The organism is Arthrobacter sp. Dra40, assembly GCF_059091905.1.
In genome coordinates this window covers 1-57,023 of sequence record NZ_JBNHHB010000009.1, presented here as the reverse complement: position 1 = coordinate 57,023, position 57,023 = coordinate 1, and the positions used below count along the sequence as shown (strand labels likewise).

General features: G+C 66.4%; 52 protein-coding genes (1 of these 52 running past the window's edge). 27 read left to right on the top strand and 25 right to left on the bottom strand.

All coding sequences use genetic code 11. The features are described 5' to 3' along the window. On the bottom strand, nt 1-932 hold the 5' portion of the coding sequence (locus tag AC5RWT_RS06885) for an NAD-dependent succinate-semialdehyde dehydrogenase (RefSeq protein WP_241913306.1). 550 nt of this gene lie to the left of the window's left edge; only the first 932 of its 1,482 coding nucleotides appear in the window; it begins with the start codon at nt 930-932; its stop codon lies beyond the left edge, outside the window. A gap of 215 nt (nt 933-1,147) precedes the next feature. Then, nucleotides 1,148-2,032, bottom strand: a complete 885-nt coding sequence (gene rsmI, locus AC5RWT_RS06880; RefSeq protein WP_494079666.1) for a 16S rRNA (cytidine(1402)-2'-O)-methyltransferase — start codon at nt 2,030-2,032, stop codon at nt 1,148-1,150. Nucleotides 2,033-2,267: 235 nt separating this feature from the next. Here rsmI and AC5RWT_RS06875 point away from each other — a divergent pair, with 235 nt between their 5' ends. Together AC5RWT_RS06875 and AC5RWT_RS06870 are read left to right on the top strand one after the other, a co-directional pair. Continuing rightward, on the top strand, nt 2,268-3,911 hold the full coding sequence (locus AC5RWT_RS06875) for a dolichyl-phosphate-mannose--protein mannosyltransferase (protein WP_494079665.1): 1,644 nt from the start codon (nt 2,268-2,270) through the stop codon (nt 3,909-3,911). 49 nt (nt 3,912-3,960) lie between these two features. After that, a complete protein-coding gene (locus AC5RWT_RS06870) occupies nt 3,961-5,793 on the top strand; it encodes an AMP-dependent synthetase/ligase (RefSeq protein WP_494079664.1) in 1,833 nt (610 codons plus the stop codon). Between the two features lie 40 nt (nt 5,794-5,833). Here the strand turns inward: AC5RWT_RS06870 and AC5RWT_RS06865 are convergent, their stop codons facing one another. After that, complete coding sequence (locus AC5RWT_RS06865; protein WP_494079663.1) at nt 5,834-7,159, bottom strand: TIGR01906 family membrane protein; 1,326 nt, start codon at nt 7,157-7,159, stop codon at nt 5,834-5,836. Between the two features lie 100 nt (nt 7,160-7,259). After that, nucleotides 7,260-8,252 carry a stage II sporulation protein M gene (locus AC5RWT_RS06860; RefSeq protein ID WP_494079662.1) on the bottom strand — a complete coding sequence of 331 codons (993 nt, stop codon included), beginning with the start codon at nt 8,250-8,252 and terminating at the stop codon, nt 7,260-7,262. Between the two features lie 113 nt (nt 8,253-8,365). Between AC5RWT_RS06860 and AC5RWT_RS06855 the strand changes: the two genes are divergently transcribed. After that, nucleotides 8,366-9,169, top strand: coding sequence for an RDD family protein (locus AC5RWT_RS06855; RefSeq protein ID WP_494044633.1), 804 nt, complete (start codon nt 8,366-8,368; stop codon nt 9,167-9,169). Between the two features lie 15 nt (nt 9,170-9,184). On the opposite strand, the gene AC5RWT_RS06850 is transcribed toward AC5RWT_RS06855, so the two are convergent. From AC5RWT_RS06850 to AC5RWT_RS06835, 4 genes are all read right to left on the bottom strand, one after another. After that, nucleotides 9,185-10,429 (bottom strand): L,D-transpeptidase, encoded by a 1,245-nt coding sequence (locus tag AC5RWT_RS06850; protein WP_494079661.1) that lies wholly within the window; start codon nt 10,427-10,429, stop codon nt 9,185-9,187. Nucleotides 10,430-10,627: 198 nt separating this feature from the next. After that, nucleotides 10,628-12,121, bottom strand: a complete 1,494-nt coding sequence (ahcY, locus tag AC5RWT_RS06845; RefSeq protein ID WP_494079710.1) for an adenosylhomocysteinase — start codon at nt 12,119-12,121, stop codon at nt 10,628-10,630. Nucleotides 12,122-12,131: 10 nt separating this feature from the next. Continuing rightward, nucleotides 12,132-12,353 (bottom strand): Trm112 family protein, encoded by a 222-nt coding sequence (locus tag AC5RWT_RS06840; protein WP_494079660.1) that lies wholly within the window; start codon nt 12,351-12,353, stop codon nt 12,132-12,134. Nucleotides 12,354-12,475: 122 nt separating this feature from the next. After that, nucleotides 12,476-12,865, bottom strand: a complete 390-nt coding sequence (locus AC5RWT_RS06835; RefSeq protein ID WP_494044630.1) for a DUF3499 domain-containing protein — start codon at nt 12,863-12,865, stop codon at nt 12,476-12,478. A 166-nt stretch (nt 12,866-13,031) separates the two neighbouring features. Here AC5RWT_RS06835 and AC5RWT_RS06830 point away from each other — a divergent pair, with 166 nt between their 5' ends. Next, on the top strand, nt 13,032-13,517 hold the full coding sequence (locus tag AC5RWT_RS06830; RefSeq protein ID WP_494044629.1) for a metallopeptidase family protein: 486 nt from the start codon (nt 13,032-13,034) through the stop codon (nt 13,515-13,517). A gap of 17 nt (nt 13,518-13,534) precedes the next feature. Here AC5RWT_RS06830 and AC5RWT_RS06825 read toward each other — a convergent pair whose 3' ends face one another. The 3 genes from AC5RWT_RS06825 to AC5RWT_RS06815 all read right to left on the bottom strand — a co-directional run bounded on the left by AC5RWT_RS06825 (nt 13,535) and on the right by AC5RWT_RS06815 (nt 19,553). Further along, complete coding sequence (locus tag AC5RWT_RS06825) at nt 13,535-15,598, bottom strand: DUF5719 family protein (RefSeq protein WP_494079659.1); 2,064 nt, start codon at nt 15,596-15,598, stop codon at nt 13,535-13,537. Continuing rightward, nucleotides 15,595-18,939, bottom strand: a complete 3,345-nt coding sequence (locus tag AC5RWT_RS06820; RefSeq protein ID WP_494079709.1) for a glycosyltransferase family 2 protein — start codon at nt 18,937-18,939, stop codon at nt 15,595-15,597. The genes AC5RWT_RS06825 and AC5RWT_RS06820 overlap by 4 nt, the downstream gene beginning before the upstream one ends. A 68-nt stretch (nt 18,940-19,007) precedes the next feature. After that, nucleotides 19,008-19,553 carry a WhiB family transcriptional regulator gene (locus AC5RWT_RS06815; protein ID WP_494044627.1) on the bottom strand — a complete coding sequence of 182 codons (546 nt, stop codon included), beginning with the start codon at nt 19,551-19,553 and terminating at the stop codon, nt 19,008-19,010. Nucleotides 19,554-19,839: 286 nt separating this feature from the next. Between AC5RWT_RS06815 and AC5RWT_RS06810 the strand changes: the two genes are divergently transcribed. Continuing rightward, the gene (locus AC5RWT_RS06810) at nt 19,840-20,532 is read left to right on the top strand and encodes a TIGR03089 family protein (RefSeq protein WP_494079658.1); all 693 of its coding nucleotides are present in this window, start codon (nt 19,840-19,842) and stop codon (nt 20,530-20,532) included. Between the two features lie 75 nt (nt 20,533-20,607). Here AC5RWT_RS06810 and AC5RWT_RS06805 read toward each other — a convergent pair whose 3' ends face one another. Next, on the bottom strand, nt 20,608-21,180 hold the full coding sequence (locus tag AC5RWT_RS06805) for a GtrA family protein (protein ID WP_494044625.1): 573 nt from the start codon (nt 21,178-21,180) through the stop codon (nt 20,608-20,610). 196 nt (nt 21,181-21,376) lie between these two features. Between AC5RWT_RS06805 and AC5RWT_RS06800 the strand changes: the two genes are divergently transcribed. The 5 genes from AC5RWT_RS06800 to AC5RWT_RS06780 all read left to right on the top strand — a co-directional run bounded on the left by AC5RWT_RS06800 (nt 21,377) and on the right by AC5RWT_RS06780 (nt 27,068). Further along, nucleotides 21,377-22,501 (top strand): 5-(carboxyamino)imidazole ribonucleotide synthase, encoded by a 1,125-nt coding sequence (locus tag AC5RWT_RS06800; protein WP_494079708.1) that lies wholly within the window; start codon nt 21,377-21,379, stop codon nt 22,499-22,501. Next, on the top strand, nt 22,498-23,025 hold the full coding sequence (gene purE / locus AC5RWT_RS06795; RefSeq protein WP_494079657.1) for a 5-(carboxyamino)imidazole ribonucleotide mutase: 528 nt from the start codon (nt 22,498-22,500) through the stop codon (nt 23,023-23,025). The genes AC5RWT_RS06800 and purE overlap by 4 nt, the downstream gene beginning before the upstream one ends. Nucleotides 23,026-23,076: 51 nt before the next feature. After that, entirely contained in the window at nt 23,077-24,639 is a 1,563-nt protein-coding gene (locus tag AC5RWT_RS06790; protein WP_494079656.1) for an LCP family protein, read from the top strand. A gap of 117 nt (nt 24,640-24,756) precedes the next feature. After that, nucleotides 24,757-26,034, top strand: coding sequence for a mannose-6-phosphate isomerase, class I (manA, locus tag AC5RWT_RS06785; RefSeq protein ID WP_494079655.1), 1,278 nt, complete (start codon nt 24,757-24,759; stop codon nt 26,032-26,034). Next, entirely contained in the window at nt 26,031-27,068 is a 1,038-nt protein-coding gene (locus AC5RWT_RS06780) for a lipid II:glycine glycyltransferase FemX (protein ID WP_494079654.1), read from the top strand. Before manA ends, AC5RWT_RS06780 begins: the two co-directional genes overlap by 4 nt. Before the next feature lie 117 nt (nt 27,069-27,185). On the opposite strand, the gene glpX is transcribed toward AC5RWT_RS06780, so the two are convergent. Beyond that, complete coding sequence (gene glpX / locus AC5RWT_RS06775) at nt 27,186-28,175, bottom strand: class II fructose-bisphosphatase (protein ID WP_127512143.1); 990 nt, start codon at nt 28,173-28,175, stop codon at nt 27,186-27,188. A gap of 244 nt (nt 28,176-28,419) precedes the next feature. Between glpX and AC5RWT_RS06770 the strand changes: the two genes are divergently transcribed. From AC5RWT_RS06770 to AC5RWT_RS06750, 5 genes are all read left to right on the top strand, one after another. Beyond that, entirely contained in the window at nt 28,420-29,031 is a 612-nt protein-coding gene (locus tag AC5RWT_RS06770; RefSeq protein ID WP_494079653.1) for a DUF4245 domain-containing protein, read from the top strand. A gap of 63 nt (nt 29,032-29,094) precedes the next feature. Then, entirely contained in the window at nt 29,095-29,709 is a 615-nt protein-coding gene (locus AC5RWT_RS06765; protein ID WP_494044619.1) for a carbonic anhydrase, read from the top strand. A gap of 128 nt (nt 29,710-29,837) precedes the next feature. After that, complete coding sequence (locus AC5RWT_RS06760) at nt 29,838-31,265, top strand: class II fumarate hydratase (RefSeq protein ID WP_494079652.1); 1,428 nt, start codon at nt 29,838-29,840, stop codon at nt 31,263-31,265. A gap of 362 nt (nt 31,266-31,627) precedes the next feature. Continuing rightward, nucleotides 31,628-32,938, top strand: coding sequence for a S8 family serine peptidase (locus tag AC5RWT_RS06755; protein WP_494079651.1), 1,311 nt, complete (start codon nt 31,628-31,630; stop codon nt 32,936-32,938). A gap of 42 nt (nt 32,939-32,980) precedes the next feature. Continuing rightward, nucleotides 32,981-33,211: a hypothetical protein gene (locus AC5RWT_RS06750; RefSeq protein WP_494044616.1), complete on the top strand. Its 231-nt coding sequence runs from the start codon at nt 32,981-32,983 to the stop codon at nt 33,209-33,211. A 3-nt stretch (nt 33,212-33,214) separates the two neighbouring features. On the opposite strand, the gene AC5RWT_RS06745 is transcribed toward AC5RWT_RS06750, so the two are convergent. Together AC5RWT_RS06745 and AC5RWT_RS06740 are read right to left on the bottom strand one after the other, a co-directional pair. Further along, nucleotides 33,215-33,685 (bottom strand): NUDIX hydrolase, encoded by a 471-nt coding sequence (locus AC5RWT_RS06745; protein WP_494044615.1) that lies wholly within the window; start codon nt 33,683-33,685, stop codon nt 33,215-33,217. 17 nt (nt 33,686-33,702) lie between these two features. Then, a complete protein-coding gene (locus AC5RWT_RS06740) occupies nt 33,703-34,209 on the bottom strand; it encodes a prepilin peptidase (protein WP_494044614.1) in 507 nt (168 codons plus the stop codon). Between the two features lie 58 nt (nt 34,210-34,267). On the opposite strand from AC5RWT_RS06740, the gene AC5RWT_RS06735 reads away from it, so the two are divergent. From AC5RWT_RS06735 to AC5RWT_RS06720, 4 genes are all read left to right on the top strand, one after another. Continuing rightward, a complete protein-coding gene (locus tag AC5RWT_RS06735) occupies nt 34,268-35,056 on the top strand; it encodes a hypothetical protein (protein ID WP_494079650.1) in 789 nt (262 codons plus the stop codon). A gap of 389 nt (nt 35,057-35,445) precedes the next feature. Continuing rightward, entirely contained in the window at nt 35,446-36,339 is an 894-nt protein-coding gene (locus tag AC5RWT_RS06730) for an AfsR/SARP family transcriptional regulator (RefSeq protein ID WP_494079649.1), read from the top strand. A 107-nt stretch (nt 36,340-36,446) separates the two neighbouring features. Continuing rightward, nucleotides 36,447-37,103 (top strand): response regulator, encoded by a 657-nt coding sequence (locus AC5RWT_RS06725; protein WP_494044611.1) that lies wholly within the window; start codon nt 36,447-36,449, stop codon nt 37,101-37,103. Between the two features lie 73 nt (nt 37,104-37,176). Continuing rightward, complete coding sequence (locus tag AC5RWT_RS06720) at nt 37,177-38,448, top strand: sensor histidine kinase (protein WP_494079648.1); 1,272 nt, start codon at nt 37,177-37,179, stop codon at nt 38,446-38,448. 98 nt (nt 38,449-38,546) lie between these two features. Here the strand turns inward: AC5RWT_RS06720 and phoH2 are convergent, their stop codons facing one another. Both phoH2 and AC5RWT_RS06710 read right to left on the bottom strand, forming a co-directional pair. Beyond that, on the bottom strand, nt 38,547-39,944 hold the full coding sequence (gene phoH2 / locus AC5RWT_RS06715) for an RNA 5'-3' helicase PhoH2 (protein WP_494044609.1): 1,398 nt from the start codon (nt 39,942-39,944) through the stop codon (nt 38,547-38,549). Nucleotides 39,945-40,213: 269 nt separating this feature from the next. After that, nucleotides 40,214-40,975, bottom strand: coding sequence for an isoprenyl transferase (locus tag AC5RWT_RS06710; protein WP_494044608.1), 762 nt, complete (start codon nt 40,973-40,975; stop codon nt 40,214-40,216). Between the two features lie 193 nt (nt 40,976-41,168). Between AC5RWT_RS06710 and trhA the strand changes: the two genes are divergently transcribed. After that, nucleotides 41,169-41,861 carry a PAQR family membrane homeostasis protein TrhA gene (gene trhA / locus AC5RWT_RS06705; RefSeq protein WP_494044894.1) on the top strand — a complete coding sequence of 231 codons (693 nt, stop codon included), beginning with the start codon at nt 41,169-41,171 and terminating at the stop codon, nt 41,859-41,861. A gap of 54 nt (nt 41,862-41,915) precedes the next feature. Here trhA and AC5RWT_RS06700 read toward each other — a convergent pair whose 3' ends face one another. The 3 genes from AC5RWT_RS06700 to mca all read right to left on the bottom strand — a co-directional run bounded on the left by AC5RWT_RS06700 (nt 41,916) and on the right by mca (nt 45,425). After that, entirely contained in the window at nt 41,916-44,087 is a 2,172-nt protein-coding gene (locus AC5RWT_RS06700) for a thioredoxin domain-containing protein (RefSeq protein ID WP_494079647.1), read from the bottom strand. A 2-nt stretch (nt 44,088-44,089) separates the two neighbouring features. Beyond that, on the bottom strand, nt 44,090-44,449 hold the full coding sequence (locus AC5RWT_RS06695) for a hypothetical protein (RefSeq protein ID WP_494079646.1): 360 nt from the start codon (nt 44,447-44,449) through the stop codon (nt 44,090-44,092). Nucleotides 44,450-44,510: 61 nt separating this feature from the next. Beyond that, nucleotides 44,511-45,425, bottom strand: a complete 915-nt coding sequence (mca, locus tag AC5RWT_RS06690) for a mycothiol conjugate amidase Mca (RefSeq protein ID WP_494044605.1) — start codon at nt 45,423-45,425, stop codon at nt 44,511-44,513. 50 nt (nt 45,426-45,475) lie between these two features. Between mca and AC5RWT_RS06685 the strand changes: the two genes are divergently transcribed. Continuing rightward, complete coding sequence (locus AC5RWT_RS06685) at nt 45,476-45,922, top strand: DUF4307 domain-containing protein (protein ID WP_494044604.1); 447 nt, start codon at nt 45,476-45,478, stop codon at nt 45,920-45,922. A 302-nt stretch (nt 45,923-46,224) separates the two neighbouring features. Then, complete coding sequence (gene greA, locus AC5RWT_RS06680; RefSeq protein WP_494044603.1) at nt 46,225-46,716, top strand: transcription elongation factor GreA; 492 nt, start codon at nt 46,225-46,227, stop codon at nt 46,714-46,716. A 100-nt stretch (nt 46,717-46,816) separates the two neighbouring features. On the opposite strand, the gene AC5RWT_RS06675 is transcribed toward greA, so the two are convergent. The 5 genes from AC5RWT_RS06675 to AC5RWT_RS06655 all read right to left on the bottom strand — a co-directional run bounded on the left by AC5RWT_RS06675 (nt 46,817) and on the right by AC5RWT_RS06655 (nt 51,781). Beyond that, a complete protein-coding gene (locus tag AC5RWT_RS06675) occupies nt 46,817-47,392 on the bottom strand; it encodes a rhomboid family intramembrane serine protease (RefSeq protein ID WP_494079645.1) in 576 nt (191 codons plus the stop codon). 3 nt (nt 47,393-47,395) lie between these two features. Then, nucleotides 47,396-48,634: a threonine ammonia-lyase gene (ilvA, locus tag AC5RWT_RS06670; protein ID WP_494079644.1), complete on the bottom strand. Its 1,239-nt coding sequence runs from the start codon at nt 48,632-48,634 to the stop codon at nt 47,396-47,398. Further along, complete coding sequence (locus AC5RWT_RS06665) at nt 48,631-49,908, bottom strand: AI-2E family transporter (protein WP_494079643.1); 1,278 nt, start codon at nt 49,906-49,908, stop codon at nt 48,631-48,633. The genes ilvA and AC5RWT_RS06665 overlap by 4 nt, the downstream gene beginning before the upstream one ends. A 37-nt stretch (nt 49,909-49,945) precedes the next feature. After that, complete coding sequence (locus tag AC5RWT_RS06660) at nt 49,946-50,872, bottom strand: aldose 1-epimerase family protein (protein WP_494079642.1); 927 nt, start codon at nt 50,870-50,872, stop codon at nt 49,946-49,948. Between the two features lie 78 nt (nt 50,873-50,950). Then, nucleotides 50,951-51,781 carry a Bax inhibitor-1/YccA family protein gene (locus AC5RWT_RS06655; protein WP_494044598.1) on the bottom strand — a complete coding sequence of 277 codons (831 nt, stop codon included), beginning with the start codon at nt 51,779-51,781 and terminating at the stop codon, nt 50,951-50,953. A gap of 238 nt (nt 51,782-52,019) precedes the next feature. Here AC5RWT_RS06655 and AC5RWT_RS06650 point away from each other — a divergent pair, with 238 nt between their 5' ends. The 5 genes from AC5RWT_RS06650 to AC5RWT_RS06630 all read left to right on the top strand — a co-directional run bounded on the left by AC5RWT_RS06650 (nt 52,020) and on the right by AC5RWT_RS06630 (nt 56,725). Continuing rightward, nucleotides 52,020-52,316, top strand: a complete 297-nt coding sequence (locus tag AC5RWT_RS06650) for a GroES family chaperonin (protein ID WP_494079707.1) — start codon at nt 52,020-52,022, stop codon at nt 52,314-52,316. 260 nt (nt 52,317-52,576) lie between these two features. Continuing rightward, nucleotides 52,577-53,899 (top strand): branched-chain amino acid ABC transporter permease, encoded by a 1,323-nt coding sequence (locus AC5RWT_RS06645; RefSeq protein ID WP_494044597.1) that lies wholly within the window; start codon nt 52,577-52,579, stop codon nt 53,897-53,899. Nucleotides 53,900-53,910: 11 nt separating this feature from the next. Then, nucleotides 53,911-54,891, top strand: coding sequence for a branched-chain amino acid ABC transporter permease (locus AC5RWT_RS06640; protein ID WP_494044596.1), 981 nt, complete (start codon nt 53,911-53,913; stop codon nt 54,889-54,891). 71 nt (nt 54,892-54,962) lie between these two features. Next, nucleotides 54,963-55,958 carry an ABC transporter ATP-binding protein gene (locus AC5RWT_RS06635; RefSeq protein ID WP_494079706.1) on the top strand — a complete coding sequence of 332 codons (996 nt, stop codon included), beginning with the start codon at nt 54,963-54,965 and terminating at the stop codon, nt 55,956-55,958. Continuing rightward, complete coding sequence (locus AC5RWT_RS06630) at nt 55,955-56,725, top strand: ABC transporter ATP-binding protein (RefSeq protein ID WP_494079641.1); 771 nt, start codon at nt 55,955-55,957, stop codon at nt 56,723-56,725. The genes AC5RWT_RS06635 and AC5RWT_RS06630 overlap by 4 nt, the downstream gene beginning before the upstream one ends. The last annotated feature ends 298 nt before the right edge of the window (nt 56,726-57,023 follow it).

Genomic DNA, 57,023 nt, shown 5'->3' with positions numbered 1-57,023 from the left:
TCCTCCGCCACGGAGGCCTGGACCAGGAAGCGGTTGGCCGCAGTGCAGGCCTCGCCCATGTTGCGCATCTTGGCAGCCATGGCTCCCTCGACGGCCTTATCCAGGTCTGCATCCTCGAACACGATGAACGGGGCGTTTCCGCCGAGCTCCATCGAGGTGCGCAGAACGTTGTTCGCCGCGTCCTTGAGCAACTGCTTGCCCACCGGAGTGGAACCGGTGAAAGAAACCTTGCGGAGGCGGGAGTCCTTCATCAGCGGCCCGGAGATCCCGGACGCGCTCTTGGACGAGACCACGTTCAGCACACCGGCCGGAAGGCCTGCTTCCATCATGGTCTGGGCGAAAAGCTGGCTGGTCAGCGGGGTGAGCTTGGCCGGCTTGAGCACCATCGTGCAGCCGGCGGCGATGGCGGGTCCGACCTTGCGCGTGGCCATCGCCAGCGGGAAGTTCCACGGCGTAATCAGCAGGCACGGACCGACCGGCTTGCGCTGGACCAGGATCTTGTTCTTGCCCTCGGGCGTGGTCAGGTAGCGGCCGTAGTCGCGGACGGCTTCTTCGGAGAACCAGCGGAGGAATTCGGCGCCGTAAACTACTTCGCCGCGGGATTCGGCCAGCGGCTTGCCCATTTCCATGGTCATCAGCAAGGCGAAGTCCTCGGCCCGCTCGGTCACCAGTTCGAAGCCTCGGCGCAGAATCTCGGCGCGTTCACGCGGAGCGGTGCGGGCCCAGGAAGCCTGTACCTTGTCGGCGGCGTCGAGGGCGGCGAGCGCGTCCTCGCTGGTGGCGGAGGCCAAGGTGGCCAGCACCTTGCCGGTGGCCGGGTCCGCCACTTCGAAGGTGCCGCCGTCCGAGGCGTCGCGCCATTCGCCGTTGATCAGCAGGCCGGTGGGTACTTTGGCGAGCAGTTCTGCTTCGCGGGCTGCGGTTTCAGCCATGGCGGTGCCTCCAAGTGTTCAGGATTGAGTCCGTGGGCGCAGTGCCCGATTTCCTTCACAGTAGGTTTCCGCTTCACGGGTGTAAATGCGAGGGTGCACTACGTCCGACGGTCCCTACTGTGCAGATCGACAATATCAACGGCTGCCCCGCACCGCGCGCATCGAACAAGGCGACGGCGTTATGTGACGACGGCGGCATCTCATGCCGCGGGCGCTCAGCCGACGGTATCGGAGCGGGCAGCCAGCACTGCCGAGTACAGTTCCCGCTTGCTGATCCGCGCATCGGCCGCCACGGCGGCCACCGCTTCTTTGAGCCGGGCGCCCTGGGCCACCAGGGCGTTGACGTCTTGCACGTGGTCTTCGGGCCGTTCAGGTGCTGCCTCCGGAGCACCGGCCACCACCACGGCGATCTCGCCGCGCACTTCCCCTGCTTCGGCCCACTCCAGCAGTTCGCGGACGGGACCCCGCAGCACCTCTTCATGCAGCTTGGTCAGTTCCCGGCACACGGCGGCCCGCCGCTCCGGGCCGAACCCGGCGTCGAGGGCGCGCAGCATTGCCGCCAGCCGGTGCGGTGCCTCGAAGAACACCATGGTCCGCCGCTCGGCTGCCAGCTCCGCCAGCCGCGCCGCGCGCTCCCCCTGTTTGCGGGGCAGGAACCCTTCGAAGGTGAAGCGGTCGGTGGGAAGGCCGGACAGCGCCAGCGCCGTGAGCACAGCCGAGGGGCCGGGCACGGCGGTCACCAGAACTCCGGCTGCCACGGCAGCCTCGACCAAGCGGAAGCCGGGATCGGAGACGGCCGGCATGCCGGCGTCGGTCACCATCACCAAGGTGCTGCCGGCGAGGACCAGCTCCAGCAGGTCGGCGGTGCGGCTTGCCTCATTGTGTTCGTGGTAGCTGATGATTTTGCCGCTGGTGGTGATGCCCAACAGCTGCAGCAGTTTGTGCAGCCTGCGGGTGTCTTCGGCTGCGACCACGTCGGCAGTCTGGAGCAACTCGACCAGCCGCGGCGAGGCGTCGCGAACATTGCCGATCGGTGTCCCCGCCAAGACAATCTGCCCTGGCTGCCCCGATACCGGCCCGCCAGCCTCCCGCTCATTCACATGGACAACCCTACCCGCAGCCCAGCGGCCGGGAATCCAGAAGGTCAACGGGCCTGTCGATCGATTCAACCGATCCGCCCCGCGCCGTTCGGCCTCTTTCGCCGGGATCTCATGGCTCGTTTCGCCGGCACCTTATATAGAGTCGGTATGTGCCCCACCGCAGCGAGGGCCGCCCTCGGGCGGCCGGCAACCCACACGGCGGCGCGGCACACCCACTGACCTACTGGCCGGTAACATGAGGGCCGTGACCCACACCACGCCCGCTCCTGCCGCGGAAGCCCGCCGTGGACGGTGGCTGGAATCGCCGGGGCGAGCCTTCAGCGAGGCAGTGCTGCGGCGTCGCCTGCTGGGTGTCCCGGCGCAGTTCGGCATCTGGGCCTGGCTGCTCCCCCTGCTCATCGCCGTCCTTGGCGGGGTGCTCCGCTTCTACCGCCTGGGCGAACCGGGTTCACTGGTGTTCGACGAAACGTATTACGTCAAGGACGCCTATTCCTACCTGCAGTCCGGCTACGAACGCGATTGGCCCGACAACGCCAACGATTCCTTCAACGCCGGCAATCCGGGCGTCCTGCTGGATACCCCCGAGTATGTGGTGCACCCGCCCGTCGGCAAGTGGATGATCGCTGCCGGGATGTGGCTCTTTGGATCCGACAACGCCTTCGGCTGGCGGTTCGGCGCGGCGCTGACCGGCACCCTGTCGATCCTGATCATCGCCCTGATCGCACAGGCACTGTTCAAGTCGACGGCGCTGGGCGGCATCGCCGGTTTGTTGACAGCCATCGACGGCCACCATCTGGTCCACTCCCGGACCTCGCTCTTGGATATCTTCCTGATGTTTTGGGTGGTCGCTGCGTTCGGCTGTCTGCTGCTGGACCGCAGCGACGGACGACGCCGGCTGGCCGCGAGGATCGCTCGGCTCACCGGCTCCTCCGGGGTGCCGCACCCGTCACGGCTGCTGTTCGGCCCGTGGATACTCTGGCGGCCGTGGCGGCTGGCCGCCGGTGTATGTCTGGGCTTGGCGGTGGGAACCAAGTGGTCCGCGCTGGCATTCGTCGCGGCGTTCGGTCTCATGTGTGTGCTCTGGGATCTCAGCGCGCGCCGCACCGCGGGCATCACGGAGTGGTTCTCGGCCGGTGTCCTCCGCGACGGTGTCCCGGCGTTCTTCACCATGATTCCTATTGCGGCTTTGACCTACCTGGCGTCCTGGACCGGTTGGCTGCGCTCCGACAATGCCTACGACCGGAACTGGGCAGCGTCGAACCCTTCCGCAAGCTGGGGCTGGTTGCCGGACTGGCTGCGCTCCCTGGCCGAGTACCACCGCAGCGCCTACGCCTTCCACAGCGGATTGCATTCGGAGCACCCGTACGAATCCAACGCCTGGACCTGGCTGTTCATGGGCCGTCCCACGTCGTTCTACTACCATTCCGAAGACGCCGGCCAGGGAGCCTGCCATGCCGTCAACCGCTGTTCGGAAGCCGTCACGGTCGTCGGCAATCCGCTGATCTGGTGGGCGGCCGCGGCGTCGTTGCTGGTGCTGCTCTTCTGTTGGGCCGGCCGGCGGGACTGGCGCGCGGGTGCCATCCTTGCGGGAGTCGCGGCCGGCTACCTGCCCTGGTTCCTCTACCCGGAGCGGACCACCTTCTTCTTCTACGCCATCTCCTTCCAGCCTTTCCTGGTGCTGGCACTGACCTACACGCTTGGGCTGGCGCTGGGCCGACCGACTGACCCACCCTGGCGACGGCGCCAGGGCGTGCTGGTGGTCGGACTGTTTGTGGCGGCAGCACTCCTGGTTTCGGCGTTCTTCCTGCCGGTTTGGACCGCAGAGCTGATCGATTACGACCAGTGGCGCTGGCGGATGTGGATGCCAAGCTGGATCTGATGCAGGCAAGACAACACGACTTTTTCCGGAAGCAGAAAGTAGGCACGAAGTGCGCGAAGCGGTAACAGAACTCCTTGCAGCGATGCCGGCCGGGTCGAACATCACGGACATTCTGGTGGCACAGCACCAGCGCGATCCGCAACGGGCGCTCTACGCCGTCAAGCGCAACGGAACGTGGTCCGATGTCTCGGCAGCCGAGCTCCTGGGCCAGGTCACTGCGCTGGCCAAGGGCCTCATGGCTTCCGGCGTTGACGCCGGAGACACCATTGCGGTGATGTCCAAAACCCGCTTCGAGTGGACGTTGGTGGATTTGGCGGGCTGGTTCGCCGGCGCCGTCGTTGTCCCCATCTATGAGACGTCCTCCCCACACCAAGTGCAGTGGATACTGCAGGACTCCGCGGCCAAAATGGTGTTCGCGGAGGATGCTGCCAAGTCGGCCGTGGTGCGCCAGGCCATGTCCGGGCTGCCGGCCGAGCTTCCGGTCTGGCAACTGGATGGGAACGCCGATGGACTGGCCCAGCTGAAGGCAGCCGGAACCGCAGTCACCGACGAAGAACTCGAATTGCGCCGCACCTCCCGCGGCATGCAGGATGCGGCTTCCTTGGTCTACACCTCAGGCACCACCGGACGGCCGCGCGGCTGCATCATCAGCCACGGCAACTTCGCGGAGCTGGCGGTCAACGCGGTGGAGTTCCTGCCGGATATTCTGAAGCGTCCGGATGCCAAGTCGCTGATGTTCCTGCCGCTGGCCCACGTTCTGGCCCGGGCGGTGCAGGTGATCTGCCTGGCCGGCGGAGTGAAGATGGGCCATACCTCCAGCATGGCCGAGCTGATCGAGGATCTAGCCAGCTACCAACCCACCTTCTTGCTGGTGGTCCCGCGCGTCTTCGAGAAGGTCTATGCCACCGCCCGCCAGAAGGCTCACGACGGCGGCAAAGGCAGGATCTTCGACGCGGCAGCGCAGACGGCGGTTTCCTACTCGGAAGCACGGGATGCGCAGGCCCGCGGCACCGGTCCCGGACCCGGCCTGGTCCTGAAGGCCAAGCGTGCCCTGTTCGACAAGCTGGTGTACGGCAAGCTCCGGGCGGCCTTCGGCGGGCACGTGGAGTACAGCGTCTCCGGTGCATCGGCGCTGAACCCGATGCTGGCGCACTTTTTCACCGGCATCGGCGTTCCGGTGCTGGAAGGGTACGGGTTGACCGAGTCCACCGCCCCTGCCGCGGTCAACGTGCCGCAAGCCAACCGGATCGGCACCGTTGGCCTGCCGCTGCCTGGCACCAGCATCAGGATCGCGGACGACGGCGAAGTCCTGCTCAAGGGGATCGGCATCACCCCCGGCTACCACAACAACGAGGCTGCCAATGCTGAATTCTTCCGGGACGGCTACTTCTGCACCGGCGACGTCGGCTCTTTGGACGACGACGGTTACCTCACCATCACCGGGCGGAAGAAGGATCTGCTGGTGACAGCCGGCGGCAAGAATGTGGCACCGGGTCCGCTGGAGGACGCGTTGCGCGAGCACCGGCTGGTCTCCCAGGCGGTAGTGGTCGGCGAAGGCCGCCCCTTCATCGGCGCATTGGTCTCGCTGGATGAAGAGGGACTCGCCGGCTGGCTCGCCGCGACCGGCCGCAGCCCGATGGACCTGGCAGCAGCGGCGGAAGATCCGGCGGTGCGGGCCGAGCTGCAGCAAGCCGTGGACCACGCCAATCGGCTGGTTTCGCGGGCGGAGCAGATAAGGAAGTTCGAAGTTTTGCGGCAGGACCTGACGGAAGCTACCGGGCACCTGACGCCCTCGCTGAAGCTCAAGCGCATGACCGTGCTGGAGGACTTCGCCGGTCAGATCGACGGACTCTACAGCCCGGACTCTACAGCTAGCCGGTAAGCCGGCCGGCCGCAGCTACCCGCCGGCCGGGCCTGCAGCCTTACGCCGTCTGGTCCTTCTCCCGGGCGAGCAGCAGCTCGTGCCTGCGGCGCTGCTCTTCTGCGGCGGCCGCGCTGCGGTTCCGCCGCCCGCGCGTCGGCCAGGTCAGCGCCAGCACCAGCGAGGACACCATCAGTACCAGCAGGGCGATGACGATTCCGGAGTCCATCCAGAACTGCGCGGGGAACAGGCGGATCAGCGTGTCGTCCACGTAGAAGGTCCAGGTACCGTCGGCAAAGAAGATCCGGTGGAAGTCGGTGAAGAACTGCTGCCAGTTGAGCGCGCCCAGGATGCCCAGTACGAGGATCAGGATCAGCGTCGCCGCCGAACCGGCGAACAGGCCGCGCCGGACGCCGCCGTGGTAGCGGCGGGCCAAGTAGGCCACGCACACCACTGCCAGGATCAGCAAGGCCGCACCGGCAATCATGGTCGCGAGGAAAACACCCTTCACGTCGGCCATGTGGCTGACCTCAGAGTCCAGGAACAGGCTGCCGCCATTCGGACCGGTCAGGTCGCCCAAGTACCGCGGGCCGGCGAAGTTCAGCAGGTAGTCCACCACATAGGAGCCGTATATCATCCGGTCCTCGGTGCTGAAGCCGAAGCTGTCGGCCGGGAATCCGGGGCGGTGGTATTCGGCCCAGAGGAACAGCGGCGTGGCCACCAGCCGGATGGCCCCGATGATCAGCAGCAGCGGGAACAGCACGGCCAGCACCACCTGCAGGATGCGTCCCGCCAAAGGCTTGGCGTTCACCGCCTCCTCGCGTGCCGTGGTGCGGCGAACCACCTCCGAGCGGGGCGGACGGACCGAGAGCGCGGTGGTCGCAGGGTTCGCGTCGCCGCCGGCGGGCGTGGCCACCCCGGCGGGCGGCGCAACTGGCGCGGCTGGCAACGGTTTCCGGACGGCCGGCGCTTCGCTGTCCGTGCTGGCAGCACTGCCGTCGGTAGGGACGCTGGCGGTGCCTGAACCGACGTCTGAGCCGGCCGTGCCGGCACCGGCGCTCCGGCGCTCTCCGCCTGACGCCGCGGCAGCATAGGCAGCCGGCTCGCTTCCGTCAGGGCGCCGCGCAGCAGCCACCGGTGCTGGTTCGGTTCCGGCACCAGCGGGAGCACCGCCGTCGGGCGCCGTCCCACGACCCTGCCGCACGGCACTCAGATCCGGCAGCCGGCTGGGCCGCCGCATGGGAAGGGGGTTGGCACCGTCCCGAAAGCGGCCGTTGGCAGCAGGTACCGGGGGTGCGGGAACCCGCTCCGGCTCAACGCCAGTGGCCTCTTCTGCCACTGCCCGGGCTCTGCGTCCGTCTCCGGGGTTCGCCTGTTCGACTGCCACGTCCGTCGCCTCTTTCTGTACCGCTGGCCTCTCTGGTTATGAGACTACCGCCGGGCGGCGATGCTTCGCGGTTGCCACCCCGGGCGCGGCCGCCGGGCTTCTAGACGGTAACGGCGGTCTCGCCGGCGTCGAACCGGCCCAGGTCGCCGCGCTCCCCCGCCAGGTAGGCCCGCCGGCCCAGCAGGAGTGTGTAGGCCCAGTACGCCGCCAGCACCAGGGTGCCGATGCCCAGGCGCAGCCAGTGCGGCAGCGGGCTGGGCGTCACGAAGCCCTCAACCAGGCCGGAGATGAAGAGCACCAGGACCAGCCCCAGGGCAACGGTGATCAGCGACCGGCCTTCGCGGGCCAGCGATGCCGTGCGGGTCAGGCGTCCGGGCGAGACCCAGGACCAGAAGATCCGCAGCCCGGCCGCGCTGGCGATGAAGATCGCGGTTATTTCCATCAACCCGTGCGGCAGGATGTAGAGGAAGAAAACGTCCAGCTGGTCGTAGGCCGCCATCATTCCGCCGGCCATGCCGACGCCTTGGGCATTCATGAACAGGATGTACGGCACCCACAGCCCGGTGACACCGAAGGCCACCGCCTGCGCAGCGATCCAGGCGTTGTTCGTCCACACCATGCCGGCGAACGAGGCATTGGGGTTTTCCGAGTAGTAATTGACGAAGTCTTCTTCCACGTACTTGCGGATTTCCTCGTCCGAACCTATCGCCTTGATGACGTCGGGGTTCCCCGCAACCCAGGCACCGAACAGCCACGCGACCAGAATGAACACGGCACCGATGATCACGGTCAGCCACCGCAGCCGGTAGAACGCGGCGGGCAGAGACAGCACAAAGAATTCGGCAACGTCGCGGGCGAAATTGGAGCGGGCTCCGGTGAAGCGGGTGCGGGCGCGGGACAGCCGGGTGGAGAGGGCCGCCGACAGCTGGCCCTCGGCCGCCACCGAGCGGATCATCGACAGGTGGGTCGAGGCGCGCCGGTAGAGCACCAGTAGTTCATCCGCCTCGGCGCCGGTGAGCCTGCGCTTGGCGCTCAGTTCGTCCAGCCGCTTCCAATCGTGCTGGTGCACCGCGGTGAAGGCATCGATATCCACACCCATAGCCTATCGGGCGCGGGACCGGGGCAACCGGTCCGGACGGCGGCCGCCCGGCGCCCGGATCGATAGAGTGGAACCAGGCGGCACGGGCCGCCCGGGAAAGGGGTCCGATGAGCAACGTCATCACTGGCGAGGCCGTAGTGCTGGAGCTGCGGCCGGCGTCATTCGGGGTCCGCGCGCTCAGCTCGATGATCGATGTGCTGGCCAACGTGGCCCTGCTGATAGCCGCCTTCGTGCTGCTGTCCGAAACCCTGGATGTCGGCTTCGACGCCGCCGCCGCCCGGGCGCTGGCCATCACGGTGGTGTTGTTCTTCCTGGTGGTTGTGCCTATTGCTGTCGAAACGCTGACCCGCGGCAAGTCGCTCGGCCGCTGGATCATGGGGCTGCGCATTGTCCGTGACGACGGCGGTGCCATCCGTTTCCGGCATGCGTTCATCCGGGGTCTGCTGGCCGTCTTCGAACTGTACTTGCTACTCGGTTCGGTGGCCTTCATGGCGGCCCTGTTCAATGACAGGTCCAAGCGGCTGGGTGATCTCCTGGCCGGCACCTACAGCATGCGGGAGCGCGTCGGGGTCATGCCGAAGATCCTGCCGGAAATTCCCGCGCAGCTGGCGCCGTGGGTGAAGCTGGCGGATATGGGTCGGCTGCCGGAACCGCTGGCCCGAAGGATTGTGCAGTTCCTGTCCCAAGCGCCCAAAATGATCCCGGCCTCGCGGGCCAGGCTGGCCACGGCCCTGGCCAACGAGGCCTCGGACTACGTCTCTCCCCCGCCGCCGGCCGGGACGCCGCCGGAAATGTACTTGCTGGCGGTGATGGCCGAGCGGCGCGAACGCGACTTTTCCCGGCTGTCCCGGCAGCACGAACGCGCCGTCCAGCGCGGCGCCCGGCTGCATTCGCTGCCGTTCCAGGACTAGGGACCCCGGGGGCCGCTACTTCTTGTCTTGCGCCGTCCAGGTCTTCCAGTCCACGTTCCAGTCGCCGAAACCATCCGTCGGGTCCAGGAAGCCGCCGTCGGTGTTGCGGATATCCACAATGTCGCCAGTGCGCATGGTCTCGTAGAAGTACCGTGCGCCGGCCTCGGACATGCCCACACAGCCGTGCGAAATGTTCCGCACCCCCAGTGCCGAGGGGTCCAGCGCGGTGTGGACGAACTCGCCGCTGTTGCTCAACCTGCTGGCGTACTTGGCATTGAACGGCTCGTACCAGTCGGGATCGCCGGGCTTGAGCCCGATGCTGCGCGGGTTGAACGGCAGCGATTTGTGCATGTCCATGATCGGATGGATTCCCTTGCTGGACGGCCAGTTGGCGTCGCCCAGCGTGACCGGGAAGGTCTGGGCCAGCTTGCCGCCCACATAGATCTTCATGGTCTTGGTTTTGTTGTCGACGATGGCCCGGCGGTCATCAAGAATGTTGACGGTGATCTTCTCGTCGTTCATTCCGATCATCTTGTTGCCGAACTCCACGCCGAACAGCTTCATGTCAACGGTGACGGTGCTGTTAGGCGCCCAGTACTTGGCCGCCCGGTAGCGGGCCTTGGTGTCCGAGTACCAGTAGAACTCGCCCTTCTGTCCGGCGGAGGTGGTGATCTTGATGGCCTCCTCCACCTTCTTTTTGTTCAGCACGGGCTCGCTGAAGTTAAACTCCAGCGGCTGCGCGATGCCCACGTGCTGTCCGTCCAGCGGGTACATCCAACCGTCGGCCTGATTGGGCGCCAGCACCGTGGTGAAGCTCTGCTGCTTGACGGTCTCGGCGCCGGCGCTGTCCACCAGCGTGTAGCTGAAGTCGTACTTGGTCAAAAAGTCCAGTCGTTGAGTGGCTTTCCAGACGCTGCCGTCCGTGGACAGTTTGCCGGCAACCGGCTCGCCGCCCTTCGCGGGCGCCAGCACCACGTCCTTGATGGAGGCGTTCTTGGCGGTGATGGTGGGGACGGTGGCCGGGTTGACCTCCACGGCCTTGTCCTTCGGGGAGACCCCGACCGCCATCGCCTTGGCGATCGGCTCCGAGAATCCCGGCCGCTCGGCGGGTGCGACGGCCAGCATGCGTCCGAGCTGCGCGGCAAAAGTGGGCGAGGCCACAGTGGCCGCGGTGACGGCTGCCGCGGCAGCCAACAGCACGCCGATGATGCACAGCAGCGCAACCTTCAGGCCCTTGCGCTTCTTTTTTTCCTCAGTCATCCCAACCCAAACTCGAGACCTCACGGCATGGTGCGCGCCGCCGGGGCACAGCACGGCCCTGCTTCCATGGTAGGACCCCCGGCGGCTTGCGCCGGGCCATGGCGCGGCGCTGCCGTCCAACAATCCGGTAACCATCCCGGGGACGACGTCGGCGATCGGCACCTGAGGTGCCCATCGCCGACGTCGGATATTTCGAGGTCAGTAGCGGTAGTGGTCCGACTTGTACGGGCCGGCTACGTCCACGCCCAGATACTCGGCCTGCTCCTTGGTCAGTTCGGTGAGTTCGACGCCGAGCGCGTCCAGGTGCAGGCGGGCGACCTTCTCGTCCAGCACCTTCGGCAGCACGTAGACCTGCTTGGCGTACTCCGGTTCGCCGGTGGCCGAGCCCTCGGCCGGCTTGCCGTGCTTGGTGAACAATTCAATCTGCGCAATGGTCTGGTTGGCAAAGGAGTTGCTCATGACGAACGACGGGTGGCCGGTGGCGTTGCCCAAGTTCAGCAGCCGGCCCTCGGACAGCACGATGATGGAGCGTTCGGCGTCGGAGCCGGCGTCGAAGATCCATTCGTGGACCTGCGGCTTGATCTCCACCTTCTGCACGCCCGCGACCTTGGCCAGCCCGGCCATATCGATTTCGTTGTCGAAGTGGCCGATGTTGCCCACGATGGCCTTGTCCCGCATCCTCACCATGTCGGACGCCATGATGACGTCCTTGTTGCCGGTGGTGGTGATGAAGATGTGGCCCTCGCCCACCACCTTGTCCAAGGTGGTGACCTGGTAGCCGTCCATCGCCGCCTGCAGGGCACAGATCGGGTCCACCTCGGTGACCACAACGCGGGCGCCCTGGCCGCGCAGCGCCTCGGCCGCACCCTTGCCGACGTCGCCGTAGCCGCAGACAACGGCCGTCTTGCCGCCCATCAGCACGTCCGTGGCGCGGTTGATCCCGTCCGGCAGCGAGTGGCGGATGCCGTACTTGTTGTCGAACTTGGACTTGGTGACCGCATCGTTGACGTTGATCGCCGGGAACAACAGCTGGCCCTGCGCCGCCAACTGGTAGAGGCGCAGCACACCGGTGGTGGTTTCTTCTGTGACGCCGCGGATGCCGGCGGCCACCCGGGTGAACTTCTGCGGGTCCTTGGCCAGCGAAGCGCGCAGCACATCCAGAATGATGCCGTACTCGTCCGGGTCCTCGGCGGAGGCCGATGGCACCGCACCCGCGGCCTCGAATTCCACACCCTTGTGCAACAGCAGCGTGGCATCGCCGCCGTCGTCCAAGATCATGTTGGGCCCCAGGTCGGGGTTTTCAGCGGCGCCGGGCCAGGTCAGGATCTGCTCGGCCGTCCACCAGTATTCTTCGAGCGTCTCGCCCTTCCAGGCGAAGACCGGCACACCCTGCGGGTCTTCCGGCGTGCCCTTGCCCACGACGATGGCGGCGGCCGCCTCGTCCTGAGTGGAGAAGATGTTGCAGGATGCCCAGCGGACCTCGGCGCCGAGTGCGGTCAGGGTTTCAATCAACACCGCGGTCTGCACGGTCATGTGCAGCGAACCGGCGATCCTGGCGCCGGCCAGCGGCTGGGTTGAGCCAAACTCTTCGCGCAACGCCATCAGGCCCGGCATTTCGTGCTCCGCCAGGCGGATCTGGTGCCGGCCGGCGGCGGCCAGCGAGAGGTCCTTGACCTTGTAATCGATCGTCAATGTCATGCTCCTAAGCGTTGTCAGCGGGGCCGTCGGGGGTGGAGTCGGAGGCGTCGGTGCCAGGGGCGGCCTTCGGCAACAGCACCGGGATGCCGTCTTCGATCGGGTAGCGTAGCCGGTCACCCGCCGCGGTGCGGCCGGTCGATACCAGCTCGTCTCCCTCCTGGACCAGGGATGAACCGGTCGCGGGGCAGCGCAGGACCGCCAGCAGCTCGGGTGTCAGATGTGCCATGCGAATGTTGTCCTTCGGTCGATCTGCGGCTTCCGCAGCGCCGGCGTCCGGTGGACGGCGGGGCCTCGCAGCGGACAGCAGGTTGCCTGGAATGCGGGCTGCCCGCCTCCCAGCGTATCGTTCTACGGTTGTCCGCGCAGAATGCGAAGATGCCCGCGTCGGGTGCCGGCAGCACCGGCCGGAGGCTCCAGCGGCTCACGCTGCCCGCGCGGCTGGGGCAGCTCATCGGTGATCTCCGGGGTGCGGGCGGCTTCGCGGACTGCGTCGGCCAAGGCCAGCAGATCGTCAGGATTGGGGGCCGGTGCCTGCGTGGGCAGCGCCAGCCGCATGACTTCCCAACCGCGGGGGACGGTCAGCCGCTCGGCGTGCTCGGCGCACAGGTCGTAGCAGTGCGGCTCTGCATAGGTTGCCAGCGGGCCAAGCACGGCGGTGGAGTCTGCATACACGTACGTCAAAGTAGCGATGGCCGACCGCTGACAGGCCGAGCGTGAACATTGACGAATGGATCCCACGAGAAAGAATCCTACTCCGGGCCACTCTTCTTCTGGGCCACCGGCACGGGCAGGAGCGGAAAGATTAGGTCACAATCAGGCCTCTCCCGGCGCCACTGCCCCTGAGCTCCCCACGCACCGCTGATGGCCAGTGCCGAATTCGCGCTGCCGGGCTTAAAGTCGGTATATGGAAAACGGACCATCACTGACTGTTTCGCTGGGTGGCGACGGCGGTGGCTGGCGCCGTCCGTTTAGCGTGCGACGCCGGAACCGCCGCGGCCGCGGACTGCGCGGCGATCTGCTGCCCGCCCACCTGCCGGGCCATCTGACCAGGCCCGAGCAATTCGAGCAGTGGGTTTCCGAGTCTGCCGAGCGGCTGGAGTACTTCTGGGGCGAGCGGATCGAAGCAGCCCAATTCGTGGTCGAGGACATCCCGCCGCATCTCGAGGAGCTCTTGGCCCGTGGGCAAGCGGCGCCGCTGGGCAGCTTCACTCCGGCCGCTCCGGGCCGGCCGGCAGTGGTGACTGTTTTCCGGCATCCAGTGCAGATGGCAGCGCGGCTGCGGGCCGAACTGCCGGAGCTCATCCACGACGTCGTGGTGGAGCAGACCGCGCAGTTGCTGAACATGGCTCCCGAAGCCGTCGACCCGGGCTACGGCCGAACCCGCCCCTGAACGAGAAGTCCTGAGGTTTAGTACCCGATATTGACCGGAACGGCGTTCTGCGCCTGCGTCCCCGCGGGCACCGGAAGGACCGCAATGTCGGCTGAGTCTCCGTTGGTCAGCGTCTGGGCACCGTAGACTCTCTCGCCCGACGCGCTGATCAACAACGCCGCAGGATCAGCGTCGTCGGCTTTCGGGTTCAACGTCACCGTGGTTCCGGCGGGAACATTGACCGTTTGCTTCTTCCCCAGTCCGCCGTCCAGGTCCACCGGCGTAATTTCCAGCTGGGCATCGCCGGACGGCGCGCTGAAGGCCATGCGGGAGCTGACGCCGCCAGGGACGACTGCCAGGTGGTTGCTGCCGAGCCGGCCGGTGGCGGGTGCCCAGCCGAAGTCCACCGGCGCTCCTTCCTCGGTTGCCCTGCTGACGCGTGCGGCGGCGGCGATGGAGACATCGGAGCTGACTTCAACGGAATACGTGCCGCCCGGCAATGAATCAAGCGGAACTCTGGTGATGCTGCCGGCGGCCGCGGTGATGACACCGCCACCCGGGAGGCTTACCGGTCCGTCCGAACCAATGACCCGCACTTCAAGGACAGCGTCGGTCACGCCCGGTACCGCCACCTCCAGTGCCGGCGCAGCGTTCTGATAGCCGTCCTGTTGGCGGATCTTCCGCGCGAGCTTGTCATCCTGCACGGTGATGCCGGTGACCAGCTGGCGGGTCCCGGCGGGAGCCGATGCCTGCAGCAATTCGACGCCGCCGGGCGTCAGTTGGCGCAGGATGCTCTGTTGGATGAACCCGGTCACGGGGCCGCCGGAGGACTGGACGCGCACGGCCAGTGATTCCTGGTTGGCGGCTAGGCCCGCCAGCACGATGGAGCGGGACTCGCCGGGCGCGACCAGCAGCCCGCGGGTGCCGGCAGCTTGGATCTGTCCCTCGCCGGAGACCAGTTCCAGGTTGACCGAGGACGGGGTCTGCGAACTGTTGTGCAGCTTCAGTACGGATGTGGTGCCCACCGTGGTGGAGGCGCCGAGCAGCCAGAAATCGTTGGCCGGGGCCATGCAGTTGGCCGCGGCCAGGCCGCGCAGGTCGCCGTCGGAAGCCCGATAGGTCATCGCGGCGCCGGCCAGGGCGGTGGTCTCCCCCACCGGGTCGGCCCGCAGCACCGTGGGAGCGGACAGCTCCTGCCCGGAAACGACGGATGCGACCACCTTGGTCTCGCCGGAGGACTCCGCGGTCGGTTCCGCGATGCGCTTGAGCGGAGTATCCTCGCCGAGTTCGGTCAGCTCGCTGCCGGGGACGTTGCCGCTCAGGTCGCTGAGCACCAAGGCCCGTGCCCTGGTCTGCGCCGTGGTGGAGACGGGGCTGAATTGCGGATCGGTGGCCTCGGCGGCCGAATCCAGCAGCCGAAGCGGCTCCGGACAGACTGCGGTGTAGTCGCCGGCCGGGACGGCGGCGGAAACAGGGGGAAGCTCCCTGGCGGCACCCGGCGCATCCGCCAGACTGCCGGCGGCAACCGCCACGCCGGTCAGCAGGACTATTCCTGCTCCCGTGATGGCGCCCAGGGTCCGCCGGGCGCCGCCCCGTGCGCCGGGTCCAGCGGCACGGTTCGACTGAACACGCGGCTTGCCCGCAGCGGCATCACGGGCGCGGTCCCGCCGCGCGGCACGCCGGGCAGCCTTGCGGTCGACCGGCGGCACGGACTCGGCCGGGAGCATGGCCTCCGTTGGCTTGGCTGGCTTGGCAGCGGCCGGTTGGGCCGGCTGGGCAGGCTCGCCTGCGGCCGGGTTGGCTGGCTTGGCGTCGGACGGCTGGGCAGACTCGGCTGCGGCCGCGCTGGCTGGCACGGACTCAGCCGGCTGGGCCGGCTGGGCCGGCACAACTGCTTCCGGCTGAGCAGGCTCGCCGTCGGCCGGTGAGGCCGGCTCGGCCGCGGCTGGCTCGGAAGCCTCGACCTCAGCCGGCTGGGCAGCCTCGGCAGCCGCGTACTGGTTCGGCGTTACGCCGTCTTGGGTTGCTCCGGGCGAGGATGCCGCCCCGGTCCCTGCATCTGTCGCCTCCGGTTGTTCACCGCGGCCGCCTGTCTCGGTCATCGTTGCTGTCCTTTTCCGGCCAAGGCGGCTGTGGCGCCGTCGTCCGGGTCTTCGAAAGCTGCACGTTGCAGTTCGGCGGTGCTGGCATCGGCCCCGGTGGTTTTGATGTGGTCGATCCGGCGCGGCGCGAACCGCCGGCGGGCCGGGATCGGGATGGCCAGCAGAACCGTCAGCCCAATCGCTAGCACCTGCAGGATACCGATCCACGGCGACCACGGGCTGGCATAACCGATCTTCGCGGTCCCTGCGGCGGCGGGGACCTCGAAAGCCTGTGCCCAGCTGTCCTCCGCTGCCTCCAGCCGCTGGCCGTTCAACGTTGCCGTCCAGCCCGGATCCTTCCGCTCGGCCAGGATCAGCCGGCGTCCGGACTCGCCGGCCGGAATTTCGCCTCCCGCCGCGGTCCAGTCCGACGGAACGGATTGAAGCAGCGCGCCGTTGGCATCAACCAGACGCACCCGCGCCGTCTGAGCGCCGGCCTCCGTGCCGTCGTCGGCCGTCGTACCGACAACACGCCAGAGCCATCCGGCATCGGTGCGTCCCACGGAGGTCAGCCCGGGAACGGCGTCGATGCGGCCGGCCAGCAGTTCGGCCGCCGTGTCGGATTCCTGCAGCACCACGAAGTCAACGCCGAGGCGTACCAGCGAGGACCGCGGGTCCACACCGGTGCCCGCCACGATGACGGCCACCGTGTTGCGCAGTTCGGCGTCGGCATCGTCGTCGGCACCTACTTCGGCCTCGGTCAGCGGACCGTCCAGGGACCTTGCCGCATAGATGGTGGAGAGCTGGTCGAGCGTAGTGCCGCTGCCGTGCATCACTGCCGCGGTCACGGTGCCGCCGGTCCCCGCGGTCAACACCAGCGCGCGCGCCTGCTCCGGCCCGGTTCCCCGATCAGCGGCCGTGGCCGGGAGCGTGCGATCGGCCCCGGGGGCTATGAACATCTGCGTGCCGAAATCGGTCAGCGTACGGGCCTCGGTCGAGGCCGTGTAGCCGGTGAACTGGGGCACCAGCCAGTGCGCCAGGCCCACCACCGGCCCCAGGCCCAGGAGCACGACGGCGGCCACCGCCACCGTGCGCCGCTGGCCGCTCCGCGACCGGCCCCACGAGTCCATTCCCAGCTGCATTCGGTTTCCGGCGATCAAGGCCGCGCCCAGCAGCAGGAACATGGCCACCGAGACAAAGGGACCCGTAAACGGTGTGACCACGGCTCCGGGCGCCACCGCGGTGGCCAGCATGGACGAGCCGTACGAAGCCGCCAGCGCCAGGAAGGCGCCGAGCCAGAGCAGTCGTGCGCGGGCGGCTCCGTCGCCCCCGATCGCGCCGGCCACGGCCAGCGCGAGCATCGGCACGGCCGCGACGAGTGCGTAGACCAGCGCCCATGGCCCGTGCGCCAGCTCTTCCAGCAGTCCGGCTCCGGCGAGTCCGTCGGCGGGGCCGAAGGCCAGCGGGAAACCCATCAGTTGCTGCCAGAGCGGGGCCGCGTCGAAGGCCAGCGGCAGGCCGGGGTCGCCCAACAGCGCACGCGGTTCGTTCAGGGCGGCAATGACCATGGGCAGGGCGAGCGCCAACGGCGGGACCAGCGACCACCAGACGGTCTTGGCCCGGCGGCCCAACGAGAGCACAAGGATGGCAACGAAGACAACGGCCACCGGCAGCAACGCCGGCGCCGACGCGGTGATGCCGGCAAGGCAGAGTCCGGCCGCTGCCGCCGCGGTCCATGAGGGATTCCCATTGATGCCCGGCTTGTGCACGGTCTCGTGCGGCAGCAGCGGGCGGTTGGCATCGACGCGCTGGACGGCCGAGCCGGTGGCGCGCAACAGGCCGAGCACGGCCCAGGGGATCAGCAAATGGGCAATCAGCGCACCGAGGCGTCCGGTACCCAGAGCGACTTGGAACGCGGGAACGCTCGCCCAGAAAATGGCGGCCCAGAAGCGCAGGCCGCGCCGTTGCGTAAGGGCCCCGGCGGCAAACCAGGCCCCGGCGGCGGCCAACGGCATGGCCAGCATGACCAACGTCACGACGGCGGCAGATCCGTTCCCCAGCCCGAGCAAAGCCAAGGCTGCCAGCACGTAGCCGAAAGGGTCGCCATGCCCGGGCAGCCCCGAGCCGAGCGAGACCCACCAGCTGGCCGCGTTGTGCCAGACCTCGGCCACAGTCGCGGATACCGGCAACAGCCCGCCGCCGACGAGCGATGGCGCGCCGAAGAAGTCGAACATGCCCACCGCGGACACGATAGCTAGCACGACGGCGGCGACCACCAGCCCCGTACCGACCCAGGTCCGCGCGGGGGCCGCCAGCGCGGCGAAGTCATCGGACCCGCCGGTGGGCTGGTCGCTGCTGCCGGCATCCGTGCCGGACCCGTCACCCACTACGCCGGCGGCGAGTTCGGGGCGGAGGGATTCGGCCAGCGAACGCCGGTAGGCCCAGACCTCGCGCTGCGGTACCATCAGCGTGCGCACTATCCCCCGCGACGTCTTGCGGGTCTTGGCCGCCTGCCGTCGGGATGCAAAGTAGCCGACCGGACCGAAGAGGGCCACCAGGGTGGCGCCGAGCTGCCGCAGCCCGTGCATCGGATCCTTGGCCACCACGGACGCCAAGAAGCTGTACAGCCCGCCCAGGAGGGCGCCCATCCACAAGAACGGCACCTTCCACCACACCGCATGCTTCAGCCGCAGGTGGATTTGGGCCTTGCGGGCTGCCTTCGCGGTGGTGTGGTCGCTGGCCCGGGTGGCATGGCGGACCGTTGCGGTCGGCACGACCACCACCCGGTGCCCGGCCAGCCGGTTCCGCCAGCACAGGTCCAGGTCATCGCCGGTCCCAGGCAGGGCGGAGTCGAACCCGCCCAGCTGGTCGAAGACGTCGCGGCGCACCAGCATTCCAGCGGAGTTAACCGCGAAGAAGTCGCTGCGCCCGTTGTACTGGCCCTGGTCCAGCTCATCCAGGTCGATCATGGTCAGCCGTTCGGCCCAGCGGCTCACCGTCAGGCCGACGTCGACCAGCCGGCGCGGGTTGTCCCAGTCCACCTGCTTGCAGCCGGCGATGGTGACGGACGGCGCCGTTTCCACGGCGAGCAGCAGTTCCTCCAGGGCGTCGGGTGCCGGCGCGGAATCGTCGTGCAGCAGCCACAGCCACTCCTGCACCGCAGGGCCTTCCTCGGCGTGCTTGGGCAGCTCGGCCAGCCCCACCCGTACGGCAGCACCGAATCCGGCGCGAGCGGAGGCCGAGGTCACCGGGGATCCGGCAGGCAACTGGGCGCGCAGCAGGTCGGCGGACGCGTCGGTCGATCCGGTGTCGACGCCAAGATAGACATCGGCTGGCCGCGTCTGCTGAGTCAGCGCGGCCAGGGTCTGCGGTAGGTAGGAAGCGCCGTTATGGGCAACAACAACGGCGGTAACGCGAACTTGCTGCTGAATTAGAGCGCTCTTTTCCGTAGCCGGCGGCGCTCGCGCTCCGACAGCCCTCCCCAGATGCCGAAACGCTCGTCATTGGCCAGCGCGTACTCCAGGCACTGCGAGCGCACCGTGCACGCCCCGCAAACCTTCTTCGCATCGCGGGTAGAGCCGCCCTTCTCAGGGAAGAATGCCTCCGGATCCGTCTGTGCGCAGAGGGCATCGGCCTGCCAGCCGAGTTCGCCCTCGTCCTCGTAGCCCGTGCCGAAGCCGGGCAATCCGATCCACAGCGGCTTCTGCTCGGGTTCGGCCTCCGGTTCCCGCAGCAAACGCGGAGCGGACAGCTCCAACACCTCGGCTTCGGGTTCCTCCGCCAACGCTTCGTGTGCCGCCAGGAACGCGGTAGCCGCGTCCTCAAGTGTCTGTTGGCTGGATTCGCGGAAGCGCTCTGCCGCCGCCGGATCAGCCGGATCCACATACCAATCTGCCGGTACGCCGCGCGATCCCTGCGATGCCGAAGCCTGTGCCTCTAGCTCTCGCCGGTGCGCAATACGTTCTGCCTGCCCCATCAGCCCTCCCGGTGTTGCTGTACCAGCATGGTGCTAAGTTCGACTCCAGTGCTGGATCTCAGCGCCGAATACGAGAATGCTGCTACACGTTTAATACCTAATTACACGGGTGTAATCCGGTTCAAGTCAAGTGCCGGCGGGAATCTTAGAGACAGGCGGGCCCAAAACGAGGCACGCCACGCGAAGATCTTGTCGTCGTGATGTACGCCACACCCAGAACAGCTAACGAAGCCCCGGCCACCGCCGCGTCGCGACAGGTGTCCGCCACCCGCACCAAAGGAACACCGTGAACCCTTCCGCCAGCATCACCGACCTGCTCGCCCGGCTGCGCCCCGACTCCTCCCCCTGCCTCGTCTGGTACGGGCCGGCGGCAGAACGCGTCGAGCTGTCCGGCCGCGTCCTGGACAACTGGGTGGCCAAGACCGCCAACCTGCTGGCTGAGGAGCTGGACGCCGACGAAGGAACAACCGTGGGCCTTCGCATGGAGCCACACTGGCGGTCGCTGGTCTGGGCGCTGGCAGCGTGGCAGGCCGGCGCTACCGTCCGGCTGGACACGGCAGGACCCGCCCCGGACGTGCTGGTCTCAGCCGATCCCGAGCAGCTGACCGGCGACAGTACGCACCAGGTACTGGTGGCCCCCAGGGCGCTCCAGCTGCGCTGGCCGGGAGAATTGCCGGCCGGCGTCCTGGACTACGCCGCGGAAGTCCGCTCCTACGCGGACGTCTATCTGGGGTTGGATACGCTGGCGGCCGACGGCCTGGCCTTGGAGTACGACGACGGAGCCCTCACCTTCGGCGAGCTGCTCGGCCAGCCGGCACCGGCCCGGATCCTTCTGGTGCCCGCACAGACCACCTGGCCCGAAGTGCTGCGCGAGGCCCTGGCGACCTGGCAGGGCGGCGGCACCGTGGTCCTGGTGCACCCGGACGTGGAAGTGACCCAGCGCTTGTTGGACAGCGAACGGGTCAGCGCCCGGCTCTGAACGAACCGCTCGCCGGCCGCGTGCCCGGGTCCCGGGGGCGTGCCCGGCTCCGCGCGCCGCCTAGCTCCGTGCGGCCTAGCTCCTGGTGGTGCCGGAGGCCTGCGGTCCGTCGACCTCGGGCGAGTTCGCCGGCTGCTCGCTCGCCACGTGCTGGCCGTGGTGGCTTTCGAAGATTTCCCGGTCGTCGGCGAACTCCGGATCGGCGTCCAGTTCCGCGTTGAACACCAGGAAGCGGTAGGCGAAAAACCGCATCACAGTAGCCAGGACCGTTCCGAAGATTCCGGCGAACAGCAGCATGGTGGGTTCCGTCATCTCCAGCGGGTACCGGGCGATCCACACACAGCCCGCGGAAATGACCATGCCGATGACGTTGATCACCACGAACAGCACGAGTTCGCGCAGCGCGTTCGCTTGGCGGCGGTGGCGGAACGTCCAGTAGCGATTGGCCACCCAGGAGAACAGCGTCGCCACGGAGGCTGAAACAAACCGCGCCTTCACCACGCTGTCGTCCATCGGCCCGTTGATCAGCCACCAGTACAGGCCGTTGTCCACGATGAAGGCGATCCCGCCGACCGTGCCAAACTTCGCTACTTCCCGCCAAAAAAGGGAAACCAGGCCGCTGATGCGCTCGGAAATAGTTCGATTCATGATCGAAGGAAGAGCCCTTTCGTTCTGACGCCGGAATCGTGCCGGCCGACGCATCATTGTATTGCCCCAGACTGGACGTTACCTAGGACATCCCGGCGCGGGGGTGCGCAATGCAGTTCTGCCAGAGTCGGTTCGGTAACCTGACAAGGTGAGTTTTCCAGTAATCGGTGTAGTGGGCGGCGGCCAACTCGCCCGAATGATGGCCCCCTGTGCGGTGGAACTCGGCTTTGAACTGCGTGTTCTGGCCGAAGCCGACGATGTCTCGGCGGTTTCGGCCGTCGCCATGGCACCGGTCGGTGACTACCGCGATCTGCAGGCGCTGCGCGAGTTCGCCCAGGGTCTGGACGTGCTGACGTTCGACCACGAGCACGTTCCCGGTGAACACCTGCAGGCCCTGATTGCCGAGGGCGTGAACGTGCAGCCGCATCCGGACGCCCTGATCCACGCGCAGGACAAGCTGGTCATGCGCGAGGTGGTGGACAAGCTCGGGCTGCCGAACCCGGCCTGGGGATCCGTCGCCACGGTCGACGAGCTCGTAGCCTTCGGTGAGCAGACCGGCTGGCCGGTGGTACTCAAGACGCCGCGGGGAGGTTACGACGGCAAGGGCGTGCGGATCATCCAGGATGCCGCCGCGGCCGCCGACGCCGCCGACTGGTTTACCGGCGGCGCGCTGCTGGCCGAAGAGAAAGTCGACTTCAGCCGCGAACTCTCGGCGCTGGTGGCCAGGACACCGTCCGGCGAAGCCCGCGCCTGGCCGGTGGCCCACACGATTCAAGTGGACGGGGTCTGCGACGAAGTGATCGCACCCGCACTGGATCTGCCGGCTGAAGTCGCCGAAGCTGCCCAGCAAGCCGCGCTGCAGTTGGCCGACGCGCTCGGCGTGACCGGCGTCATGGCCGCCGAACTGTTCGCCACGCCCGGCCGTGGTGCCGGCTTCGTGATCAACGAACTGGCCATGCGCCCGCACAACACCGGCCATTGGACCCAGGACGGCTCCGTCACCAGCCAGTTCGAGCAGCATCTGCGAGCGGTCCTGGACCTCCCGCTGGGCGACACCTCGGTGCTCGGCGGCGTCGTCGTGATGAAGAACTACTTGGGTGGCGCCACTACGGATTTGTTCTCGGCCTACCCGCGCGCGCTGGCGGCCGAGCCCACCGTTAAGGTCCATGGTTACGGGAAATCGGTCCGGCCGGGCCGCAAGATCGGCCATGTCAACGTGGTGGGCCGGGACGCGTCCCAGGTGAATGACTTACGCCGGCGCGCGGACCGGGTTGCCTCGATCATCCGAGACGGTGTGGATCCCCAGGAAGGCAAGCCATGAGCCAAAAGCCGATAGTCGGCGTCGTGATGGGTTCGGATTCCGACTGGCCCGTCATGGAGGCCGCCGCACAGGCGCTGGAAGAATTCGGCATCCCGTACGAGGCGGACGTCGTCTCCGCGCACCGCATGCCGGAAGACATGATCAGATACGGCAGAGAAGCCCATACCCGGGGACTGCGGATCATCATTGCCGGCGCCGGAGGTGCCGCGCATCTGCCCGGCATGCTCGCCTCGGTGACTCCGCTGCCGGTGATCGGCGTGCCGGTGCCGTTGAAGTATTTGGACGGCATGGACTCCCTGCTCTCCATCGTGCAGATGCCCGCCGGCGTTCCAGTGGCAACCGTGTCCGTCGGCGGAGCCCGCAACGCCGGGCTGCTGGCCGTGCGCATGCTGGCTGCCGGCGGCGATGGGCTGGCCGAGCAACTGCAGCCTGCGCTGCTGGAGTTCGCCTCCGGCCTGCGGCAGGCCGCCTATGACAAGGGAGCCGCCCTGCGCGAACGCGTCGCCGGCTCTGGCGAGGCCTAGCCAGTGAGTCACCAGCCGACCACGCGGCCGGCCGGCCCGTCGGCCCGCGGAATGACGGATCCAGTCCGCTACCCGCAGCACGCGTCCGCGCCGGTGCGGACCAAACGCGCCTTCGTCCTGCTGCTGCTGACCTTGTTCATCCCCGGCAGTGCGCAATTGGTGGCCGGGGACCGGGCGCTGGGCCGGCGCGCGCTGGCCGTTACGCTCCTGGTCTGGGCGGCCATCTTGGCGGCAGGCATCGTGGCGCTGGTGAACTGGCCGCTGCTGGTGAACCTGGCCACCGGCCGCTGGAGCTCGCTGGTGCTGATCGTGGTGCTGGCCGCGCTGGCCCTGTTCTGGGCCTTTCTGTTCCTGAACACCCTGCGCATCATCCGGCCCAACCTGCTGGCCCCGGGAGCCAAGCCCGCGGTGGCGGTGGCGCTGGCCGCACTCATGGTGGTGACCAGCGGCAGCCTGGGCTACGCCGCCTATCTGCTCAATGTGAGCCGCAATGCCTTCGGCACCATCTTCGAAACCCGGCCGGCCTTCGACCCGGTCGACGGCCGCTACAACTTCCTGCTGATGGGCGGCGACGCCGGCGCGGGGCGGGTCGGGCTGCGCCCGGACAGCATCCAGGTGGTCAGCGTAAACGCTAAGACCGGCCACACCGTCATGTTCGGCATTCCGCGCAACTTCCAGAACGCCCCGTTCCCGGCCGACTCCCCCATGCACGAGGTCTATCCCGAAGGCTTCAACTGCGGCGACGAGTGCATCATCAACGCCCTGTACGTGGACGTGGAGCAAAACCATGCCGACCGCTACCCGGATGCCAAGAACCCGGGTGCCGAAGCCATGAAGGACGCTGTCAGCGGCATCTTGGGCATCGACATCCAGGCGTATGCCCTGGTGGACATGGGCGGCTTCGAGGCCCTGGTGGACGCCATGGGCGGCATCACCGTGGACTCCGGCGGCTGGGTGCCCATTTCCAGCAAGACCATTCCGGGCACCAACCAGCATTACCCGCCCAAGGGCTGGATCGCCCCGGGCGTCCAGAAGCTCGACGGCTATCACGCACTCTGGTACGCCCGCTCCCGCGAGTTCGCCACCGACTACGACCGCGTCCAGCGCCAGCAGTGCGTGATGTCGGCGATGGTCAACCAGCTTGACCCGGCCACCGTGCTGACCCGTTTCCAGCAGTTGGCCGAAGCCGGCGAGCAGGTCGTGGAAACGGACATTCCCAGTTCCCAGCTGGGCAGTTTTGTCTCGCTGGCGCTCAAGGCCAAGGACCAGAAGACGGAGCGGCTGACCATTGGTCCGCCGGACTTCGGCACGGCGGCGGACAACTTCGTCACTTACCCGGACTTCTCCAAGATCCACCCGCGGGTTCAGAAACTGTTCACCCAGGAAACGGAGACTCAAAAGAAGGCCAAGAACGACGCCGGTGGTTCCGGCGGCGGGGATTCCTCCGGCGGCGGTGCCAAGCAGCCGAAGAAGTCCGCACCGAAACCGGCGAATACGCCGGAAGCGGCGGATCCGCAGATCACCGAGGAATACCTCCAGCAGCTGGCCGAGATTGGCGATACCGCCACGATCGGGTCCCTGCTGGCCGACAACGGCAAGTGCTCGGTCCCCTGATCCGGCCTTCCGGCGGGACCGGCGAGTGCCCGGTGGGATGACGGTTCTGGCTGTCGGGGCCGCGCCATGTTGTTCTGGCAGGATCATTGAGGACAAGGACGAGGAAGAGGCTTCAAGATGTACCGGTTGACCAATGTATTGCGACCCTACGCATGGGGTTCGACGACGGCGATCGCCGAGCTGTTCGGCCGGGAACCGTCCGGCGGGCCGGAGGCCGAGCTCTGGATCGGTGCACATCCCGACTCTCCCTCCACGGTGCAGCTGGCCGACCGCGAGCAGCCGCTGGACGAGTTCATCAAGGAGAATCCGGGCGCCACTCTCGGCGAATCAGTGCTGGGGCTGTTTGGTGCCACCCTGCCGTTCCTGACCAAGGTCCTGGCCGCCGATTCGGCCCTCTCGCTCCAGGTCCACCCCACACTGGAGCAGGCAAAGTCCGGATTCGCCGCGGAGAACGCCGCCGGCATTTCCTTCAACGACCCGCAGCGCAGCTACCGGGATGACAACCACAAGCCGGAGATGATCTTTGCGCTCAGCGACTTCCAGGCGCTGTGCGGTTTCCGTCCCCCGCGCGACGCCGCCCGGCTGCTGGCCGGGCTGAGGCCGAAGCTGGCGGAGGCCGGTGCCAGCCTGGACCTCCTGGACGACGTGCTGCATCTGCTGGACACGGCCGACGAGGAAGCGGCCCTGCGCGGCGCCTTCGTCGCCCTGCTCGACGGCGGCGACCGTTCCACCGGGCTGACCACCGACACGGCCCGCGTCCTAGCGGCCGCTCCGGCCGGCAGCCTGGGCAGCGAATACACAGCTGCCGCCCGCCTGGCAGAACTTTATCCGGGCGATCCCGGTGCCTTGATCTCGCTGCTGCTCAACCTGGTCAACCTCTCCCCCGGCCAGGCGCTATGCCTGCCGGCCGGCAACATCCACGCCTACCTGCAGGGCCTCGGCGTGGAGGTGATGGCAACCTCGGACAACGTGCTGCGCGGCGGCCTCACACCCAAGTACATCAACGTGCCGGAGCTGGTGAAGATCACCGACTTCCGTCCGATCACCCCACCATTCGTGGTACGGACCACCACCGATGCGGGTCAGGAGCTGTACTGCCCGCCATTTGCCGAATTCCAACTCCAGCGCATTGAATTGTCCGACGGCGGCAGCCCCGTTCCGCTGGCCCAGCATGGTCCCACGATTGTGCTGGCGGTCTCCGGGAGCGTGCTGCTGGACTCGCCGAGGTCCGACCTGACGATCAGCCGCGGCGAGGCCGCCTTCATTCCCGCTGCCGAACAGCCGGTGAACGTCCATCCGGCGGGCGGAACTGAAGCCGGTGCCGTGCTGTTTGCGGTCACCACTTCGGGCAGCACACATGAATTCGACGAACAACGAACGGGAGCAACACTTTGACCGCTTCGATCCTGCAGTCCGAGCCGTGGGCCCGCTTCCAACGAAGCCTGGGCAAAGAGGTCTTCGAACGCAGCGGAGACGGCTGGACCTTCCTGGCCCTGCTGGAAAAGACGCCGCTGGGACGCTTCCTGTATGTCCCCTACGGCCCCGAGGCTGCAGACCACGCGGCCTTGGTCCGCGCCCTTGCCGCCCTGCGTTCGCTGGCCGCCGAGCAGCACGCCCACTACGTGCGGATCGAACCGGTGGGCACAGACCTCGGGGAACGGCCGCAGGCGGCATTGCAGTCACTGGGCCTGGTCAAGGCCCCGGTGGATGTCCAGCCGAAGCTGACCTGGATGCTGGACCTCAAGCAGCCGGAAGAGGAGTTGCTGGCCGGCATGCGCAGCACCAGCCGGAACCTCTACCGCAACATCCACAAGAAGGGCGTCACCTTCGACGTCTCCAAGGACCCCGAAGACATCGGCATCCTGCTGGGATTCCTGCACGACGTCTCCGAGCGCGCAGACTTCAAGGCCCAGTCCGATGACTACTTGCGGCAGGCTGCCCGGAACCTGGTGCCGGCCGGTGCGGCCAAAATCTTCATCGCGCGATTGGACGGGAAGCCGATCGCGGCAGCGCTCTCCTACGACACGGAATCGACCCGGGTCTACGCGCACGCCGCGGCCGACGACGCCCACCGCAAGCTCAATGCCGGGATTCCGCTGGTGGTCACCATGATGATGGATGCCCGGGCCGCCGGCATCGACCGGTTCGACATGTGGGGCGTCAGCCCGGAAGACGAGCCCGACCATCAATGGGCCGGGTTCTCGCGCTTCAAACGTTCATTCGGCGGCTACGAGGTCAGCTACCCGGGCAGCTGGGACCTGCCGGTCAACCAGCTCATGTACCGGGCCTATCTGCTCACCCGGCGGGCCCGCGAGGCGGGCGGCCCTGCGGTGAACAAGGCGCGCACCGCCGTGCTGCCGGCGGTGCACAAGGCGCGCAACGCCGTCGTGCCATCCCTTCGGAAGCTGCGAGGCAAGCTCCCCCGCTGACCCGGCTTTCCCTGCAGGCACGCCGGCAGGGAAAGCACGTAAAAACCCCGCACCAGCCTGGGCCGGTGCGGGGTTTTCGTTGGGTTTAGACCGTCCGCGTTGTGCTGAGGCCGCTGACTAGAGCTTCCGCTCGAATCGATCCCACTTGTATTCCTGGTGCTCGCCCTCGACAAACCGGATGGTGCCGGACTTGGAACGCATCACAATCGACTGCGTCAGGACCTTGTGGTTCTTGTACCGGACGCCGCGCAGCAGGTCGCCGTCGGTGATGCCGGTGGCCACGAAGAAGCAGTTGTCGCTGGTGACCAGGTCATCGGTGGTCAGCACCCGGTCCAGATCGTGGCCGGCGTCGATGGCCTTCTGCTTTTCCTCGTCGCTGGTGGGCCAGAGCCGACCCTGGATCACGCCGCCCAGGGACTTGATGGCGCAGGCCGTGACAATGCCCTCCGGCGTGCCGCCGATGCCCATCAGGACGTCGACGTCGGTGCCCTCACGGGCGGCTGCGATGCCGCCGGCAACGTCGCCGTCCATGATGAACTTGGTCCGCGCACCTGCCGCGCGGATCTCCTCCACGTACGGCTTGTGCCGGTCGCGGTCCAGGATCATCACGTTGATCTGGTTGATCTTCTTGTTCTTGGCCTTCGCGATCAGGTGCAGGTTCTGCTTGATCGGCAGGCGCAGGTCCACCAGGTCCGCGGCCTCGGGGCCGGTGACCAGCTTCTCCATGTAAAACACGGCCGAAGGGTCGAACATGGTGCCGCGCTCGGAGACAGCCAGTACGGAGAGCGCGTTGTTGATGCCCAGCGCCGTCAGCCGGGTGCCGTCGATCGGGTCCACGGCGACGTCGCACTCTGCGCCGGTGCCGTCGCCGACCTTTTCGCCGTTGAACAGCATCGGGGCTTCGTCCTTTTCGCCCTCGCCGATGACCACCACTCCGTTGAAGCTGACGGTGGACAGGAACGCCCGCATGGCGTCCACGGCCGCGCCGTCGGCGGCATTCTTGTCCCCGTAGCCCACCCAGTGGCCGCCGGCAATCGCCGCGGCTTCGGTGACGCGCACCAGTTCCAGGGCCAGGTTGCGGTCCGGCTCATTGTCACCGACGCGCATCGACGGCGGGAAGTTGGAAAAGGGATCAGCCTGGGCTTCGTGGGACACTTCGACCTCATCTTCGAGTAGCTCTTCAGACAACACCGGCTGTGGTGCCGTGGTGGATGAATCTGCGCTGCGGACATCTTCCATTGCTTTCGATCATAGTCGCCTGCACCCGGGGATCCAGCGCGTCGGCCAGCGTCCGGCCGTTGGGCGGCTGCCCATGTGCGCGCGGGCGGCGGGTATCTGAGATCATGGGAGGGTGAGTGAAGTGCGTCCCGAGGAATCGACCGAATCGGCTGGATCGGCTGAATTGCCTGCCAAGCCTGTCCTGACGGCCGAGCAGGCCAACCGGGCGAAAGCACCGGTAGTCGGCATGTTGCTGGCCGTGGGTCTCACGCTTGCCGTGCTGCTGCCGGTGATGTTTCTGAACCCGGGCAGCAAGCCGGAAGTCTACAAACGTAATATTGACGTGCCCGGCGTCGCGCTCCAAGCCGAATCCACCGCAGGCTACCGGCCGCTCGCCGTTGACCTTCCGGAGGGCTGGACATCCAACTACGCCCGGTGGAACACCGGGGGCACGGCCCAGGTGCCGGCCTGGGAAGTCGGTTATCTCACGCCCGGGCAGCAGTACATCGGGTTGATCCAGACCAACAAAGCGAATCCCACCTGGATTGGCCAAGTAACAAATAACGCACCGGTGACCGGTGACCGCAAGGCCGGCGCCAGCTGGGAACTCCGCGATGCCGGCCAAGGCGAGCGCAGCCTGGTGCTGGAGCGCGGCAAAATGACCGTTATCCTCAGCGGCACGGCCGAGCTGGACGAATTCGATGTGCTCGCCAACGCGGTCGTCAAATCGCTGGGCGGCAAGTAACTAAAGTCCCCCGGGGCGTCGCGAATGCGCGGTCAGGGCAACACAAAGCAGTAAGGTTGCTTCGTGCCCACCTCACTGACTCCCGCCCAGGCCTGGCAAAAACTTCTCGACGGCAATGCCCGCTTTGTTGCCGGCACGTCGGTCCACCCCAATCAGGACGCCGCTCGGCGCAGTTCGTTGGTCAACGAACAGAATCCTTTCGCCATCATCTTCGGTTGTTCCGACTCCCGGCTGGCGGCAGAGATCATTTTCGACTTGGGGCTGGGCGATGCCTTCGTGGTCCGCACCGCCGGCCACGTCCTCGGCGACGCGGTGATTGGCTCGCTGGAATACGGCGTGGACGTGCTCAACGTCCCGCTGATCGTCATTCTGGGCCACGACAGCTGCGGTGCGGTGACCGCCGCCAAGAACACGATAGACACCGGTGTGATGCCGCGCGGCGGCCTGCGCGACCTGGTGGAGCGGATTTCTCCGTCCGTGCTGGCTGCCCGGCGGGCCGGACACGACGACCTCAATGACATGGTGATCGAAAACGTGCGTCAATCCTCCGAACGCCTGCTGGACAGTTCGCGCGCCATTTCGGAGGCCGTCGACGCCGGCCGCACGGCCGTCGTCGGAGTGGCCTACCGGCTGGCGGACGGCCGCGCCGAGCTCGTTGCAGGCCACGGCACTCTCTAGGTAGGCCGCACCCGCCGGGGCTGGTGGCCTGACCCGGCCGCCAAGCGCTGTCAGCGGGCTGCGCCGCACCGCCGCTGGGTCCGCAACACAATTCGGAACCGGTGCGCGGCGGGCCTAAGCTTGGAGCCATGACTTCTGCCGATTCTGCTGAATACCGCATCGAACACGACACCATGGGTGAGGTCCGGGTTCCGGTCAACGCCCTCTACCGTGCGCAGACCCAGCGCGCCGTCGAGAACTTCCCGATCTCCGGCAAGACGCTGGAGCGCGCCCACATCGAGGCCCTGGCCCGGATCAAGAAGGCCGCCGCCACCGCCAACGCCGAACTGGGCGTGCTGGACGGCGAGCTGGCCAAGGCCATCGCCGACGCCGCCGATCAGGTAGCCACCGGCCAGTACGACGGCGACTTCCCGATCGACGTCTTCCAGACCGGTTCCGGCACCTCCTCGAACATGAACACCAACGAGGTGCTGGCCGAACTGGCCACCCGCGCCCTCAAGGCCGCTGGCAGCGACAAGACGGTCCACCCGAACGACCACGTCAACGCCTCGCAGTCCTCCAACGACGTCTTCCCGACCTCGGTGCACGTGGCAGCAACCTCTGCGCTGATCAACGAGCTGATCCCGGCGCTGGACTACCTGGCCGCCTCGCTGGAGCGCAAGGCCGAGGAGTTCAAGGACGTGGTGAAGTCCGGCCGCACCCACCTGATGGACGCCACCCCGGTCACCTTGGGCCAGGAATTCGGCGGTTACGCCGCACAGGTTCGCTACGGCATCGAACGCATTGAAGCCTCGCTGCCGCGCGTGGCCGAGGTTCCGCTGGGCGGCACCGCCGTGGGCACCGGCATCAACACTCCGGCCGGCTTCCCGCAGCGCGTGATCGAACTGCTGGCCGCCGACACCGGCCTGCCGCTGACCGAGGCCCGCAACCACTTCGAGGCGCAGGCCAACCGCGACGGCTTGATCGAGGCCTCCGGCCAGCTGCGCAACATCGCCTACGCGTTCATGAAGATCAACAACGACCTGCGCTGGATGGGCTCCGGCCCCAACACCGGCCTGGGCGAGATCGCCATCCCGGACCTGCAGCCGGGCTCCTCCATCATGCCGGGCAAGGTCAACCCGGTCATCTGCGAGGCCGCCATCATGGTGGCCGCCCAGGTGGTGGGAAATGACACCACCATCGCTTTGTCGTCTACCAACGGCGCCTTCGAGCTGAACGTAGGCATCCCGGTGATGGCCGCCAACCTGCTGGAGTCCATCCGCCTGCTGGCCAACACCTCCCGGGTCATGGCTGACAAGATGATCGACGGGCTGACCGCCAACGTGGAGCGTGCCCGCTTCCTGGCCGAGGCCTCCCCCTCGATCGTGACCCCGCTGAACAAGTACATCGGCTACGAAAACGCCGCCAAGATCGCCAAGCACTCGGTCAAGGAAGGCCTGACCGTGCGCGAGTCCGTCGTGGCCCTCGGCTTCTTGGAACGCGGCGAACTGAGCGAAGAGCAGTTGGATTCTGCCCTGGACGTGCTGTCCATGACCGTGCCGCCGCAGGCGAAGTAGTACCGGCTCCCCCGCGGGCCTTAGAGGGCGTTCCGGCTTCGGCCGGAACGCCCTTCGCTTTGAGGTTGCGCAAGTCCGGCCAGAGGGATACGGAGACGGCGCCGGCCCGGCCGGTGGCCTGAAACTAGGCTTCAGGCACGCATTCCGCGGTGCGGGTTGAAGAGGGCTTCGACCGTCGGGACGAAGCCCTCCTGCTAATTTGGCCCCTCCGGGGCTGAAACGATTGAAAACAGCTTGTGCCGTGGGGGGCTGGTATTAGGATGAGGCCCACACGTGCCCCCTTGGGTGGCCGGTGGGGGCCGGATGTGCGGCAACCGCCGGGTCCTCCTGGGGACATGCCGAAGACTGTCCAGGAGGTCTCCATGATTGGCGATTCGCAGACCCCGTCCCTGAGGACGGCCGATTATCCCCTACCGGACCAACCGAAAACCACTGGACGATTTATCGTCGTCTTCGCCGACCGCTCCGATGATTGTGCCGGGATTCTGGCTGAGTCAGCAGGCCTAACCCACGTGACGGACAGCCGGGACTTCGGCACCCGCGGAGTAGATCCGGACACGGCCTCCGGCGCAGAGGCAACGCTGTTCGCAAATCTGGGCATCGCCGTCGTCGACGCCGCCCCGGACCAAATCGGTGCGCTCCAAGTGAGCTCAGCGGACAAACACCGGGTCCTTTCGGTCTCGCCCGAACTCATCCACGATGTGCTGGGTTCGGCCGACGACTATGTTGCCGGTTACCGCGACGGCGTGGCTGACCTGGCCGGACGCCTCGCGGCGGGCCCGCATACCGGGCGCGACGGAGGATCCACCCCCGCGGACTTCGCCGACAACAACAACTTCACCTGGGGGCTACAAGCAACCAGGGCCGTCTCATCTCCCTACACGGGACAAGGCGTGCGGGTCGCCGTGCTGGATACCGGCGTCGATGGCTCGCATCCGGATTTTGCCGGTCGGGGTATTATCACCGCGTCCTTCGTCACCGGCGAGCAGCCCCAGGACGGGCACGGACACGGCACGCACTGCATCGGGATCGCGTGCGGCCCGAAAGTTCCCGGTACCGGTCCCCGCTACGGCGTGGCCCATGAAGCGGAGATCTTTGCCGGAAAGGTGCTGAGCAATGCCGGTTCCGGCACCGACGCAGGCATTCTGGCAGGGATCGACTGGGCCGTGGGCAACGGCTGCGCCGTGATTTCGATGTCGCTGGGCGCCGATGTGGCACAGATCCATCCGCCCTACACGGCTGCCGGAAGCCGGGCGCTGGAACAAGGATCCCTGATCGTCGCCGCGGCTGGCAATAATGCGGACCGACGGAAAGGCGAATTCGGATTCGTGGGTTCCCCTGCCAACAGCCCGTTTATCATGGCAGTGGCAGCCTTGGACCAGGCCCTCGACGTCGCCTTCTTTTCAGCCCGCAGCCTTCCGCTGCGCGGCGGGCAGGTGGACTGCGCCGGTCCCGGCGTCCACGTGTACTCATCGTGGCCCATGCCGAAACGCTACAACACCATCAGCGGAACAAGTATGGCGACGCCGCATGCTGCCGGCGTAGCAGCATTGTGGGCGCAGGCTACCGGCCGGCGAGGCCTGGAACTGTGGGCCACCTTGGTACAGGAAGCCGAGCGTTTGCCCCTGCTTTCGGTCGATGTCGGCGCAGGGCTGGTGCTTGCCCCTCAATAATTCCTTCCCCCGGCGGGTCGCCGGAGACATATCATGGGTGGTATGCAGATCACCGTTACGGTGCGCCACGACTACCTCTCCGATACCGGTCGGATTGCCGAGCAGTTGACGGCCGGCGGCATGCAGGTGGAGAACGTGCTCTCCACCTTGGGCATGATCACCGGCTCGCTCCCGGAAGGACAGCGCGCTGCCCTGGCCGGGATCGAGGGCGTTGAATCCGTCGACGAGGACCGGCAAGTGGTCCTGCCGCCGCCTGACTCGGACATCCAATAGCCTTCAGCGGACGAACTCCGGGACGCCCGTGGCCCGCAGCCCTGCCTGCAGTCTGGCCCGATGGTAGTCGGTCAGCTCCGGAAGCTCATCCAGTCCGAACCAGCCGACCTCGGCCGACTCGTCGTCGTTGACTCGTGCGTGGCCGCTGACGTGCCGGCAGCGGAAGGTCAGCGTCAGGAACTGGGCTCGGTCTCCGTTGACGAACTCCATCGGAGTACCCGCGTAGACCTCGGCCAGCTGTTCAACTTCGGCCACGATGCCGGTCTCCTCCAGGACCTCGCGCACGACGCCGACGGCGGGCTGCTCTCCCGGGTCGAGGATTCCGGTGATCAGGGTCCAGCGCCCGTTGTCCGCGCGGCGGCCCAGCAGCACCCGGTTTCGGTCATCCAGAACCACGGCCGTGACCCCGGGCAGCCAGAGCAGGTCGTGGCCAATCTTCTCGCGCAGCCGCAGGATGAAATCGGGAGTTGGCATCATCCAAGCCTACGTCGCTACGTCGGCGTCAGCAGCGCCACCCATGTTCCGGCGACCATGAACGGCCCGAACGGGATGTGGCTGCTCAGGGTGCCGCGCCGCAGCAGCACCAGCAGCAGTCCGTACGCACCGCCGAGCAGGAAGGAGGCGAACGTTCCCCACAGCAGGTATTCAAAGCCCAGATAGCCGAGGTACATTCCCAGTACACCGGCCAGTTTGACGTCGCCGAAGCCCATGCCCGCCGGATAGGCGAACCGGACCGTGAAGTAGAAGGCCCAGAGCAAGGCACCGCCGGCCAGCACGCGCCAGAAGACACCGCCGTCGTGGCCAGCAAGCGAGGCTGCGAGCAGGAGCACCGAGGAGACGGCGTAGGCCGGAAACACGATGCGGTTCGGCAACCGGTGCGTGCGCAGATCGATCCAGCTCAACCCGGTCCCCACGACCAGCAGATACCCGCCAGCCGCCAGCAGCATCCAGAATGCCAGCGTATGGTCGGGCCACAGCAGCACCAATTCCTCGACCATGGACCCAACCTACTGCACGCCGCGTCGGCTAGCGTGGCCCGGCGGCTACACTGTGGATATGAACGGCGGGAGCGTGCTGAAAACCGGTGACGCCGCCGGCAATGGGGAAATCTTCAGGTGCCTTTGCCGGTCCTCTCCGTGGAAGTGGAACTCGCTGCGGTTCGAACTGCGCGCCGTCACCCCCGGTGCGCCGGAGGGGGATCCGTCTGCCGGCGTGCTGCGTGCCTGGACCCGCCGCCCGGGCGCTCTCCGGGTCGAGTCGGCCGACGGTCAACTGCTGTACAGCACCACCGGCATCAACGACTCGCGCGACGGCTTCTACGTCAGTGCGACACGTAAGTCCTGGCTGCTGCCGCCACATCTGGTCACGCCCGTCTTCAATGGCATCGATCTGGTCCGCCGCCGGCCCGAGGCCGCTTACGGAGAACCAATCTTCGGCAACGGACGCTGGTCGGCAATGCTGGATCCGGTGGAGCTGGCCGGCAGCGCTCCGGTGGCTTATGAAGCTCCCTTCGCCAACCCGGTCGAGATCCACGAACTGAGCGAAACCGAACACGGGGGCCGCCATACGTTGGAGGCCGTCGTCTCGCCCAACCTCACGTATCGGCCGTACGACGCCGGTCATCCGCTGCTTCTGGAAGGCCGCACTCACGTGCGGATCGACTGGCGCACAGGCATTTGTGTTTCCGCTGTCGCCTTGGACGGGCCGCAGCAAGGACGCGGGCATTCGCTCACCATCCTGGGTGTGGATGAGTACATGCTTGATGACCTGTTCCTAGAGGTCAGCATGAACCTTACTGATGTACGCGAGCACATTCCTTGGCCCGTCCGACCGCATCCGGCCTGACTACTTGGCCTCTTGCCGGACCGGGCCCTGGCTTGGGGGGATGAGGCCAGGGCCCGGCCGCGTGAGCCCGGCCGGTCTGCGGCTGCCGCGCATGGCCTGCATGCGCCGCACGCATGGCCTGCATGCGCCGCACGCATGGCCTGCGTGCGCCGCGCCGCAGGCCTCAGGGTCACGCTTACAGAATCGCGGGGGGTCCTTGGGAAAACCCGGTGCTGTACATGTACCCCCGCAAATTGGGGGTGTGTACTCCCCCACTCGGGGCTGTCCCGCCGACACGATGCCAGCAGACGATGGTGGTGCACTCATTGGGGGGGTGCATCCAACGAGGGGGAATCGTGGAGCAATTGAGTGGACGGGCCATGCCCGTTTCGGTCCAAATGATCGGAAATTTGCGTATCTCGCGCGGAAATACTGTACTGACGGCTGAGAATCTCGGCGGACCAAAGCCACGCCAAGTACTGGAGATCCTGCTGTTGAACGTCGGCTCGCCAATGTCCAAAGACCGGCTGGTGGACATGTTGTGGGGCGGCCGGGCGCCAGGCGAAGCTTTGGCCACCTTGGAAAGCTACGTCAGCATTCTGCGCCGCAATTTGCAACCTGGCTGCGCCAAGTCCGGGCCGCTGCGCACCGCCAACGGCGGTTACATGATCGACCGGGAGCTGGTTGACGTGGATTTGTACCGGTTCCAACGACTGCTCCGGGCCGCCGAATTCGCCAATCCGGCCAATGCTTATCCGTTATTGACCGAGGCGCTCTCGCTGGCATCCGGTCCGCTGCTCGGTGATGAGCTGACTCCGGATTGGGCGGAGGAGGCGCGGGCCGACCACGCAGGGATGGTTCTGCACGCGCAACTGCTGGCGGCGGAGGCTGCGTTGGCTTTGCGGCGGCCGGATGAGTCGGTGCTTTGGGCGCAGCGTTGCGTTGCTGCCGCCCCGCTCAATGAAGCCGCCTGGGCAGCCCTCATCATCGGGTTGGAACAATGTGACCGCCATGCCGATGGGCTCCAGGCCTACGACCGGTGCCGGCGCCTGTTCAATGACGAACTTGGGTGTTCCCCGGGTCCTGCCTTGCAGGAAGTGTACGGCCGGCTGCTGTACGCCACGGCCGAGTCCGGCCTCTCCGAGGTACTGGCAGCGCTGCTGGTGCTCAACGAACGGCTGGCGCCGGCGGCCTCCCGCGCGAAGGTGGCGCATCGAATGGCTTCCGTTCCGGTCGAATCGCACTATGTAGCGGCCGGTGACATCGTCAAAACTTTCCTGACCAAGGCGCTCATGGCCGGCTGAGGCTCACGAGGCATGGCCTGTGAAAGTATGTACAACCTTTCACAGGCCATGCATACTCATAGTGGGGTCAAGTCCTTAGTGTCTTGAGTTGGGGAAAAATGAGCTCTTTGGGGATTGAGCGTAAACTCCGCGTTGCCGTGGTGGATGACCACACCACGTTCGCGGAGCTGTTGTCTGATGCACTGGGCAGGGAACCGGACCTGATCAATGTCGGCCACGCCGCCGGCGTCGACGAAGCCGTTGCCTTGTGCCGGCGGTCCAGGCCTGATGTCGTGATCATGGACTACCACCTGCCCGACGGCGACGGGCTGGACGCCGCCGAACGGATCCTGACGGCTGCCCCGGATACGCGCATCATCCTGCTGACCGGCAACCCGTCGCCCGATGTGCTCGCCCGCGCCGCTGGATCGGGCTTGTGCGGATTTCTGCCCAAAGACGGATCGCTATCCACCCTGTTGGAGACCATCAGGCATGCCACGAGCGGCAGCATGGTGGTCTACCCCGCGATCCTCAGCCAGAACCGCCACACAAGGGCTGCCAAAACACCGGGCGCCCCGGCATTAACCGAACGTGAGCGCCAGGTGCTGGCTCTCATGGCCGCCGGCTACGACGTTCGCACGAATTCGCGGACGCTGGGCATCTCCCAGCACACCTGCCGAGGCTATGTAAAGTCGATCCTGGCCAAGCTCGGCGCCCATTCGCAGCTTGAAGCCGTCGCCACGGCGCAGCGGCTGGAACTGCTGGGTGCCGGCCATGAGCGTTGACCTGACTAGCCGGATCCGGCGCAGGGTCCTCCCTGACTCCCGGACGGAAGGGAACGGAGGGAAAGGCTCGGAAATGCAGGCGGCCTTGCGGCGCTTCGCGCTCTCCGGGCTGGCCGCATTGATCATTGTCGCAGTTCCCGTGGTCGTGGTTGCCCGTTCCTTGGCGGTCGACCAAGCGCTGACAAACGTTGCCGAGCGAACCAAGCTGATAGTTGAGCATGAGTTTGCGCCGAAAATTACGGATGCGATACTGGCCGGCGATGCCGCTGCCGTGAGCGAGCTGGACAACGAAGTTGACCCGCTGGTCCGCGACGGCCACGTCGTCCGGGTGAAGATCTGGGATGCCAACGGGACTATTCTCTATTCGGATCTTGATTCGCTGGTGGGACAGCAGTTCGACTTTCCGGACCGCCTGGTGGCCCAGCTGCAGAGCGGCGCTCCAGTCTCAATGTTGGGTACCCCGGGCCGGGCGGACAACGTCTTTGAGTTGGACCACGGCGAATTCGTCGAAGTCTACGTCAAGGCGACGGGGGGCAACGGCAGCGAGTACATCTTCGAGTTGTACTACCCGCCGGATGAGATTAACCGCATGGAGGACGAGATGCTCGGCATCCTACCCGTCGTCCTGGTAGCGCTGGCGCTGCTGCAACTGCTCCAGCTGGCTCCGGCTATCCGCATGGCGCGCCGACTGCAAAAAGACGGTGAAGACCGCCGGCGCTTGCTCCAGCAATCGATCGCCGCCTCGGATCATGAACGCCAGAGGTTGGCCCGCGCCCTGCATGACGATGTCATCCAGGATCTGGCCGCGCTGGCCTACAGCTTGGAATCGCGCGAACAACAGCAGGCAAAGCCAGACCACGACTTCCAGACACTGGCGAAGAACATTGTTCAGGGCAGCATCCGCAGTTTGCGCCGGATCACCGTCGCACTGTACCCGCCCGACCTCTCGGCTGTGGGCCTGCCGGTGGCCCTCGATGGATTGGGCGACCTGGTTCGGAAGCGCGGATCGGACTGGCAGTTGGAGATAGATGCCTCCGCCCCGGCGGCCATCGCTCAACCTGCCCTGCTCTACCGCGTTGCCCGGGAGGCAGTCACCAACGCCGCCAAGCATGCTCACGCCAACTTGGTCCGGGTATCGCTGACGGACTGGGGCGACTCGGTGCTACTGGAAATTGTCGACGACGGAGACGGTTTCAGTCCGGCCGATGCGCAGCAGGACGGCCACCTCGGCCTCCGCATCCTGCGCGATACGGTGCACAATGCCGGTGGCACCTTGCTGATCGAATCCGCCCCCGGTGCCGGAACACGAGTCGCTGTGACCCTTCCATCCGCCGGCGCTGAATAGCCTCGTCAGGGCCGGTCCTCGCTGACCCCGTACCGGGTACTCACGGAAGCGGGCCACCGTCTGGCAGCCCGCTTCCTCGGGATGGACACAACGGATGCTTAGATCTCCGCGCCCTCCAACAACTCGGTCACCAGTGCTGCGATGGGCGAGCGCTCGGACCGCGTCAGCGTCACGTGGCCAAAGAGCGGATGTCCCTTGAGCGTTTCCACAACGGCCGCGATGCCGTCGTGCCGGCCCACCCGCAGGTTGTCCCGCTGCGCCACATCGTGGGTCAGGACGATCTTGGAGTTCTGGCCAATCCGGCTCATCACCGTGAGCAGGACGTTCTTCTCCAGGGACTGTGCTTCGTCCACGATCACGAAGGAGTCATGCAGCGAGCGGCCCCGGATGTGCGTCAGCGGCAGCACCTCCAGCATGCCGCGGTCCATGACTTCCTCGACCACCTCCGTGGAGACCAGCGCGCCGAGGGTGTCGAACACCGCCTGTGCCCACGGGTTCATCTTGTCCGATTCGGAACCCGGCAGGTACCCCAACTCCTGGCCGCCGACTGCGTACAGCGGCCGGAACACCACGACCTTCCGGTGCTCGCGCCGCTCCAGCACCGCTTCCAGTCCGGCGCAGAGCGCCAGGGCGGATTTTCCGGTTCCGGCCCGGCCGCCGAGTGAAACGATCCCGACCTCCGGGTCCATCAGCAGGTCGATCGCCAGCCGCTGCTCTGCGGAACGCCCGTGCAGGCCGAACACGTCACGGTCGCCCTTGACCAGCCGTACCTGCTTGTCCGCGCCAACGCGGCCGAGCGCCGATCCGCGGCTGGAGAGGAGCACCAGACCGGTGTTGGCGGGCATCTCCGCCGCCGCCGGAATGAAAACCGGCTCATGCCCGTACAGCGTGTTGACGTCGTCGTCGGCCACATCCAATTCGGCCACGCCGGTCCAGCCCGAATCCTTGACCAGTTCATTGCGATACTCATCGGCTTGGAGCCCCATGGCGGACGCCTTCACCCGCATCGGCAGGTCCTTGGACACCACCGTGACGTTGCGGCCCTCGTCGGCCAGGTTTTTGGCCACCGCCAGGATCCGGCTGTCATTGTCCCCGCCGCGGAATCCGGCCGGCAACACGTCGGGCGAGATGTGGTTCAGTTCCACTCGCAGCGTGCCGCCCTCCGAGCCAAGCGGGATGGCGTGGTTTAGGCCGCCGTGCTCAACCCGCAGGTCGTCCAGCAGCCGCAGTGCCTTGCGGGCAAAGTAGCCTAGCTCCGGATCGTGCCGCTTGCCTTCCAGCTCGGTGATCACCACCACCGGCAGGATCACTTCGTGCTCGGCGAACCGCAGCAGGGCCCGAGGATCGGAGAGCAGGACGGAGGTGTCCAGGACATACGATGCACGTGCTGTTTCCGGTTCCCCGGCGGAAACAGCTCGACCGGACGCGGTGGCAGCTGCGGGCTGCTCTCCGGGTCCGGTCGTGGCGGCGAGGCGCTGGTTCTTGGTGGCGGTCATGCTGGCTCCCGTCCGGAGCACGGCGGCTCCGACTTTTCTGAAGCGGGGCGCGGACGGTAAGGCCACCAGGCCGGAACCGGCCTCCCCCGATGCAGCTTTCGCTGTGCGCATCAAACTGGTGGCCTCCCGATCAACCTGCGGATTGCTGACTGATGGTTCCAAATTACGCTCATGTAATTCGCCGGCACAAGAGCCTGGGCAAAGGCGTTTCAGCGAATTTTGGATGAACCGCACGACGCCGATGCGCCACCTGCCCCGTCTGGTCCGCCTTAGGCGCCGAAGCGGCGCTGCCGGCTGGCGTAGTCGCGCAACGCCCGCAGAAAGTCGAGGCGCCGGAAGTCCGGCCACAGCGCCTCGCAAAAGTAATACTCGCTATAGGCGCTCTGCCACATCAGGAAGCCGGAGAGCCGCTGTTCGCCGGAGGTCCTGATGACCAAGTCCGGGTCTGGTTGGCCGCTGGTATAGAGGTACTGGGAAATATCGTCAACGGTCAGTGTCCCGGCGACCTCCGCCAGGCTCTTGCCATCGGATTCAGCGTGGCGCAACAGGCCTTTGACCGCGTCAACAATTTCACGGCGGCCGCCATAGCCCACCGCCACATTGACATGGACGCCCTCCACAGCAGCTGTCTGTTTCTCCAAACTGCGGAGTTTGGCGGCGAGGTCGGCCGGAAGCGTCTCCAGCGCACCGACGGGATGGACGCGAACGTTCTTCCCCTCGCCCAACCGATCCAAGGTGTTGCCGATCACGCCCAGCAACTCGCGCAATTCGTCTTCCGAGCGGCCCATATTGTCCGTGGACAGCATGTAGAGCGTCACCACTTTGATGCCCAGGTCTCCGCACCAGCCGAGGAATTCCAGGATCTTGTCCGCCCCGGCCTGATGCCCTTCCCTCGTTGGTGCCCCGGCCAGTCTGGCCCAACGCCGGTTGCCATCCACCACCACGCCAATGTGGCCCGGGATGCGGCCGGGGACCAGTGAACGTTGCAGGCGACGCTCATAAAGGCGGTAGAGGACGCCGGGAAGAGACACAGCACCTTGCCTTCCTGATCGCCCATTCACGACTTCGAATTCTATCCTCCCGATCGGCCGGTCCCGTACACACCTCTTATTACCAACGAGTAACAAACGGTGTGCTGCCGCTAGAATTATGCGCATGAGTGAACACCGTGCTGCGCCCGGGCCGTCAGGTAATCGGCGCGATAACAGCGGCTCGGCCCTGCGGATGGAGGCGACGGACGGACCGGTCGAACGGGCCGTGGAGCAGGTTGCCAACGCACTCAATATCAAACCGAAGTTCCGCGGCTGGCTGCATGCCGGCGCCACCCCCCTGGCCTTGGCTGCCGGGATCGTCCTCGTAGCGCTCGCGCCCACCGCCGCCGGAAAATGGGCTTGCGCGGTCTACGCAGTGACCGGGCTGTTGCTCTTCGGCGTCAGCGCCGTCTACCACCGCGGCAACTGGAGTCCGCAGGTCAAGTTGCTGCTCAGGCGCCTGGACCATACCAACATCATGCTGGTCATCGCCGGCACCTACACGCCGCTGGCCTGGGCACTGCTGGAACCGTCGAAGGCCACGCTGCTGCTCTGGCTGATCTGGGCCGGCGCCATCGCCGGCGTCGGTTTCCGAGTGCTCTGGCCGCACGCCCCGCGGTGGCTCTATGTCCCGATCTACTGCGCTCTGGGACTCGCCGCGTTGTTCTACTTGCCAGACTTCTTCGCTGCCAGTGTCCCTGCTGCGGTACTGATCTGCGCGGGCGGCGCTTTTTACATTGCCGGCGCAGTCGTTTACGCGATCAAGCGGCCCAACTTCTCGGCCACATGGTTCGGTTTCCACGAACTCTTCCATGCCTTCACCGTGGTGGCGTTCGTGTGCCACTACATCGCCATCATGATCGCGGTGCTTGGCTCCGCCGCCTGACACCCCCGCCGTCGACCGACGCCCCGCGCCGGGCTTTCGCGGGCGTTCCCCGCTTTAGTTTCCTGCCGCGCCGAGCTCTGTCAGCAGGGCAGCGGCCGTTGCCACCGGGCGGCGGCACACCATCCCGCGGCAGACAAAGGCCAGCGCCCCGTCCGCCGGGACCGGCTTGTCCGCCAGCAGCGGGGCCGCCTCATCCTGCTCTTGGTCCGCTGCGTGACGGGCGACGACGATGCCCGGGCTGCCGCTGGCGCGCGCCGCGGCAACCAGCGCCGCGGCTGCTGCAGGTTGTCCGGTGACCGCGAGTTCCACCGGTCCCGCCGCAAGTGCCTGCGCAGCGGCCAGGCCCCACCCGGCGGCCCGTGGCGCCCGGGCGGCGATCCGGCCCAGATACCCGAGCAACCGGCCCGCCAGTTCGCGGTGCCGCACGGAACCGCTGTAGGCGGCATAGGTGGCCAGCACCCCGGCGAACAAGCTGGTGCCGCTGGGCGTGGCGCTCTCCAGCGGGTCGGCCGGAGGAACAGCTCCGGCGGCAGCAGCCACCTGTGCGGCCGGGACCGCCTGGTCGCTGAGCGTTCCATCCCGCAGGAACACCGCCTCCGCCCGCAGGACCAGCCCTTCCGCGGCACGGTACCAGCGGCCTTCGCCAGAGGCTGCGTACAGCGAGAACAATCCCTCCGCACAGCCGGCGTAGTCCTCCAGCAACCCTTCGAAGTGCTGCGCTGCACCGTCGTGCGAAACCCGGGCCAGCCGGCCGCTGTCATCGAGATGCACGGACAGCAGGTACTCGGCAGCAGCTCCGGCCGCCGCGATGAGGTCGGGCCGGCCCAGCAGCTCTCCCGTTTCGGCCAGCCCGGCCACTGCCAGCCCGTTCCACCCGGCCACGACCTTTTCGTCCCGTGCCGGCTGCGCCCGCCGCTGCCGGGCCGCCAGCAGTGCCGGACGCAGCGCCTCCCAGCGTTGCCGTTCGTCGGGTTCCAACTGCCGCCCGGGATGCAGCGTCGACCGGGTGGCGGTGACGTTGCCCCGCTCTCCCACGCTCATCACGGACGCCACCCAGCCGCCGTCGTCGGTTCCGAGCACCTCGCACAGCTCCGCGGGAGACCACAAGTAGGTGGCACCTTCGTGGTGGACGCCATCGACGACGGTGTCGGCGTCCAGCGAAGAGGCGATGCCGCCGTGGGACAGCTGCAGCCGGTCCACCAACCACCCTGCGGTCCCTGCCGCGACCGAGCGTCCGAGATCCCGCTCCGCCTCCGCCGGCGACTGCACGGCCCATTGCGCGTAAACGCGCAGCAACTGGACGTTGTCGTAGAGCATTTTCTCGAAGTGTGGCACCGACCACCGGCGGTCCACCGTATAACGGGCAAAGCCGCCCTCAAGCTGGTCGTACAACGCGGACCCGGCCATGGCCAGCAGCGTGCGGGCGGACAGTCCGGCGGCAAGCTGCGCTGATTCGGACCGGGACGCGCCGGTATGCCGGAGCAGGAAGTGCAGCACGGCCGACGGCGGGAATTTGGGCGCGCCGCCAAAACCGCCGAAGACTGTGTCTTCTTGGCCCGACAACACCTCGACGGCTTCTTCGAGGACGGCTTGGTGGTCAGTTCCCCCGGCTTCGCCGGACGGTATCTGTACCGGCCCCCGCTCGGCGGCAGGGCCGCCCGCCGGCAGCGGTAGATCCCCGAGCGGCCCTAGGGAGAGGTCGCCGAGAAGCCCGCGGTTAGCTTCCCCGGTTTGTGCCAGCGCCTGCGCTACCGACGCCGCAGTGGTCTCGACGGCCCCGCGGCGCTGCTCCCAGGCCTCGTGCACCGCTTGCAGCACCTGACGGAACGAGGGCTGGCCCGGCAGCGGCCGCGGCGGGTAGTACGTGCCGGTGTAAAAGGCCCTGCCGTCGGGCAGCGCGAACACACTCATCGGCCAGCCGCCCTGTCCGGTCATGAGCTGAGTGGCGGACATGTAGATGCTGTCCACATCCGGACGTTCTTCCCGGTCCACCTTGATCGGGATGAAGTGTTCGTTCAAGTACTCCGCCGTGGCCTCGTCCTCGAAGGATTCCACTGCCATCACGTGACACCAATGGCACGCCGCATAGCCCACCGAAACAAAAACAGGCACGTCGCGCAGACGTGCCTGTTCGAAGGCCTGGTCGCTGAACGGCCACCAATCCACGGGGTTTCCGGCGTGCTGGCGCAGGTAGGCCGAGGCCTCGGAGTGCAGTCGGCCGGCCATGGTCAGTCGCCGCGGTCTGGGCGGCCCGAGCCGCCACCGGGTTCGTTCATTCCGCCGGTCGCCGGCGCCTCGCCCTCTACATGATGATCCGCTCCGCCGCCCGCAGGGCCTGCCTGACCGGATGATCCGGGACCGGTTTGCTGTGCGCCGGCGTTAACGTTCTCTTCCAGCTGCGAGCGGTAGCGGACCCGCCGGATGCGCCGGGTCATGTCCCAGACCAGAACGACCACCACGGCCGCCAGAGCAAAGGTGAAGAAGAAGCCCCACGGCCCGGGCGAAACCTGGTCCGCGTTGAGTCCGGGCCGGAGAGTGGGCTCGCCGGCACCGGCGGCGACGGCGGCAAGGATCTGGATCAGGGGCAAATTCAGTCTCTTTCTGGGTGCGTCCGGGACACAAGGCTCCGGCGCTGGTTGGCTGCAGGCTCTATCTTATGCCCGCGAAGAAATCCGTTTCGGGCACACTGGTCTCGACCCGTGCGTGGATCAGGGAGAAGTCCTCCCACGGCCAGACCGTCCGCTGCATCTCCTCGGAGACGGCGAAGAAGAATCCGGCGGGCTCCACCTGGGTCCGGTGCGAGAGCAGCGCACGGTCGCGGTGGCGGAAAAAGTCGCCGCAGTCGATCTGTGTGGTGGTGCGGTGGTTGGGCATCGGCGGCTGGTGGCCTTCGGCGTCGGCCTCCAGCCAGGCGGCGAGCCGCGCGGCGTAGGGCGACTGCAGCCCTGCTTCCTCCAAGGCATAGTGGAGTGCACGGAACCGCTCCGGGTTGAAAGCCCGGTCATAGTAGAGCTTCAGCGGCTCCCACGCGCTGCCCGCCTCCGGGTAGCGATCGGGGTCACCGGCCGCATGGTACGCCTCCACCGCCACCTTGTGCGCCATGATGTGGTCCGGGTGCGGGTAGCCGCCGTTCTCGTCGTAACTGATCACCACATGAGGCCGGAACTCACGCACGAGTTTGACCAGCGGGGCTGCGGCCCGCTCCAGCGGCAGCGTGGCGAAGCTACCGAACGGCAGCGGTGGCAGCGGGTCTCCCTCCGGCAGGCCGGAATCTGCGAACCCCAACCAGCGCTGTTGGATACCCAGCTCGGCCGCGGCCTGCGCCATCTCCCGCCGCCGGATCCCGGCAAGGTCCCGGTGCGCCTGGGGATCCGTGGCAGCCTCGGCATTAAGAATGTCTCCTCGTTCGCCGCCCGTGCAGGTAGCTACCATCACCTGGACGCCCTCGGCGGCATAACGCGCCATGGACGCCGCGCCCTTGCTGGATTCGTCATCGGGATGGGCATGTACCGCCAGCAGGCGCAGGCCGTCGCTCTGCGCTGGCTGGGCTGCATCGAAGCTCACGTGGCTACTCCTGGGAAATCTGGCGTGGGCGGGAGGATAAACTTGAGGGCGTGAGCACCGCAGGCCCCCGTACTCCTCAGACTTCCTCCAGCTTAACTGTTTCCAACCGTTACGGCACACCGCGGCGATCGCTGTCCCGCCGCGCCAAACTTGCGCTGGCTGGCGGCGCCCTCGGAGTCGCCGTTGTCGGCGCGGGCTTTTTCGCCCTGGGCCAAAACGGGCCACAGATTGACAGCAAGGACGTTGGCTTTGCCGTGGCCGACGCCGGACACATGACCGTGGATTTCCAGGTCACCAAGGATCCGGAGGCCACCGTCCAGTGCGCGGTCAAGGCCCTGAGCGACAACTACGCGGTCGTTGGCTGGAAGGTGGCCACGATCGGTCCCGCCGATCCATCCACTGCCGGAACCACGGCGCACCGCGTCCAGCTGAGAACTGAATCCCTGGCCGTCTCCGGCGGCGTGGACAGCTGCTGGGCCGCCGGCTCCAACAGCTGACGCAGCGATCCGCCCAACCGCGCCCATCCAGTCCATCTGCCCGGACCTGCGACGTCCCATGGAACGAGGGAAAACCCCCTTAACCACCTTGTTATTGGGAAAACCGGCGGCGGCTGACTACAATTGAGCAAATACATTCCGCCCCGCCTACTTGGTGAACTGGGAACATCCCAGAACGAAATGATTCACCAACATGGCGGGGTCTTTGCATCAAGTGGCCGCCGGCATGGCGGCCTTTTGTGCAAAGTGCCACCGTGCCGGGTCCGCGTCCAGCGGCTCCGGCAGCAACTAAGGAGAACTACGTGTCCACTTCCAGCGCACCTGTCGCCTGGCTCACTCAGGAAGCCTACGACCGCCTGAAGGCTGAACTGGATCACCTTTCGGGACCCGGCCGGGCAGAGATCGTCGACCGCATCGAACAGGCCCGCTCCGAGGGGGATCTCAAGGAGAACGGCGGCTACCACGCTGCCAAGGAAGAACAGGGGAAGGCCGAGGCCCGGATCCGCCAGCTCACCGACCTGCTGCGGAACGCCCACGTGGGCGAGGCACCGGCCGATGACGGAGTCGTGGAGCCGGGTATGGTCATCGAGGCAAAAGTCGCCGGCGACACCGAGCGCTTCCTGCTCGGCAGCCGCGAGGTTGCCGGTGAAACAGATCTGGACGTGTACAGCGAAAAGTCCCCGCTCGGCGCGGCCATCCACGGCAAGCGGGCCGGCGAGTCCGTCACCTACACCGCCCCGAACGGCAAAGAGATCTCGGTGGACATTATCTCGGCCACCCCTTACACCGGCTGATCAAGCGCTCTGACAGACGTCGAAGGCGGGTTCCTGCGGGAGCTCGCCTTTTGCGTCTGCACGGTCGATGGCCGGCAGCCTGCGGTGGGAGACGGAACGCTCAGCCGAGATGGGGTTTGCGGCGGCGCAGCAGCACGGCGGCGACCACTCCACCGGCTGCACCGAAAAGGTGCGCCTGCCAAGAAATGCCGGGCATCGCCGTCGGCAGGACGCCCCACAGCACCGAGCCGTAGAAAATGAAGATGACCACGGCCAACAGGATCTGCCGCCAGCTGCGGTTGTAGAAGCCGCGCACCAACAGGTAGGCCAACAGCCCGAAGACCAGACCCGAAGCGCCGATCGTCAGCCCTGCGCCCGTCAGCCAGACCCCTAGCCCGGAGGCCAGCCAGCTACAGGCGAGCACCACCAGGAACCGTCGGATCCCTTCCAGCAGTGTCAGGAACCCGAGCACCAGCAGCGGGAGCGTGTTGCTCAGCAGGTGGCTGGTATCGGCATGCAGCAGCGGGCCGAACAGCACACCGTCGAGCCCGTCCAGCCGCCGCGGGGCAATCCCCAGCAGCAGGCTGAAGTAGCCGCCGGCCACGAGGTTGATCAGGAAGGCCACCCAGAGCAGCAGCGCGAACGCCCCGGCTCCTGCCAAGGCCTGGGCGGGGCGCAGTGCACGGCTGCGGGCCACGGGTCAGTGGACGACGACGGGCTGGAAGCCCTGGGCGCGGAGGCTGCCGAGCACCAGTTCGCAGTGCTCGTGGCCCTTGGTCTCGATGTCGATGGTGATGGCAACGTCGCCCATGCTGATGGAGCCGCCGATCCTTGTATGGTCCACCCGGGTGACGTTAGCGTCCGATTCGGCGATGATCCGCGAAATCTGTGCCAGCGAGCCGGGACGGTCGTCGAGCATGATCCGGACGGACATGAAACGGCCTGAGGCATAGAGGCCTCGCTGGATGACCTTCAGCATCAGCATGGGATCGATATTTCCGCCGGAGAGGATGACCGCCGTGGTTCCCGGATTCGGGATGACGCCTTCCATCAGCGCGGCCACGCCGACGGCGCCGGCGGGTTCGACCACCAGCTTGGACCGCTCGATCAAGAAGATCAGTGCGCGTGCCAGAGCGTCTTCGCTGACGGTGACCACGTCGTCGACCAGTTCCCTGATGATCGAAAACGGCAGCTGCCCCGGACGGCCCACGGCGATACCGTCGGCCATGGTGGACACCTTCTGCAGCGGCACCAGCGCGTCCGCGGCCAGCGACGGCGGGTAGGCGGCCGCATTTTCCGCCTGCACACCAATGACTTTGATCTCGCGGCCCAACTCCTTGGCCCTTGCCTTGACGGCGGTAGCAACTCCGGCCAGCAGTCCGCCGCCGCCGACTCCCATGACGATGGTGTCGACGTTGGGGACCTGTTCCAGAATCTCCAGGCCGAGCGTGCCCTGGCCAGCGATAATGTCCGGGCTGTCGAACGGGTGGACGAACACCGCGCCGGTCTCCTCCGCGTAGCGTTCGGCTTCGGCGAGTGCTTCGTCCACGTTGTGGCCATGCAGGACCACTTCGGCGCCATGCCCTCGGGTGGCCGCCAGCTTGGGCAGGGCAACACCCTGCGGCATGAAGATGCGCGCCTTGATGCCCAGCCGGGCCGCAGCCACCGCCACGCCCTGGGCGTGGTTTCCCGCGGAGGCGGCCACGACGCCGCGTGCCTTCTCCTCGTCGCTCAGCCCCGCCATGCGCACATAGGCGCCGCGGACTTTGAAGGAACCGGCGCGCTGCAGGTTCTCACACTTGAAGAAGACATCGGACCCGACCATCCGGCCCAGTGCGCGGGATTGTTCGATCGGCGTCTTCGCGATGACCCCGTCAAGGATTTTCCGAGCTGCCTGGACGTCATCAAGTGTGACGGGTAGTTGGGTGGTGGCTGTCACTTGTCGGACTCTTTTCTGCGCAGCTGGACGCGGCGTCGGCGGACGGGTTCCTGTTCTGACGGCTCTGGCGGGTTGCCTGGACCGGACGAAGCCAACGCCGGTTCAGGTGCCATATAGGGCTCTTCCACTGGTGGAGGCGCACCCAGCGCCGGGTCTGTTTCCCATCCCCGGGCGGCAATGTACTTGACAACGGAATTAAGGATCGCGAGCAGAGGCACGGCAAACAGTGCGCCGGCGATTCCGGCGACCATTGAGCCGCCTGCAACGGCAAGCACGACTGCCAGCGGATGCAACGACACTGCTTTACCCATGATCAGCGGCTGCAGCACATGCCCCTCAAGCTGCTGCACGCCCAGCACAATGGCGAGCATGATCAGTGCATTGACCCAGCCGTTGGCCACCAGGGCCAGGAGAACGGCGACGAATCCGGTCACCAGGGCGCCGATGATCGGGATGAACGAACCGAGGAAAACCAGAACGCCGAGCGGAAGCGCCAGCGGTACACCGAGGATGGCCGCGCCGACACCGATACCGACCGCATCGACGAAGGCAACGAACATTTGCACCCGGATGTACTGCACCATGGAGGTCCAGCCCTTGCGGCCTGCACCGTTGCTCGCCGCCCGGGCCTTCTTCGGCAACAGGCCGACCATGAAACGCCAGATCCGGTCGCCGTCGTAAAGGAAGAAGATCAGCGCGAAGATGGTCAGCAGCAGACCGGTGAACAGGTGCCCGGCCGTGGACCCCACGCTGAGGGCACTGGAAAAGATCGCGCTGCTGTTGCTCTGCAGCTGCTGCAAGCCTTCGTTCAGGTAGGAGTTGAGTTGTTCGTTGGTCAGCTGGAGTGGCCCATCGGTCAGCCAGCCTTGGACCTGGCCGATTCCTTGAAGCACCTGGTCCCACAGCTCACTGAAGCCGATATAGAGCTGTCGGCCGACCAGGGAGAGAGCGCCGCCGATCAGCCCGAGGAAGCCGAGAATGGTAATGGCCACGGCCAGGCTCTTGGGCACCTTGGCCTTGCGCAGGAACCGGACCACGGGTGAAATCAGGGCAGCGATCAGGGCCGCGATCATCAGCGGGATGACCAGCAGCGAGACGAAGCTGAGCAGCCAGACCAACAGTCCGCCGACCACCAGGATCAGGCCAACCCGCCAGGCCCACGCCGCGCTGATCCGCAGCGCGTAGGGCACGTCCTCGCGAACGTGGTGCCGGCTGTCGGTGCCCGCCGAGCGTCCCGCCGGCAGGGGACGGATTTCGGGGAAGGACCGGTTCATAGACCTAATAGTTTCATATTGTCACTCAGACATGTGTTCAGTGAAGCCGCGCCGTAATCCCCCAGCTACCGCCGAACGAACCGCCGGGTTGCAGCCATGCCAGCCCGGTGCCCGAATTCAGGCTGTTCGCCGGCGCCGTCATGGGTTCCACCGCCACTGCGCACTCCCTGCCCGGATATCTGGACGTGACAAATACATGCACGTACTGGAATGCTTCCGCCTGCCACAGCCCGACCGTCGACCCGTTATCCGAAGTCAGAGTGCTCACCACCTGACCGTCCGGCCCGGCGGACAGCCCGGTGTAGGCGCGGTCCATCGCCAGGTCCGCGAGCCGGGCTCCTTGGCGGAGATCGGTATGCTCGTCGACCGGAACATCTTCCGTCGGAATCATGGTCTGCGGATCTGCGGGAAAGAACCTTGCGGCGGGCACGGTCAGCGTCAGCCGGTCGGCAGGTTCGTCACCCAATCGGAGGAACGGATGGGCTCCCAGCGCCACCGGCGCCGCCGCACTGGACCGGTTCAGCAGCTCCTGCCGCACGGCCAGATCGCCGGCTGGGTCCAAGGAGTACTCGGCACTATGGCTGAGCCGGAAGGGATACCCGTGCTGCGGGAAGATCTCGGCCCGCAGCACCAGCCTGGACTCGGTCCTTTCGACGAGCCGGTAGCCGGTATTGCGGAGCAGCCCGTGGGTGGCATGGCCGCGGGCCGGCTCCGTGATGTCCAATTGCTGGACCGCGCCGTCAAGCGTCCACCGGCCTTGGGCCACCCGATTGGGCCACGGCGCCAACAGGATGCCGCAGGCCGAGGGCGGGATCCGGTCGTCGTCGAAGGTCTCGGTCAGCTGCACGCCCTGCTTTTCGAAGAGGCGCAGGCCTCCTGCGAGTTCGGTAATCACGGCTCGCGCTCCGGCGCGCCGTAGTTCAAATTGTTCTCCGGTCGCTGCTTGGCTGCGCTCGCGCGTCATAGGTTCCACCGTACCGGGTGTCCCTTAAACAACCGACCCCGGCACTGGGCCGGGGTCGGTTGGGAGAAAACGGCGGGTCTATTCGTCGCCGCGAAGGATGGCCAGCAGGCGCAGGATCTCCACGTACAGCCAAATCAAGGTCACGGTCAGCCCGAAGGCCGCCGTCCAGGAGTACTTGCGCTCCACACCCTGCTTGACGCCTTGCTCGATCGAGGTGAAGTCAACGATCAGCGAGAAGGCGGCCAGGCCGATGGCGAACAGGCCGATGATGACACCCAGTGGGATGCCCATAAACTCGACCCCGCGCATGCCCCACTGGTTGTCCAACACGCCGAACCACATCAGGCCCAGGTTCACCAGCGAGAACAGCGCGTATCCGATCAGCGCGATCATGAAGAAGCGCATTGCCTTCGGGGTGGCGCGGACCTTGCCGCTCTTGAACAGGACCAAGGTGACGGCGAAGACGCACACGGTGCCAAGCACGGCCTGCGGGGCAACGCCCGGGTACATGCTGTCGATAAACATGGACAGCCCACCGACGAACAGGCCCTCGGCGGCGGCATAGGCCAAAATCAGGCCCTTGGACGGTTCCTTCTTAAAGGCATTGACCAGGCCGAGCACCAGGCCGGCGATCATGCCCGGGATCATCAGGATCGGGTACATCCAGCCGATGGCACCGCCGACGACCACCAGAGCCAGGCAAGCCAGCGTCTTCATGATGACGTCGTCGTACGTCATCCGGCCGGTCTGGGCCGGGCCAGCGGACGGCTGGTTGTACAGGTCCTGCAACTGCTGGCTGGTCAGCTGCGTCTGGCCGGCCAGCGCGGTCGAACCGGCCGCAGCAGATCCCGCGGGTGAACCGCGGAATGCCTTCGGGTTGTTGAAAACCGGATTTCCACCGATTGCCATCTTGTTGTCCTCCATCGTCAGGGGGCGAGCTATTGATTACACTACCAATCCCAACGAACGCCACGGCAGAAAATTCCATCACGTGCTGATGAACTCTTCGGCACGCGGCGATGCTGCCTTGCCGCTGTTGCCCTGCCGCTGCCTCGGGCGGGCTCGCCACGGGTAGACTGCTGCGGTGACTTCCCCCAGTCCTTCCAACAAGCCCCGCTCCTCCGCGCAGGACAAGCTGCCCCTGCGGATGCTCCATGACCGCATTCTGGTAGCCCCGGACCAGGACAGCAGCGAGCGCCGTTCATCCTCCGGAATTGTCATCCCGGCCACCGCAGTGATGGGCAAGCGACTGGCGTGGGCCGAGGTCGTTGCCGCCGGCCCACAGGTTCGCCAGGTAGCGGTGGGCGACCGGGTGCTCTTCGATCCGGAAGACCGTGCGGAAGTGGAGGTCAACTCTGCAGACTACATCCTGCTCCGCGAACGCGACATCCACGCCGTATCCCAGCCGGAGGAAGCGGACAGCAGTACTGGCCTCTACCTCTAGCCACCGGTCCGACGGGTGGCCTACCCGTCGGCCTGGCTCCCCTCCCTGTAGCCAGCCTGCTCCGTGGTGCCCGAACGTTTTACCTTTGCTTCACAACTGCTTCACAGTTGTTACCTGATCGCGACAGAACCACTCTCCCCACCACCTATGGCGCAGGTAACATAAACGACACGTCAGTGATTCTTGTCACAGACGCTGTCAGTGCCTGCCGGTGATCCGGCGGACCACCCCACACTGTGGAGGTTCATATTTTGATAGCGATGCCGAAGCTCATTCGGCCATTGGGGACGCTACTCGCCTTACTGGCGATCATCACGGGGATCATCTTGTCCGCTCCCCCCTCACTGGCTTCGACCACCTCACCAGAACCAACGCCTGGGGCAACGTCGTCGGCGCCTGCCGAACCCTTCCGCAACAGGATCAGCGGTGTCTTGCGAAACGCCGACGGTCCGGTCGCGGGAGTGCGGATCACGGCGACCGGGGAAGGGTTCAGCGGCGAGGCGACCACCGGAGAAAACGGAACCTGGTCCATTGGAGTTCCGGTCCAGGGAACCTACCAAGTCGAGGTGGACGTCTCCACCTTCCCGGAGGGCGTGAAGCTGGCCCCGGGAACGCCAAATCCGCGGGAAGTCACTTTCACCAACACGTCCAATGCCGCCGCCGTCTTTCCTCTTGGCGAAGGCATTGTGGTCCAGAGCGCCAGTTTCGGCGAGATTTTCGTTGAGCGGCTGATTGCAGGCTTGAGCTTTGGTCTGCTGCTGGCTTTGGCTTCGGTGGGTTTGTCGCTGATCTACGGCACCACCGGCCTGACCAACTTCGCCCATGGCGAGATGGTCACGGTCGGGGCGGTCCTGATGTTCGGTTTCTCTGTTGCTGGCCTTCCTATCTGGTTGGCGATGGTGTTGGGGGTCGCTCTGGGCGGTGCCTTCGGCTGGGTCCAGGACGCCTGGCTCTGGAAGCCGCTGCGGCGCCGCGGTACAGCGCTGATCCCCATGATGATCATCAGCATCGGGTTGGCGCTGGCTGCGCGCTATACGATCCTGTTCAATTTCGGTGGAGCCACGCAACAGCTGCCCGGGGCCAGCAGTCCCATCCTGGAGCTCGGCACCATCTCCATCAGCCGCAACACGCTGATCTCGCTAATTGTCAGCTTGGTGGTGATCGTCCTGATTGCCCTGCTGCTGCTCAAGACTCGTCTGGGCAAGGCTACCCGCGCTGTTGCTGACAATCCCGCGCTCGCGGCAGCCTCCGGCATCGATGTTGACCGAGTCATCAGGATTGTCTGGACCGTGGGCGGCGTGCTGGCTGCACTAGGCGGCATCCTTTGGGCCTACTACCGCCCTGGTGTCACCTTCAATATGGGCCAGCAAATCCTGCTGCTCGTCTTTGCCGGCGTCATTCTGGGCGGATTGGGCACCGTGTTCGGAGCTTTGGTTGGGTCGGTCCTGGTCGGACTGTTCGTCGAACTGTCGACGCTCTGGCTGGTAGCCGACCTAAAGTACGTTGGCGCTCTGCTGATCATGATCGTCGTCCTGCTGTTCCGGCCACAGGGCATCCTTGGCCGTCGAGAGCGCGTGGGTTAGGAGGCAACACCATGGATTTCCTCAATATATTGGCCAACGCACTCGGCGAGATCGTCAGCCCGACGACGGCAGCCTATGCCCTGGCTTCCCTTGGTCTGGCAGTCCACTTCGGCTTTACCGGGCTGCTGAACTTCGGACAAGCCGGCTTCATGGCTATCGGCGCCTACGGTTTCGCCATCCCCACCCTGTTGTGGGACGTCCCGTTCGTTGTCGGCGTCTTGATTGCGGTGGTCGGGTCAGTGATCTTTGCGCTGCTCTTGGGCATCCCTACGCTGCGGTTGCGTGCCGATTATCTCGCCATTGTCACGATTGCCGCCGCGGAGATCATCCGTTATGTGGTCACCACCAATGAACTCACCGACATCACCGGTTCTGCCAACGGCTTGGCCGCTTTTGAAGGCGGGTTCTACGCCATGAACCCGATCCCGCGGGGCACCTACAATTTCGGCCTGACCAGCATGAACGAACGGGACCTCTGGATCCGTTTGGTTGCCTGGACGCTGGTTGCCCTCTGCTGCCTGCTGGTGTTCCTGCTGATGCGTAGCCCCTTTGGCCGGATCCTAAAGGGCATCCGCGAAGACGAGAATGCAGTGCGTTCTTTGGGCAAGAATGTCTACTCTTACAAGATGCAGTCCCTGATTTTCGGCGGCCTGTTGGGCACCTTTGCAGGCATGATCTTCACGCTCCCCCGCGGAGCGGTCCAACCGGCCAACTATCAGACTGAGCTGACGTTCTTCCTCTGGACGTGCTTGCTGCTGGGCGGCATGGCCACTGTCCTCGGCCCGGTCGTCGGCGCCATGATCTTCTGGGTGGTGCTCTCGCTGACCCAGGGACTGCTCTACGGGGCCATCGAGGCGGGCTACATCACCTTCCTGACCACCACCCAGGCCGGTCAGTTGCGGTACATCTTGGTCGGCGTCGCTCTGATGCTGTTGATGATTTTCCGGCCCCAAGGCGTGCTGGGCAACAAGAAAGAGCTGGTATTCGCATGAGCGAACAAGACCGCATCCCGCCAGGCGGCGGCACCGCCGCCCCGGACCAGGCACCCGTGCCGAATGAGTACATGACCGACACGCGGCCCATCGCTGCCGGCGAACCGGGTCCCGGCTGCCGCAAGCGCGATCCCATCCTCGTGGCCAAGAACGTCACGCGCCAATTCGGCGGTGTCAACGCCGTGGACGTGGAGTATCTGGAGATCCCCCGGCACCAGATCACGGCGCTGATCGGGCCGAACGGAGCCGGCAAGACCACTCTGTTCAACCTGCTCACCGGATTCGACATCCCGCAGACCGGTGAGTGGTCCTTCGAAGGCCACTCACTGGCCGGAGTGCCATCCTTCAAAGTGGCCCGGATGGGCATGGTCCGCACGTTCCAGCTGACCAAAGTCATGGGCAAGCTGACCGTCGTCGAAAACATGCGCTTGGGGGCCACGGAGCAGTCCGGCGAGAACCTGTTCAAAGCCCTCTTCAAGAAAATCTGGGGGCCCAGGGAACGGGAAATTACGGAACAGGCAGAGGATCTGCTGGCGAAATTCAAGCTGGACACCAAACGAGACGACTACGCAGCCTCGCTCTCCGGCGGCCAGCGCAAACTGCTGGAAATGGCCCGGGCCCTGATGGTCCGGCCCAAGCTGGTCATGCTCGACGAGCCGATGGCCGGCGTGAACCCGGCCCTGACCCAGTCTCTGCTGGAGCACGTCAAGAACCTCAAGGCCGAAGGCATGACCGTGTTGTTCGTCGAACACGACATGCATATGGTCCGCCACATTGCGGACTGGGTAGTAGTGATGGCCGAAGGCAAAATCGTGGCAGAAGGCCCGCCCGGCGTCGTCATGAAGGACCCCGCCGTGATTGATGCCTATCTCGGTGCCCACCACGACGTCGACCTCGGCGACGCGGAAGGGGTCGAAGCGCTGGCGGAGGAACTCGCCCAGGATGCGGAGTCGGTCGTAGGCACGGATGACGAGGGAGTCCTCCGCAGCCACATCAGCGAGCACGATTCCAGCCGGGATGAGCCTCGTGAAGCGGATCAAGACCCGAACAGGAAGGACCAGGCATGAATGCGCACCGGGCGGATACAGGCCCAACCAACATGGCGGCGGGCGAAGCCGTGGTCGTCGTGCAGGACCTGGTGGCCGGTTATCTGCCCGGCGTCAACATCCTCAACGGCTGCAGCATCGAAGCCCGCCAAGGCGAATTGATCGGCATTATCGGGCCGAACGGCGCCGGAAAGTCAACGCTGCTCAAGGCCATGTTCGGCTTGGTCAAAGTGCATTCCGGCACGGTCGTGGTGCGCGGTCAGGACCTGACCGGGCTCAAAGCCAATAAGCTGGTCAGCCGCGGCATCGGGTTCGTTCCGCAGACCAACAACGTCTTTTCCACGTTGACCATCGAAGAGAACATGGAAATGGGCATGTTCCAGCGGCCCAAGGACTTCAAGGAGCGCTTCGACTTTGTCGCCGGCATCTTCCCCGATCTGGCCAAACGGCGCGCCCAGCGGGCCGGCTCGCTCTCCGGCGGCGAACGCCAGATGGTGGCCATGGGCCGGGCACTGATGATGAACCCGGCGGTGCTGCTCCTGGACGAGCCCTCGGCCGGCCTCTCCCCGGTGAAGCAGGACGAGACGTTCCTGCGGGTGCACGAGATCAACCGCGCCGGCGTCTCGGTCATCATGGTGGAACAGAACGCACGCCGCTGCCTGCAGATCTGCGACCGTGGCTACGTCCTGGACCAAGGCAAGGACGCCTACACCGGCACCGGCCGGGAACTGCTCAAGGATCCAAAGGTCATCCAGCTCTACCTGGGCACGCTGGCGGACACTGCCTGAAACAACGCCAACCCGCCACGACGACGGCGGCGCCTGCCCTTCCCGGCGGGCGCCGCCGTCGTTGGTTCCTTCGCGGGGTGGGCGCCGCCGTCGTTGGTTCCTCCCCCTGTGCCAGCGCGCTGCGTCGTTAGCCTCTGCGAGCCTCGGATGCTCCGGGCAGGGCGCCCCTACGTCCAGCACGGCAGAGGGCCCCAGCCGGTGGTGAACTGCTCCCCGGAAGTTGGACTGAGAAATTCAGTTCCGACTTCTGGGGAGCAGTTTTATGCATGCATGTAGTTCGTTGTCCGAGGATCAGCGC

What these genes read in the sequence shown, in the direction of transcription:
- AC5RWT_RS06830 (WP_494044629.1), top strand. Translation starts at nt 13,032, where the DNA reads ATGGAAAACGGACCATCACTGACTGTTTCGCTGGGTGGCGACGGCGGT.
- trhA (WP_494044894.1), top strand. Translation starts at nt 41,169, where the DNA reads ATGGAGGCGACGGACGGACCGGTCGAACGGGCCGTGGAGCAGGTTGCC.
- AC5RWT_RS06665 (WP_494079643.1), bottom strand. Translation starts at nt 49,908, where the DNA reads ATGAACCGGTCCTTCCCCGAAATCCGTCCCCTGCCGGCGGGACGCTCG.
- AC5RWT_RS06650 (WP_494079707.1), top strand. Translation starts at nt 52,020, where the DNA reads ATGCTCCATGACCGCATTCTGGTAGCCCCGGACCAGGACAGCAGCGAG.
- AC5RWT_RS06800 (WP_494079708.1), top strand. Translation starts at nt 21,377, where the DNA reads ATGATGGCCCCCTGTGCGGTGGAACTCGGCTTTGAACTGCGTGTTCTG.
- AC5RWT_RS06840 (WP_494079660.1), bottom strand. Translation starts at nt 12,353, where the DNA reads ATGGCACATCTGACACCCGAGCTGCTGGCGGTCCTGCGCTGCCCCGCG.
- AC5RWT_RS06640 (WP_494044596.1), top strand. Translation starts at nt 53,911, where the DNA reads ATGGATTTCCTCAATATATTGGCCAACGCACTCGGCGAGATCGTCAGC.
- AC5RWT_RS06645 (WP_494044597.1), top strand. Translation starts at nt 52,577, where the DNA reads ATGCCGAAGCTCATTCGGCCATTGGGGACGCTACTCGCCTTACTGGCG.
- AC5RWT_RS06755 (WP_494079651.1), top strand. Translation starts at nt 31,628, where the DNA reads ATGATTGGCGATTCGCAGACCCCGTCCCTGAGGACGGCCGATTATCCC.
- purE (WP_494079657.1), top strand. Translation starts at nt 22,498, where the DNA reads ATGAGCCAAAAGCCGATAGTCGGCGTCGTGATGGGTTCGGATTCCGAC.
- phoH2 (WP_494044609.1), bottom strand. Translation starts at nt 39,944, where the DNA reads ATGACCGCCACCAAGAACCAGCGCCTCGCCGCCACGACCGGACCCGGA.
- AC5RWT_RS06720 (WP_494079648.1), top strand. Translation starts at nt 37,177, where the DNA reads ATGCAGGCGGCCTTGCGGCGCTTCGCGCTCTCCGGGCTGGCCGCATTG.
- AC5RWT_RS06735 (WP_494079650.1), top strand. Translation starts at nt 34,268, where the DNA reads ATGAACGGCGGGAGCGTGCTGAAAACCGGTGACGCCGCCGGCAATGGG.
- AC5RWT_RS06750 (WP_494044616.1), top strand. Translation starts at nt 32,981, where the DNA reads ATGCAGATCACCGTTACGGTGCGCCACGACTACCTCTCCGATACCGGT.
- AC5RWT_RS06745 (WP_494044615.1), bottom strand. Translation starts at nt 33,685, where the DNA reads ATGCCAACTCCCGATTTCATCCTGCGGCTGCGCGAGAAGATTGGCCAC.
- AC5RWT_RS06875 (WP_494079665.1), top strand. Translation starts at nt 2,268, where the DNA reads ATGAGGGCCGTGACCCACACCACGCCCGCTCCTGCCGCGGAAGCCCGC.
- AC5RWT_RS06825 (WP_494079659.1), bottom strand. Translation starts at nt 15,598, where the DNA reads ATGACCGAGACAGGCGGCCGCGGTGAACAACCGGAGGCGACAGATGCA.
- glpX (WP_127512143.1), bottom strand. Translation starts at nt 28,175, where the DNA reads ATGCGCGTCGGTGACAATGAGCCGGACCGCAACCTGGCCCTGGAACTG.
- AC5RWT_RS06700 (WP_494079647.1), bottom strand. Translation starts at nt 44,087, where the DNA reads ATGGCCGGCCGACTGCACTCCGAGGCCTCGGCCTACCTGCGCCAGCAC.
- AC5RWT_RS06635 (WP_494079706.1), top strand. Translation starts at nt 54,963, where the DNA reads ATGACCGACACGCGGCCCATCGCTGCCGGCGAACCGGGTCCCGGCTGC.
- AC5RWT_RS06655 (WP_494044598.1), bottom strand. Translation starts at nt 51,781, where the DNA reads ATGGCAATCGGTGGAAATCCGGTTTTCAACAACCCGAAGGCATTCCGC.
- AC5RWT_RS06805 (WP_494044625.1), bottom strand. Translation starts at nt 21,180, where the DNA reads ATGAATCGAACTATTTCCGAGCGCATCAGCGGCCTGGTTTCCCTTTTT.
- AC5RWT_RS06760 (WP_494079652.1), top strand. Translation starts at nt 29,838, where the DNA reads ATGACTTCTGCCGATTCTGCTGAATACCGCATCGAACACGACACCATG.
- AC5RWT_RS06660 (WP_494079642.1), bottom strand. Translation starts at nt 50,872, where the DNA reads ATGACGCGCGAGCGCAGCCAAGCAGCGACCGGAGAACAATTTGAACTA.
- manA (WP_494079655.1), top strand. Translation starts at nt 24,757, where the DNA reads ATGTACCGGTTGACCAATGTATTGCGACCCTACGCATGGGGTTCGACG.
- AC5RWT_RS06815 (WP_494044627.1), bottom strand. Translation starts at nt 19,553, where the DNA reads ATGGGGCAGGCAGAACGTATTGCGCACCGGCGAGAGCTAGAGGCACAG.
- AC5RWT_RS06850 (WP_494079661.1), bottom strand. Translation starts at nt 10,429, where the DNA reads ATGACTGAGGAAAAAAAGAAGCGCAAGGGCCTGAAGGTTGCGCTGCTG.
- AC5RWT_RS06790 (WP_494079656.1), top strand. Translation starts at nt 23,077, where the DNA reads ATGACGGATCCAGTCCGCTACCCGCAGCACGCGTCCGCGCCGGTGCGG.
- AC5RWT_RS06855 (WP_494044633.1), top strand. Translation starts at nt 8,366, where the DNA reads ATGAGCAACGTCATCACTGGCGAGGCCGTAGTGCTGGAGCTGCGGCCG.
- AC5RWT_RS06630 (WP_494079641.1), top strand. Translation starts at nt 55,955, where the DNA reads ATGAATGCGCACCGGGCGGATACAGGCCCAACCAACATGGCGGCGGGC.
- AC5RWT_RS06740 (WP_494044614.1), bottom strand. Translation starts at nt 34,209, where the DNA reads ATGGTCGAGGAATTGGTGCTGCTGTGGCCCGACCATACGCTGGCATTC.